General features: G+C 65.3%; 60 protein-coding genes and 1 pseudogene (2 of these 61 only partly in view). 24 read left to right on the forward strand and 37 right to left on the reverse strand.

Translation table 11 applies throughout. From position 1 onward, the window contains the following. Positions 1-526 carry the 5' portion of a TrmB family transcriptional regulator gene (locus HSEST_RS02535; protein ID WP_229122001.1) on the reverse strand. Its footprint begins 314 nt before the window's first position, so the window shows 526 of its 840 coding nt (coding positions 1-526); its start codon is at positions 524-526; the stop codon falls past the left edge of the window. A 115-nt stretch (positions 527-641) separates the two neighbouring features. On the opposite strand from HSEST_RS02535, the gene HSEST_RS14500 reads away from it, so the two are divergent. Beyond that, entirely contained in the window at positions 642-764 is a 123-nt protein-coding gene (locus HSEST_RS14500) for a hypothetical protein (protein WP_267491936.1), read from the forward strand. 114 nt (positions 765-878) lie between these two features. Further along, entirely contained in the window at positions 879-2,450 is a 1,572-nt protein-coding gene (gene serA, locus HSEST_RS02540; protein WP_229122002.1) for a phosphoglycerate dehydrogenase, read from the forward strand. Positions 2,451-2,470: 20 nt separating this feature from the next. On the opposite strand, the gene HSEST_RS02545 is transcribed toward serA, so the two are convergent. The 11 genes from HSEST_RS02545 to ahaH form a co-directional block, all read right to left on the reverse strand. Next, complete coding sequence (locus HSEST_RS02545) at positions 2,471-3,508, reverse strand: Brp/Blh family beta-carotene 15,15'-dioxygenase (protein ID WP_229122003.1); 1,038 nt, start codon at positions 3,506-3,508, stop codon at positions 2,471-2,473. Continuing rightward, positions 3,496-4,230, reverse strand: coding sequence for a lycopene cyclase domain-containing protein (locus tag HSEST_RS02550; RefSeq protein WP_229122004.1), 735 nt, complete (start codon positions 4,228-4,230; stop codon positions 3,496-3,498). Before HSEST_RS02550 ends, HSEST_RS02545 begins: the two co-directional genes overlap by 13 nt. A 51-nt stretch (positions 4,231-4,281) precedes the next feature. Then, a complete protein-coding gene (locus tag HSEST_RS02555; protein ID WP_267491904.1) occupies positions 4,282-5,103 on the reverse strand; it encodes a bacteriorhodopsin in 822 nt (273 codons plus the stop codon). Between the two features lie 242 nt (positions 5,104-5,345). Further along, entirely contained in the window at positions 5,346-6,755 is a 1,410-nt protein-coding gene (locus tag HSEST_RS02560) for a V-type ATP synthase subunit B (protein ID WP_229122005.1), read from the reverse strand. Between the two features lie 2 nt (positions 6,756-6,757). Beyond that, positions 6,758-8,515 (reverse strand): ATP synthase subunit A, encoded by a 1,758-nt coding sequence (locus tag HSEST_RS02565; RefSeq protein ID WP_229122006.1) that lies wholly within the window; start codon positions 8,513-8,515, stop codon positions 6,758-6,760. Then, entirely contained in the window at positions 8,512-8,847 is a 336-nt protein-coding gene (locus HSEST_RS02570) for a V-type ATP synthase subunit F (RefSeq protein ID WP_229122007.1), read from the reverse strand. Before HSEST_RS02570 ends, HSEST_RS02565 begins: the two co-directional genes overlap by 4 nt. Next, the gene (locus tag HSEST_RS02575) at positions 8,844-9,920 is read right to left on the reverse strand and encodes a V-type ATP synthase subunit C (RefSeq protein WP_229122008.1); all 1,077 of its coding nucleotides are present in this window, start codon (positions 9,918-9,920) and stop codon (positions 8,844-8,846) included. Before HSEST_RS02575 ends, HSEST_RS02570 begins: the two co-directional genes overlap by 4 nt. Continuing rightward, positions 9,917-10,501 carry a V-type ATP synthase subunit E gene (locus HSEST_RS02580; protein WP_229122009.1) on the reverse strand — a complete coding sequence of 195 codons (585 nt, stop codon included), beginning with the start codon at positions 10,499-10,501 and terminating at the stop codon, positions 9,917-9,919. Before HSEST_RS02580 ends, HSEST_RS02575 begins: the two co-directional genes overlap by 4 nt. A 16-nt stretch (positions 10,502-10,517) precedes the next feature. Beyond that, positions 10,518-10,796 carry a hypothetical protein gene (locus HSEST_RS02585; RefSeq protein WP_229122010.1) on the reverse strand — a complete coding sequence of 93 codons (279 nt, stop codon included), beginning with the start codon at positions 10,794-10,796 and terminating at the stop codon, positions 10,518-10,520. 163 nt (positions 10,797-10,959) lie between these two features. Further along, the gene (locus HSEST_RS02590) at positions 10,960-13,218 is read right to left on the reverse strand and encodes a V-type ATP synthase subunit I (RefSeq protein ID WP_229122011.1); all 2,259 of its coding nucleotides are present in this window, start codon (positions 13,216-13,218) and stop codon (positions 10,960-10,962) included. Beyond that, positions 13,205-13,537 carry an ATP synthase archaeal subunit H gene (ahaH, locus tag HSEST_RS02595; RefSeq protein ID WP_229122012.1) on the reverse strand — a complete coding sequence of 111 codons (333 nt, stop codon included), beginning with the start codon at positions 13,535-13,537 and terminating at the stop codon, positions 13,205-13,207. The genes HSEST_RS02590 and ahaH overlap by 14 nt, the downstream gene beginning before the upstream one ends. Before the next feature lie 100 nt (positions 13,538-13,637). On the opposite strand from ahaH, the gene HSEST_RS02600 reads away from it, so the two are divergent. Continuing rightward, positions 13,638-14,261, forward strand: a complete 624-nt coding sequence (locus HSEST_RS02600) for a methyltransferase domain-containing protein (RefSeq protein ID WP_229122013.1) — start codon at positions 13,638-13,640, stop codon at positions 14,259-14,261. A 406-nt stretch (positions 14,262-14,667) separates the two neighbouring features. Then, positions 14,668-15,450: a hypothetical protein gene (locus HSEST_RS02605; protein WP_229122014.1), complete on the forward strand. Its 783-nt coding sequence runs from the start codon at positions 14,668-14,670 to the stop codon at positions 15,448-15,450. A 92-nt stretch (positions 15,451-15,542) separates the two neighbouring features. Here HSEST_RS02605 and HSEST_RS02610 read toward each other — a convergent pair whose 3' ends face one another. Both HSEST_RS02610 and HSEST_RS02615 read right to left on the reverse strand, forming a co-directional pair. Then, positions 15,543-16,004, reverse strand: a complete 462-nt coding sequence (locus tag HSEST_RS02610; protein WP_229122015.1) for a type IV pilin — start codon at positions 16,002-16,004, stop codon at positions 15,543-15,545. 54 nt (positions 16,005-16,058) lie between these two features. Next, a complete protein-coding gene (locus HSEST_RS02615; RefSeq protein ID WP_229122016.1) occupies positions 16,059-17,333 on the reverse strand; it encodes a DUF7096 domain-containing protein in 1,275 nt (424 codons plus the stop codon). Between the two features lie 162 nt (positions 17,334-17,495). On the opposite strand from HSEST_RS02615, the gene HSEST_RS02620 reads away from it, so the two are divergent. From HSEST_RS02620 to HSEST_RS02630, 3 genes are all read left to right on the forward strand, one after another. Further along, a complete protein-coding gene (locus tag HSEST_RS02620; protein ID WP_229122017.1) occupies positions 17,496-18,755 on the forward strand; it encodes a helix-turn-helix transcriptional regulator in 1,260 nt (419 codons plus the stop codon). 99 nt (positions 18,756-18,854) lie between these two features. Continuing rightward, positions 18,855-19,637, forward strand: coding sequence for an electron transfer flavoprotein subunit beta/FixA family protein (locus HSEST_RS02625; RefSeq protein WP_229122018.1), 783 nt, complete (start codon positions 18,855-18,857; stop codon positions 19,635-19,637). Beyond that, positions 19,634-20,584 (forward strand): electron transfer flavoprotein subunit alpha/FixB family protein, encoded by a 951-nt coding sequence (locus tag HSEST_RS02630; protein WP_229122019.1) that lies wholly within the window; start codon positions 19,634-19,636, stop codon positions 20,582-20,584. The genes HSEST_RS02625 and HSEST_RS02630 overlap by 4 nt, the downstream gene beginning before the upstream one ends. Before the next feature lie 37 nt (positions 20,585-20,621). On the opposite strand, the gene HSEST_RS02635 is transcribed toward HSEST_RS02630, so the two are convergent. Then, entirely contained in the window at positions 20,622-21,932 is a 1,311-nt protein-coding gene (locus HSEST_RS02635; RefSeq protein ID WP_229122020.1) for an MFS transporter, read from the reverse strand. A gap of 93 nt (positions 21,933-22,025) precedes the next feature. Here HSEST_RS02635 and HSEST_RS02640 point away from each other — a divergent pair, with 93 nt between their 5' ends. Together HSEST_RS02640 and HSEST_RS02645 are read left to right on the forward strand one after the other, a co-directional pair. Continuing rightward, positions 22,026-22,703: a type I 3-dehydroquinate dehydratase gene (locus HSEST_RS02640; protein ID WP_229122021.1), complete on the forward strand. Its 678-nt coding sequence runs from the start codon at positions 22,026-22,028 to the stop codon at positions 22,701-22,703. A gap of 41 nt (positions 22,704-22,744) precedes the next feature. After that, entirely contained in the window at positions 22,745-23,254 is a 510-nt protein-coding gene (locus HSEST_RS02645; protein ID WP_229122022.1) for a DUF7575 domain-containing protein, read from the forward strand. On the opposite strand, the gene HSEST_RS02650 is transcribed toward HSEST_RS02645, so the two are convergent. From HSEST_RS02650 to HSEST_RS02660, 3 genes are all read right to left on the reverse strand, one after another. Further along, positions 23,255-24,505: a cation:proton antiporter gene (locus tag HSEST_RS02650; protein WP_229122023.1), complete on the reverse strand. Its 1,251-nt coding sequence runs from the start codon at positions 24,503-24,505 to the stop codon at positions 23,255-23,257. Between the two features lie 62 nt (positions 24,506-24,567). Continuing rightward, a complete protein-coding gene (locus HSEST_RS02655; protein ID WP_229122024.1) occupies positions 24,568-25,053 on the reverse strand; it encodes a cation:proton antiporter regulatory subunit in 486 nt (161 codons plus the stop codon). Positions 25,054-25,112: 59 nt separating this feature from the next. After that, complete coding sequence (locus HSEST_RS02660; protein ID WP_229122025.1) at positions 25,113-26,285, reverse strand: 3-dehydroquinate synthase II; 1,173 nt, start codon at positions 26,283-26,285, stop codon at positions 25,113-25,115. A gap of 57 nt (positions 26,286-26,342) precedes the next feature. On the opposite strand from HSEST_RS02660, the gene HSEST_RS02665 reads away from it, so the two are divergent. The 3 genes from HSEST_RS02665 (at position 26,343) to HSEST_RS02675 (ending at position 27,862) form a co-directional block, all read left to right on the forward strand. Continuing rightward, positions 26,343-27,080, forward strand: coding sequence for an HAD family hydrolase (locus HSEST_RS02665; protein WP_229122026.1), 738 nt, complete (start codon positions 26,343-26,345; stop codon positions 27,078-27,080). 93 nt (positions 27,081-27,173) lie between these two features. After that, positions 27,174-27,539, forward strand: coding sequence for a MarR family transcriptional regulator (locus HSEST_RS02670; protein ID WP_229122027.1), 366 nt, complete (start codon positions 27,174-27,176; stop codon positions 27,537-27,539). Beyond that, positions 27,539-27,862, forward strand: coding sequence for a hypothetical protein (locus HSEST_RS02675; RefSeq protein ID WP_229122028.1), 324 nt, complete (start codon positions 27,539-27,541; stop codon positions 27,860-27,862). The genes HSEST_RS02670 and HSEST_RS02675 overlap by 1 nt, the downstream gene beginning before the upstream one ends. A 17-nt stretch (positions 27,863-27,879) precedes the next feature. On the opposite strand, the gene HSEST_RS02680 is transcribed toward HSEST_RS02675, so the two are convergent. After that, positions 27,880-28,674, reverse strand: a complete 795-nt coding sequence (locus HSEST_RS02680) for a 2-amino-3,7-dideoxy-D-threo-hept-6-ulosonate synthase (protein ID WP_229122029.1) — start codon at positions 28,672-28,674, stop codon at positions 27,880-27,882. A 98-nt stretch (positions 28,675-28,772) separates the two neighbouring features. On the opposite strand from HSEST_RS02680, the gene HSEST_RS02685 reads away from it, so the two are divergent. Genes HSEST_RS02685 through HSEST_RS02700 form a run of 4 tightly spaced genes read left to right on the forward strand, consistent with a single transcriptional unit; the run spans position 28,773 to position 32,263 of the window. Further along, complete coding sequence (locus HSEST_RS02685; protein ID WP_229122030.1) at positions 28,773-30,077, forward strand: UbiD family decarboxylase; 1,305 nt, start codon at positions 28,773-28,775, stop codon at positions 30,075-30,077. 22 nt (positions 30,078-30,099) lie between these two features. Further along, complete coding sequence (locus HSEST_RS02690) at positions 30,100-31,278, forward strand: aconitase X (RefSeq protein WP_229122031.1); 1,179 nt, start codon at positions 30,100-30,102, stop codon at positions 31,276-31,278. Next, positions 31,278-31,694 (forward strand): aconitase X swivel domain-containing protein, encoded by a 417-nt coding sequence (locus HSEST_RS02695; RefSeq protein ID WP_229122032.1) that lies wholly within the window; start codon positions 31,278-31,280, stop codon positions 31,692-31,694. Before HSEST_RS02690 ends, HSEST_RS02695 begins: the two co-directional genes overlap by 1 nt. Continuing rightward, complete coding sequence (locus HSEST_RS02700; protein WP_229122033.1) at positions 31,691-32,263, forward strand: UbiX family flavin prenyltransferase; 573 nt, start codon at positions 31,691-31,693, stop codon at positions 32,261-32,263. Before HSEST_RS02695 ends, HSEST_RS02700 begins: the two co-directional genes overlap by 4 nt. A 31-nt stretch (positions 32,264-32,294) precedes the next feature. On the opposite strand, the gene HSEST_RS02705 is transcribed toward HSEST_RS02700, so the two are convergent. After that, entirely contained in the window at positions 32,295-33,224 is a 930-nt protein-coding gene (locus HSEST_RS02705; RefSeq protein ID WP_229122034.1) for an alpha/beta hydrolase, read from the reverse strand. Positions 33,225-33,414: 190 nt separating this feature from the next. On the opposite strand from HSEST_RS02705, the gene infB reads away from it, so the two are divergent. Beyond that, positions 33,415-35,223 (forward strand): translation initiation factor IF-2, encoded by a 1,809-nt coding sequence (gene infB, locus HSEST_RS02710; protein WP_229122035.1) that lies wholly within the window; start codon positions 33,415-33,417, stop codon positions 35,221-35,223. A gap of 109 nt (positions 35,224-35,332) precedes the next feature. Continuing rightward, positions 35,333-35,752 (forward strand): CopG family ribbon-helix-helix protein, encoded by a 420-nt coding sequence (locus tag HSEST_RS02715; RefSeq protein ID WP_229122036.1) that lies wholly within the window; start codon positions 35,333-35,335, stop codon positions 35,750-35,752. Here the strand turns inward: HSEST_RS02715 and HSEST_RS02720 are convergent. The 7 genes from HSEST_RS02720 to HSEST_RS02750 form a co-directional block, all read right to left on the reverse strand. Further along, positions 35,749-36,006 (reverse strand): DUF7123 family protein, encoded by a 258-nt coding sequence (locus HSEST_RS02720; RefSeq protein WP_229122037.1) that lies wholly within the window; start codon positions 36,004-36,006, stop codon positions 35,749-35,751. The two genes, HSEST_RS02715 and HSEST_RS02720, sit on opposite strands and share 4 nt — an antisense overlap. 570 nt (positions 36,007-36,576) lie before the next feature. After that, positions 36,577-36,915, reverse strand: coding sequence for a hypothetical protein (locus tag HSEST_RS02725; RefSeq protein WP_229122038.1), 339 nt, complete (start codon positions 36,913-36,915; stop codon positions 36,577-36,579). A gap of 97 nt (positions 36,916-37,012) precedes the next feature. After that, positions 37,013-37,306 (reverse strand): stress response translation initiation inhibitor YciH, encoded by a 294-nt coding sequence (gene yciH, locus HSEST_RS02730; protein ID WP_229122039.1) that lies wholly within the window; start codon positions 37,304-37,306, stop codon positions 37,013-37,015. Positions 37,307-37,333: 27 nt separating this feature from the next. Next, on the reverse strand, positions 37,334-39,601 hold the full coding sequence (locus HSEST_RS02735; protein WP_229122040.1) for a transglutaminase TgpA family protein: 2,268 nt from the start codon (positions 39,599-39,601) through the stop codon (positions 37,334-37,336). After that, the gene (locus HSEST_RS02740; RefSeq protein WP_229122041.1) at positions 39,598-40,629 is read right to left on the reverse strand and encodes a DUF58 domain-containing protein; all 1,032 of its coding nucleotides are present in this window, start codon (positions 40,627-40,629) and stop codon (positions 39,598-39,600) included. The genes HSEST_RS02735 and HSEST_RS02740 overlap by 4 nt, the downstream gene beginning before the upstream one ends. A 31-nt stretch (positions 40,630-40,660) precedes the next feature. Then, positions 40,661-41,608 carry an AAA family ATPase gene (locus HSEST_RS02745; protein ID WP_229122042.1) on the reverse strand — a complete coding sequence of 316 codons (948 nt, stop codon included), beginning with the start codon at positions 41,606-41,608 and terminating at the stop codon, positions 40,661-40,663. Between the two features lie 178 nt (positions 41,609-41,786). After that, positions 41,787-42,080, reverse strand: coding sequence for a DUF7573 domain-containing protein (locus HSEST_RS02750; RefSeq protein ID WP_229122043.1), 294 nt, complete (start codon positions 42,078-42,080; stop codon positions 41,787-41,789). Between the two features lie 75 nt (positions 42,081-42,155). Between HSEST_RS02750 and HSEST_RS02755 the strand changes: the two genes are divergently transcribed. Next, entirely contained in the window at positions 42,156-42,386 is a 231-nt protein-coding gene (locus HSEST_RS02755) for a hypothetical protein (protein WP_229122044.1), read from the forward strand. Here HSEST_RS02755 and HSEST_RS02760 read toward each other — a convergent pair. Next, positions 42,340-43,320 (reverse strand): 5,10-methylenetetrahydromethanopterin reductase, encoded by a 981-nt coding sequence (locus tag HSEST_RS02760; protein ID WP_229122045.1) that lies wholly within the window; start codon positions 43,318-43,320, stop codon positions 42,340-42,342. The two genes, HSEST_RS02755 and HSEST_RS02760, sit on opposite strands and share 47 nt — an antisense overlap. After that, entirely contained in the window at positions 43,320-44,072 is a 753-nt protein-coding gene (locus HSEST_RS02765) for a coenzyme F420-0:L-glutamate ligase (RefSeq protein WP_229122046.1), read from the reverse strand. The genes HSEST_RS02760 and HSEST_RS02765 overlap by 1 nt, the downstream gene beginning before the upstream one ends. A 125-nt stretch (positions 44,073-44,197) precedes the next feature. Between HSEST_RS02765 and HSEST_RS02770 the strand changes: the two genes are divergently transcribed. Then, entirely contained in the window at positions 44,198-45,412 is a 1,215-nt protein-coding gene (locus HSEST_RS02770; protein WP_229122047.1) for an alpha-amylase domain-containing protein, read from the forward strand. A gap of 46 nt (positions 45,413-45,458) precedes the next feature. Here HSEST_RS02770 and HSEST_RS02775 read toward each other — a convergent pair whose 3' ends face one another. Then, entirely contained in the window at positions 45,459-45,953 is a 495-nt protein-coding gene (locus tag HSEST_RS02775; RefSeq protein WP_229122048.1) for a metallophosphoesterase family protein, read from the reverse strand. 72 nt (positions 45,954-46,025) lie between these two features. Here HSEST_RS02775 and HSEST_RS02780 point away from each other — a divergent pair, with 72 nt between their 5' ends. Further along, complete coding sequence (locus HSEST_RS02780) at positions 46,026-47,264, forward strand: NUDIX domain-containing protein (RefSeq protein WP_229122049.1); 1,239 nt, start codon at positions 46,026-46,028, stop codon at positions 47,262-47,264. 6 nt (positions 47,265-47,270) lie between these two features. Here the strand turns inward: HSEST_RS02780 and HSEST_RS02785 are convergent, their stop codons facing one another. The 5 genes and pseudogenes from HSEST_RS02785 to HSEST_RS02800 all read right to left on the reverse strand — a co-directional run bounded on the left by HSEST_RS02785 (position 47,271) and on the right by HSEST_RS02800 (position 51,478). Beyond that, positions 47,271-48,074: a MarR family transcriptional regulator gene (locus HSEST_RS02785; RefSeq protein ID WP_229122050.1), complete on the reverse strand. Its 804-nt coding sequence runs from the start codon at positions 48,072-48,074 to the stop codon at positions 47,271-47,273. A 153-nt stretch (positions 48,075-48,227) separates the two neighbouring features. Continuing rightward, a complete protein-coding gene (locus tag HSEST_RS14630; protein ID WP_418886537.1) occupies positions 48,228-48,605 on the reverse strand; it encodes a NifB/NifX family molybdenum-iron cluster-binding protein in 378 nt (125 codons plus the stop codon). A 209-nt stretch (positions 48,606-48,814) separates the two neighbouring features. Further along, positions 48,815-49,297: pseudogene (locus HSEST_RS14635) on the reverse strand (ABC transporter ATP-binding protein); the annotation flags it as partial. After that, on the reverse strand, positions 49,294-50,388 hold the full coding sequence (locus HSEST_RS02795; protein ID WP_229122052.1) for a FecCD family ABC transporter permease: 1,095 nt from the start codon (positions 50,386-50,388) through the stop codon (positions 49,294-49,296). The pseudogene HSEST_RS14635 and the gene HSEST_RS02795, both read right to left, overlap by 4 nt. Further along, positions 50,381-51,478: an ABC transporter substrate-binding protein gene (locus HSEST_RS02800; protein ID WP_229122053.1), complete on the reverse strand. Its 1,098-nt coding sequence runs from the start codon at positions 51,476-51,478 to the stop codon at positions 50,381-50,383. Before HSEST_RS02800 ends, HSEST_RS02795 begins: the two co-directional genes overlap by 8 nt. Positions 51,479-51,627: 149 nt before the next feature. On the opposite strand from HSEST_RS02800, the gene HSEST_RS02805 reads away from it, so the two are divergent. After that, positions 51,628-52,866 carry an MBL fold metallo-hydrolase gene (locus HSEST_RS02805; protein WP_229122054.1) on the forward strand — a complete coding sequence of 413 codons (1,239 nt, stop codon included), beginning with the start codon at positions 51,628-51,630 and terminating at the stop codon, positions 52,864-52,866. A 60-nt stretch (positions 52,867-52,926) separates the two neighbouring features. Next, positions 52,927-53,526 carry a methyltransferase family protein gene (locus tag HSEST_RS02810; RefSeq protein ID WP_229122055.1) on the forward strand — a complete coding sequence of 200 codons (600 nt, stop codon included), beginning with the start codon at positions 52,927-52,929 and terminating at the stop codon, positions 53,524-53,526. Here the strand turns inward: HSEST_RS02810 and HSEST_RS02815 are convergent, their stop codons facing one another. Continuing rightward, entirely contained in the window at positions 53,527-53,733 is a 207-nt protein-coding gene (locus HSEST_RS02815; protein WP_229122056.1) for a YgaP family membrane protein, read from the reverse strand. A gap of 140 nt (positions 53,734-53,873) precedes the next feature. Beyond that, positions 53,874-54,581, reverse strand: a complete 708-nt coding sequence (locus HSEST_RS02820; RefSeq protein WP_229122057.1) for a type 1 glutamine amidotransferase — start codon at positions 54,579-54,581, stop codon at positions 53,874-53,876. A 212-nt stretch (positions 54,582-54,793) separates the two neighbouring features. On the opposite strand from HSEST_RS02820, the gene HSEST_RS02825 reads away from it, so the two are divergent. Further along, positions 54,794-55,399, forward strand: partial view of a glutamate-cysteine ligase family protein gene (locus HSEST_RS02825; RefSeq protein WP_229122058.1) — the 5' portion only. It continues 495 nt past the right edge of the window; only the first 606 of its 1,101 coding nucleotides appear in the window; it begins with the start codon at positions 54,794-54,796; its stop codon lies off the right edge, out of view.

Raw genomic sequence — 55,399 nt, forward strand, 5'->3', positions numbered from 1 at the left:
CGTCGATCCCGCGATCGAGCGCGTCCGCAAGCGCCGGCCGGATCGAGTCCAGATAGGCGAAACTCTTCGTGAGGACGTTGACCTCGCGCTCGGCGTCGTGATACAGCTGTCGAGTCTCGGTCTCGCTGGGTTCGCCGACGTCGACGACGTGAAAGAGGTCCTCAGTGGGCGTGACGTCCTCGCTTGCCCGTTCGAACATCGGTCCGAACGTCGAGACGAACTCCGCCCGGACGTCCTTGATCTCCGTCTGAAAGGACTCGAAGTCCTGGCGCTCGTTCTCGACCGCGCGATCGAGAATCGCCTCCGGGTGTTTGGCCTGGTACTCCTTGGGCCGGCCGGGGATCACCTCGATGAAGCCCCGATCGGCCAGCTCGTCGAGCACTTCGTAGATACGCGCGCGTGGAATCCCCGTCGCTTCCGCGAGGTTGGGTGCGGTCGACCGCCCCAGAGCCAACAGCTCCCGCAGGGCTGTCGTCTCGTACTCGCGTAAATCCAGGTGTGCCAGCAGGTCCTCGGCGTCGCTCATCATTCGCTGCTCGACTCGCGAGGGAGTTAAGCGTGTGCTTCCAGTGCGACGAATCCAGACAACGATCAGTCCCACAACGTTTATACTGGTCGGAACATATGGTGTTACTAAGATCGTGAGTAACATGGATGAACCCGAGCCCCACCCCGACGATCACTTGGACGAACTGGAAGACGGTGCCGGCTGTACCGAGATCTGGGAGAAGCTGAGCGAGCAACGGGAATCCGCTGCCGATTGAATTCGCTTTTGGGTTCGCTCGTCCGGCCCATAGCCCGAAATCCCTCACTGTTGTACACGCGGCTGTGCCGGGAATTTCGGTACAGATAAACCCGTGCGTGGGAACCTACTGAGTATGAAGGTACTGGTCACGGATCCGATCTCCGACGCCGGTCTCGCGCGCTTGCGCGACGCCGGTTACGAGGTGGTGACCGATTACGACGTCGATACCGAGGGTGTCATCGAGCAGATAGCGGACGTCAACGGCCTGCTGGTCCGCGGGACGGAAATCACCCGTGAGGTGTTCGAGGCCGCGCCGAACCTGCAGATCGTCTCGCGGGCCGGCATCGGTGTCGACAACATCGACATCCCGGCCGCGACTGATCACGGTGTCATCGTCGCCAACGCGCCGCGCGGCAACGTGCGTGCGGCCGCGGAGCTGACGATCGGGCTGGCGTTCAGTGTCGCCAGTCAGGTCCCGCAGGCCCACCAGCGGCTCATCGAGGGCGAGTGGGCCAAAGACGACATCACACGCACTGAACTCGGCGGGATGACCGTCGGCATCGTCGGACTCGGCCGACTCGGCCAGGAAGTCGGCTGGCGGTTCGACAATCTCGGACTCGACGTCGTCGCCTACGACCCCTATCTGGGCGAGGATCGAGCCGACCAGATGGACGTCGAACTGCTCGAACTGGACGAGTTGCTGGAGACCGTCGACATGCTCTCGGTACAGGCCCGACTGACCGAGGAGACGCGCGGTCTCATCGGCGAGGACGAGATCGAACGGTTCGACGGTGACTTCGTCGTCCACACGTCCCGTGGCGGCATCATCGACGAGCAAGCCCTCGCGGACGCCGTCGAATCCGGGGACATCAAGGGCGCTGGTGTGGACGTCTACAGCGAGGAGCCGCCGTCCAAGGACCATCCGTTCATGACCGTCGAGGATATCATCACGACGCCACACCTCGGCGCGAAGACCCGCAACGCGCAGGTCAACGTCGCCGTCACCGCTGCCGATCAGGTCATCGACGCGCTCGAAGGCGAACTCGTGAAGAACGCGATCAACGTCCCGTCCGTCGAGGCGACGGCCTATCCCCGCATCCGGAACTACGTCGAGGTCGCCGAAACGGCGAGTCTCGTCGCGATGCGGCTGTTCGACGGCCGCGTCGAGGAGATCGAGATCACCTACGCCGGCGACATCGCCGACGAGGATCTGGATCTCGTGACCGCCGCCGTGTTCAAACCGTACGGCTGGCAGGATCAGGTCGTCAACGCACCCGCACGCATCGCCGAACGCCGCGGTATCGACGTCACCGAAAGCCGTCGGCGCGAGACCAAGGACTTCCGGAACCTGCTGTCGGTCACTGTTGGCAACGGTGCGGAGTCACTGACGGTCTCCGGGACGCTGTTTGCCGGCGAAGAGCCCCGTCTCGTCGAGATCGACGGCTACCGTGTCGATGCCGAGCCGTACGGCTACATGCTGCTGTCACGCAACCGTGACGAACCCGGTGTCATCGGTGCGATCGGTCGGATCCTCGGCGACCACAACGTCAACATCGCGAGCATGTCTAACGCCCGCGAGAGCATCGACGGTGAGGCCCTGACGGTGTACAACCTCGACGACCCCGTCGACGAGGAGACCATCTCGGACCTGCTGGCCGACGACAGGATCACGGACGTGACGCTGATCGATCTCGAACAGCGGTAATCGCGCGGTCGGACTCGTTCTCACACGACTCTCTGTACTCGATCGAGCACCGTCACGACACCGGCGTGTGGCAGCGTCAACACGGCGAGCAACACCAGGTAGACGCCGCCGACGCCAGCGAGCGACCCCGGTTCGTTCGGGACGACGACTGCGATGGCACCGAACAACGCGAGCGCGCCGACGGTCATCGGGAGCGCGCCTGTGCCAACCCGTGCGAGCAGTCGGCCGGTCGCTCCCTCGGTCAGTGCCGTCGACGCTGTCTCGTCGATCGCGACCAGTCGTGCGAGATGTCGCAGCGAGTGCCAGACTGCGAAGTAGACGCCGATCGCCAGTATCGGCGGGACTGTCGCGAAAAACGCCCACAGCAACCCCGTCTCGACGGCGTCGATCCGCCACCCGCGCCGATCGCCAGCGACGTAGTGACCGGCCAGTAGCGTCCCGACGGTCGCCAGTCCGAAGCCGACACCGACCGCGATCCGGGTCGAGGGATCGAAGGCCGGTGCGAGCCAGTGCCCTCCGCCAGGATCGAACAGCCCCACGACGGTCGTCGTCACCGAGCGATACTGCTCGGGGAACGCCAGCAGTGGCACCACCATCGGCAGTCCGCCACGGACGAGCAGCGTCAGGCGACTGACCCACGGATCCTCCAGATGGGCTGCGTCGGTCGCCAGCGCGAGATGCGCCCGATCGCCCTGCCCCCAGTGGAACCAGGTCAGCAGGACGAACCCGGCGAACGACGCCGCCGGTGCCACCAGCCATGCGATCCCGTATGCACCCGCGACGGCGAGGTACGCGACCGAGAAGATGCCGATCCCGCGGAGCGTCACCGGTTCGTCGCGCGCCCGCGGGAGCGTGAGGTGATCGAGCGCGCCGTGGGGTAGTCCCAGCAGCAGGACGGTTCCCAGTAACAACCCGTACTGGGCCGTCGTCGGCAGACGAACGCCGAGCAGGTGGACGGACCCGACCGCAGCGAGGACGATCCAGACCGGCCGGAACGTCCCCGCGGCTACCCGATCGCGAACGGGGCTGGCGAGTGCGCCGTCGGTCACGCTCGCCATCGGTCGATCACCCACGGGTACAGCACGAGCCCCTGGACGACGAACAGGGTCGTCACGAGGAAGAACAGCCCTTCCTCGATCGGGAGCCCGCCGATCGTCAGCCCGGTCGTGTACTCCCCGGCGATCGTCCAGATCCCGTACTCGATCGCGATCCGGTCGGCCACAGCGAAGTACAACGCCGGGGCGGCAACCCCGACGACGAGGAGTCGCCAGCGCGCCAGCAACTGCCGCCAGCCGACTGCCCACTGCAGGGCGAGCACGGGTGCAGCCCACGAGAGGATCGCACCCATGTAGAACGTCGCCGCGTGGGTCAACATCGCGACGCCGAGCGCGCCGACCGACAGCGCGGCGACGACCCCGCCGATCCGGTCGCGGACGGTCATCGCTACCGTCCCACGCGGTTCTCGGAACGCCTTCGAGATCAACCCGAGCCACAGCGCCGTGACGATCGGCTGCAACAGGACGAACAGGTACTCTTCGAGGGGTGCCAGCCAGATCCGTCCAGCGACAGTCCCGTCTCCGTACCACCAGACGCCGCGGTGGATCAGGTAGTTGTCCCAGGGCGTGGTGTATGCGAGCGCCAGCACGAGGATCGCGACGGTCGGGATCGCGCGCACGACCGACCGCGTTTCATCGCGAGTGCTCGCGGTCACCGACGCCAGAACGAGCAGCGGTGGGGCGACGAACACAGCGTGGAAACCGACGTACGTGAGGTCTGCCATTAGTTGGTGACCGCGGATGGTACGATTCCGGAGGGAAAACGTCTTCCGACGTTATGCAGTCGACGCCGTCGACGTGCCAGCGTCGTCGAGGACGCTGTGACTGGCCAGCAGGACGATGCCGAACCCGACCTTCGCGGTCAGGTCGAGCACCATGAATCCGGCCGTCTCGATCGGTAGTCCGACGACAGCGAGCCCTTCGGTCCCGATCAGCCACCAGACCGGGTAGACGAACCACAGGCCGACGATCATGTACCGGAGGGTGTTGAACGTGCTTTTCGTGTCACCCGACAGCTGGGCTGCTTTCGATGAGAGGCCCTGGAACAGGTAGAAGATCAGCACCAGGAAGAAGCCGGTGCTGACGCCCCACCAGACCAGGCGGTGTGCCTCGGTGCTGAGGCCGAGCGAGTCGATCGGCGCGATCGTCAGCGTCGCGACCAGGCCAGTCAGGATCATCATAACGTCCAGTCCGACCAGCGTCGCGATGGTATTGCGGTCAGCGCCAGCGAGCAACGCCAGATCGTACAGCAACAGCGGCGTCGTCAGGACCCAGTCGGTGTATCGGGGCCAGTAAATTTTCAGCTCTTCGACGCCGTCGATGAACGGTGCGAGGTCGATTACGCCGAACCCTGTCGCCATCGCGAGATAGTTCACGAACGCGATCGCGGCGATGAACGTTGTCACGATGTAGAACTTCTGGCGGCGCGAATCCGTCACGCCCCAGCCTCGGGCGATGAAATACAGCATCCCGAGGAACATGCCTGCCGTACCGAGCCACAACCATATCGCCTCGTCGCCCGGTGTTGCACTCAGGTCGCCTAGTTGCAATACAGCTGTACCGATCGTTGCCAGCGGTTGGCTGCTCAGCAGTGCCATGGTACACCATATTCTATGTGCCGCCTCGGATTAGTGATGCAACACAACAGTTTTGGGTCGATTCACGGCTCTCTCGGTGCTGATGATGTACTATTCATCTGGGCAACACCTGTCTCTCGGTTGTTCCGGTGCTACTGTGTGGGAATCCGGATGAAAACACAATTGATTGGGCACTTCGACCCCGCGACACGGAGGCAGCGACGGCTCGGCCTGGGCACTCTCTCGGAAAAGGTGTTCGCCGATCAGTCCGCAGTGACTTCTTCCTCGACTGTCTCCCGGTAGTGCTCGTCGATGAGGTCCTCGTCGATGCGGTTGAGTTCCTCTTTCGGGAGCATGCTGAGCAGATCCCAGCCGATGTCCAGGGTACCGCCGATATCGCGATCCGTCGTAAAGCCCTGCTGTACGAACTCCGCCTCGAAGCGGTCGGCGAAGTCCAGATACTTGTTGTCGCGTTCCGAGAGGGCTTCGCGACCGACGATGTTCACGAGGTCGCGCAGGTCCTCACCCTCCGCGTACGCAGCGTAGAGCTGGTCGGAGACGTCGGCGTGGTCACCGCGGGTCAGCCCCTCGCCGATCCCGTCGTCCATCAGCCGCGAGAGGCTGGGCAGGACGTTGATCGGCGGCTGGATACCCTGACTGTTGAGGTCCGGGTCGATGATGATCTGCCCCTCGGTGATGTAGCCGGTCAGGTCCGGGATCGGGTGGGTGATGTCATCGGAAGGCATCGTCAGGATCGGGATCTGGGTGATCGATCCCTCCACGCCCTTGATCCGCCCGGCCCGCTCGTACAGCTGGGCCAGGTCGGTGTACATGTACCCGGGGTACCCACGGCGACCCGGGACCTCCTCGCGGGCGGCTCCGATCTCGCGCAGCGCCTCACAGTAGTTGGTCATGTCCGTCAGGATCGTCAGGACGTGATACCCCTTCTCGAAGGCCAGGTACTCGGCGGTCGTCAGCGCCAGCCGCGGAGTCAGCGTCCGCTCGGTCGCGGGGTCGTCGGCGAGGTTCATGAAGACGACGCTGCGTTCGAGCGCGCCCGTGCGCTCGAAGTCGTCCATGAACTCGTTTGCCTCTTCGGCGGTGATCCCCATCGCGCCGAAGATGACTGCGAACTCCGACTCGCCGCCCTCTTTCTCCTCTTCGGGGACGCTCGCCTGGCGTGCGATCTGCAGCGCCAGGTCGTTGTGGGGCTGGCCCGAACTGGAGAAGATCGGGAGCTTCTGACCGCGGACGAGCGTGTTCATACCGTCGATGGCCGAGACGCCCGTCTGGATGAACTCCGCGGGGTACTCCCGGGAGTAGGGGTTGATCGCCTCGCCGACGATGTCCTCGCGTTTGTCCGGTTCGATCTCGGGCCCGCCGTCGATTGGCTGGCCCGAGCCGTCTAGGACGCGACCGAGCAGGTCCTCGGTCAACTTCATCTTCATCGTCTCGCCGAGGAACCGCACCGATGCGTTTCGATCAATACCGCCAGTCCCTTCGAAGACCTGGATCGCGACGTGATCGCTCGTCGATTCGAGCACCTGCCCACGGCGGGTTTCGCCGTCCGGCGTCTCGATCTCGACGATTTCGTTGTACCCGACGGGTTCGTCGACCTCGGCGAACACCAGCGGTCCGCTGATCTCCGTGATCGTCTTGTATTCTTTCTGCATGGTTAGTACATCTCCTGGAGCTCGCTCGCGATGTCTCCCTCGAGTTCGTCGACGAACTCGTTGTAGTCTTCCTGCACGCCGATTCGGTTCAACCGCGGCAGCGACTCGATGTCGGTGATCTCCTCGACCGGCACGCCTGCATCGAGCGCGTCGAAGGCCTCGTCGTTGAACGTCTTGATCGCCCCGAGGATCCGGTAGGTCTTCTCCGGCGAGCAGTAGGTGTCGACGTCGTGGAACGCGTTCTGTTGGAGCCACGCCTCGCGCAGATAGCGTGCGACTTCCAGGGTCAACTGCTGGTCGTCCGGTAGCGCGTCTTTCCCGACTAGCTGGACGATCTCCTGGAGTTCGGCCTCTTCGTCGAGCGTGTCGATCGCCCACTGGCGCTGTTCGGACCAGTCCGATTCGACGTTCTCCTCGAACCACGGATCGAGCTGGTCGCGATACAGCGAGTACGATTCGTTCCAGTTGATCGCCGGGAAGTGTCGTCGTTCCGCGAGGTCCGCGTCCAGCGCCCAGAAGGTCTTGACGATCCTGAGGGTGTTCTGGGTGACCGGCTCCGAGAAGTCACCACCGGGTGGGCTGACTGCACCGATGACTGAGATCGACCCCTCGGTACCGTTGACGTTCTCGAAGTAGCCGGCTCGCTCGTAGAACTCCGCCAGTCGTGCGGCCAGATAGGCGGGATACCCCTCTTCGCCGGGCATCTCCTCGAGTCGCGAGGAGATTTCCCGCATCGCTTCGGCCCACCGCGAGGTCGAGTCGGCCATCAGCGCGACGTTGTAGCCCATGTCACGGAAGTACTCCGCAATGGTGATCCCGGTGTACACCGACGATTCCCGTGCTGCGACGGGCATGTTCGACGTGTTTGCGATCAGCGTTGTCCGATCCATCAGCGGGTTGCCCGTCGTCGGGTCTTCCAGCTCCGGGAAGTCCTCGATGACTTCGGTCATCTCGTTGCCGCGCTCGCCACAGCCGACGTAGACGACGATGTCCGCGTCGGCCCACTTGGCGAGCTGATGCTGGGTAACTGTCTTCCCCGATCCGAACGGGCCCGGAATCGCGGCCGTCCCGCCTTTCGCGATGGGGAACAGCCCGTCGAGAATCCGCTGGCCCGAGACCAGCGGTTCGGTCGGCGTCTGTTTCTCGCTGGCCGGACGCTGCTGGCGAACCGGCCACTCCTGGTGCATCGTGATCTCTTCGCCGTTGTCCAGTTCGACGACCGTCTCCTCGACGGTGAAGTTTCCGGACTCGGCTTCGACGACTTCGCCGCCCTCGTAATCAGGCGGCACCATCACCTTGTGGTCGATCGTCTGTGTCTCGGGGACGACCCCGACGATGTCACCGGCTTCGACAGTGTCGCCTTCCTCGACCTCCGGGGTGAACTCCCAGACGGTCTCCATGTCGATCCCCGGGGCGTCGACCCCGCGGTCGAGGAACGCGCTGTTCATCTTCTCTTCGAGGACCTGTAGCGGGCGCTGGACGCCGTCGTAGATCGAATCCAGCATCCCGGGACCGAGGTCGACCGTCAGCGGTCGACCGGTCGTTTCGACAGGCTCGCCCGACGACACGCCGGACGTCTCCTCGTACACCTGGATCGTCGTCACGTCGCCTTCGATCTCGATCACTTCGCCCATCAGCCCTTCGTGACCGACGTACACCACGTCGTTCATCCGGGCGTCGAGGTCCGCCGTGACGACGGGGCCCGATACGCTCTTGATGACGCCGTCTTCACGGACGTCGGATGTCTGTGCTTGACTCATAGTTGCTGTTCGTCTTCCTCCATCAGGTCGATACCGATCGCTCGTTTGATCTGTTCGCGCAAGTTCCCGCTCTCGGTCCCGCCGCCGAGCGTCACCAGCACGGGGTCGACGCTCTGCTGTACCGTCTCGCGGACGCCCCGGGAGAGGTACTGCAGGTCGTCGTCGTGCATCACGAGAATGCCGATGTCGTCGCTCGTGAGCAACTCCTTGACAGTCTCGTCAAGTTCCGCTTCCATCTCGTCGTCGGGGATGTTGATCGCCCTTCGGACGCCTGCCAGGCGAAACCCGGTCGTGAAGTCCGGCGTTCCGACCACGGCGATTTCCTTACTCATAGCGTGACCAGCTCCGTTTCGATCTCCTCGGGCGAGAGGTCGGCCTCCCGGCCGCGTGCGATTGCACGGATGTTGTCCACCTCTCGCTCTTTGGCGAGGATGTACGACAGGACCGAACACACCGACGGCGGGTACCGGTTCGCGAGTCGGTCGGCGAACGCCAGCAACGCGGCGTCGAGCACGTTCTCGAAGCGAACGATGTCGTCGCTCTCCTCGAGTTCGGTCAGTGCCACGGCGAGGTCGTCACCGTAGATACTCTCCCGGACGTGCTCGACGAGTTGATCGCGATTGCCGACCAGCTGGCGCAGTTCCTCGGCGTCGAAGAGCCGTCCGCCGTCGATGAAGTACGCGGCGGGGTCCATGTCCGCACCGCTGCGAGCCAGCCGCAGGGCGTTGCGGACGTTGCTGAAGTCGATCTCCGCGGTGATGAACTCGATGTACAGTTGCGTCGCCCTGTCGGCCTGCACGCGGGACGGCAACCCTTCGTCGATATCCTCGAAAAAGACCCGATCGACCGCGTTTTCCAGCGGCACGAGCAGGTCCGTCTCCTCGTAATCGTCGTACGCCTCACGTAGGGCATCCGCGAAGATCGTCTGATCGAGTGCTTCGACCGCACTCTCGATCGACTCGGCTCTTGCCAGCTGCTCCAGCAGGGCGTCGTCGAACTCGCCCGCCCGGATATAGTCGGATTCGATGGCTTCGGTACCGGCCTCGGAGTAGATCCCTCGCAGCGCCGTCTTGACGTTCCAGGCGTCGAACTTCCGGAGGTACCGGGCGATGTAGTCGTACGCCTCTCCGGTCGCCCACCGCAAGAGATCGTTGAAGTGCTTCGCGAGGTTGCGATTGAGCGCGTACTCGATGAGATTGACCCCGGAAAAGCGAGCGCCGAGCGCGTTCATCTCTCGGCCGTACTCGGTTTCCTCCATGAACCGGGCGATTTCGCCGGTCCCCATCCGGACGAGTTTCCGGTAGTCGTCCTCGTCGAACAGCGACGCACGCCGGGCGCTGACCCGGGCGGTCACGTATTCGTAGTTGCTCGCTTCTTCGGCCGAACTGCCGTACTGTGCGCTCATTGCTCCTCGAACAGTTCGTCACTGATTTCGCGAAGCGATTCCTGCCAGACGTCCTCGAGGACCGAATCGAACGTGTTGTTGACCCGGACCCGGGACGAGTCGCTCTCGACGACTACGCCGCCGAGGCAGTCGATTTCCCCGCCGTACTCGAAGCCGTCGTACTCCTCGAGGATCGACGTCAGCAACTCCTCGTCGTCGCTGCGGCCGTACACCTCGGCCGCCTCGACGTCCTCGAACTCCGTGCTCGCCGCATCGAGCAACTCGCGGGTCAACTCCTCTCGCGTCTCCGCGTCGAGGTCGACGAGTGCGGTTTCGACCTGCTCGCGAACCCGCTCGAGAAGCTGACGACGGGCCGCCAGCCGCGTCTGCTTGGCCTCGAGGTTCCCACTCGAGAGGCGCTGCTCGCGCTCTTGTTCGATCTGTCGCTCGACCTCGCGCTCTTTCTGTTGGCGGATCCGCTCGGCTTCCTGCTCTGCCTCCTGGATGATCTCGTCGGCCTGCTCCTCGGCGTCGGAGCGTATTTCCTCCGCACGTGCGCGAGCCTGCTCTTTGATGTCTTCTGTTACGCTGTCGAGACTCATGAATGGTCAGACTGTGTTACAGCGTGAGGAACACGACGACCAGCGCGAGAATGACGAGCGTTTCCGGGATGACCGTGAGGATCAGCCCACGACCGAACATGTCGTCGTCCTCGGCGACTGCGCCCACGGCTGCGGCACCGATCCCACGCTCCGCGTATCCTGCACCGAACGCGGCCAGCCCGACCGCGAGGGCAGCCATCCCGAGCGAGAAGTGGTTCTCGGGAATCGCCGGCGCTGCGGCAGTTGCGTTCTCCTGCAGTACAACAAACAGTGGTGCGAGTAGTTCTGGAATCATAAGTATGCCTGTCGCGATTCTCGTGTTTCCGGACGGTTGCTAGTCGCAACAGCGACCCTATAAAACTTCCCAAAAGCGTTCGATCTGTCCGGTTTCTTTCGATATCGTGCCGTCCCAAGACCGCAAGATTGCGGCGGGGTTCCGGGAACTCAGTTTCAGGCGACTACTCCTCGACTGTGTAGTTTCGCTCGTATCCGAACGGGTTGTAGACCGTCCCGCCGCCGTCGTAGAACTTCCCGAAGAACTCGACGTATTCGAGACGCACTGCCTGTAGCCCCGCGCTGGAGATCCCCAGCACGAGCACCAGCAGGTGGCCGAGCAGGAGGACGACGATCCCGGCCAATCCACCGAGGATCAACTCGGCCGGCCCGGTGCCGTTGACCAGGCCGCCGAAGACGACTTCGCCGTGCGCTTCAGGATCGAAGAACAGGAAGTGGAACTCCCCTTCCTCGGTCAGCGTCGCACCGAACACGAGCAGGTTTACCGCTAGGGCCATGCCGGCTTTCGCCAGCACGACCGCGGCCAGTCGGGTGTAGGAGACGACGTGGCCGAACGTCTGGGTAATGCTCTCGATAATTACGATTCCGCCTTCGGCCTTGAATCCGAGGGCGAGCCCGACGCCCAGCAGCGCGAGCCCGACGGTGCCGACGATCGGCGGGAAGCCGGTGAATCCGAGCTCAATCGCGGTCATGTTTGACTCGACGGTGACCGTCTCCGGGAGGAAGGTCAGCGTCGTCCCTTCCTCTGCGAAGACGTAGAACATGAAGTCCGGTTTCGGTGCGGGCACTTGTTTGCTGAACACCCACAGCCAGAGCCCGACAGTCATCATGATCCAGGAGCCGCTCTCGACGAACGCCTCCGTGACACCGTGGTGTAGCTTGTTGACGAAGTCGAACAGTCGGCCCACGACGAGATGGAGGACGCCGATGACGATACTCAACAGCAGCCACGCCTGCGCGTAGGCGATATAGTACGGCTGCAGGCCCTTGTGGATCGGCGGATGGCCGTTCCAGACGAACTCGCCGAGCCAGTGGAGGCCGAATATCTCACCGTACAGGACGCCGAACAGCGCGGTGAAGCCGCCGGCCCACAGCGCGATACCACCGAGACTCGCCAGCACGTCGCTGTCGACGTTTTTCATGAGCCAGTAGCCCATCCCCATATAGAGGAGCCCGTACCCGAGATCCCCGATCATGAACCCGAAGAAGGCCGGGAACGTCAGGAACAGGACGATCGTCGGATCGAGTTCCGTGTATTTGGGCCGATTGATCACTTCGACCAGTGCCTCGAACGGCTTGACGCCGCCTGGATTGTCCTGGACTGTCGGCGGCTTGTCCTCGGACAGGGGGACGTATCCACCGTCGGCGGCAGTCTCCTCGCTGTCCTGTGTGCGTTCTCTCGCGACCGGGCCGTCCGTCCGGTCCGGCTCGCGGTCGGTCACTGTGGATCCGCCGGAGCCGCCCTCGACCGACTCGGTCTCTTCGGGATGTCCGTCTTCGTCGTACGTCGCCTGTTCGAGTTCCTCGATCTCGACCTTGCCGTCCGCGGCCGTCTCGACGGCTTCTTTGAGCGTGTCGATCTCTTCGGTCGGGACCCATCCCTCGGCGACGAACGCGTTGTCGCTCGTCGCGAAGGACAGCGGTGCTTCGCGCTTCTGGACGGCGATGGTCAGCTTCTCCTCGGCGGCCAGCAGGAACCCGCTGACTTCCAGTCGCAGGTCGTCGAGTTCGTCTTCGACGGTGTCGAGCTTCGACTTGAGCTGCTGTTTGCGATGCCGACGGTCCTTGAGATACTCGGCCGGGTCCCCAGTACCGTCCGGGATCGCAACCTCGCTGAACGTCGCGCTGACGAGCGCGTCTTCGAGCACGCCCGGATCGTCGACGTATGCGAACACAGCGATCGCTTCACCCTCCGAAGCCACGTCGAAGGTCTCTATCTCGCTCGCGTCGAGCTCCGCCGTCACGTCGGCCGGGTCGCCCTCGCCGACGGCGACTTCGAGACTATCGTAGCCGCCGAGCAGATCGAGGTCGATCCCCAACTGGACGAACAGCTCCAGTTGTTCGATGTCTTCCTCGACCGATCGCAACTCGCTCCGGAGCTCCTCTCGTCGATCGTCGAGAGCGTTGACCTCCTGGCGAACATCCTCGAGTTCGTCGTCGAGGTCCTCGTCGGTGACGACGTGCGTCGGCCCCTCGTAGCCGTTCTCGATTCCGAGAGTACTTTTCAGCGCCCGGACGGTCACGAGCTTCTCGGAGTACTCGTCGGCGCCCTCGAGCGGATTGCCGGGTTCGAATCCCTCGATCTCGTTGGTGTAGTCGCTGAGGTGCACCAGATCGAGGCCGTGGACGACTTCGATCACGTCGTTCATCACGCGCTTCGAGCCGGTCATCGAGACCCGACTCATCCGCTCAGGCCTGAGCATGTACCTCCTCCTCGAACAGCGACACGACGTGCTCGACGACCTCGTCGAGCCGCTGTTCGGCGCGCTCCTCGAGGCGTTCGCTCTCCTGTTCGCCCTCCTCGACGATCCGCTCGCGCTCGGCTGTGATCTCCTCGCGGGCCTCTTCGAGGCGTTCGTCGGCCATCTCCTCGGCCTCGCGTTCGGCCTCGCTACGGATCTGTTCGGCGCGTTCGCGCGCCTCTTCGATCCGTTCCTCGCGCTCGGCCTCGGCGTTGGCGACGATGTCTTCCGCCTCTTTTTCGGCCGCTTTGATATCCCTGAGAACCTGTTCCCGTGGCATTGTCTAGTCGTATGCCAGTTGTGAGACCGCCTATTTGGTAGTTGCGAAGTCCGCAGTCGAATCCGGGAGATTATGATGGCCTGGTTCTAACGTGTCTCCGATGGGCGTTCTCGAACACAAGGGCCGAGCACGGGTCTTCTACAAGTATCTCTCGCAGGTCTACGACCGGATCAACCCCTTCATCTGGAACGAGGAGATGCGCGACGAGGCCATCGGCTGGCTCGAACTGGATGGCGGCGAGCGCGTGCTCGACGTCGGCTGTGGCACCGGTTTCGCCACGGAGGGCCTGCTCCAGCACGTCGAGACCGTCTACGGCCTCGACCAGAGCTCGCACCAACTGGAGAAAGCCTACGCGAAGTTCGGCCGTAGCGGCCCCGTTCGGTTCACCCGCGGTGACGCCGAACGGCTCCCCTATCAGGACGACACCTTCGATGTCGTCTGGTCGTCCGGCTCGATCGAGTACTGGCCTAACCCGGTCGACGCTCTCGAGGAGTGTCGACGCGTCGTCAAGCCCGGCGGCAAAGTGCTGATCGTCGGCCCGGACTATCCCGCGAATACCGTCTTCCAGAAGATCGCCGACGCGATCATGCTGTTCTACGACGAGGACGAGGCCGACCGGATGTTCCGGGAAGCCGGCTTCGAGGAGTTCGAGCATCATATTCAGCAGGCACGACCGGGAAGCCCACGGGCAATTACGACTGTTGCGGAAGTACACGAAGAGTGAGCATACGCCGAGCGGAGCGAGGCGTTTCACCGCGGCGACTGTAAGGAGCCGCGGCCTTTTTTGGTCCAGCTTTTTGCCGTGAGCGGTCGCCAGCGGCGACCCGAGCGGGAAAAAGGTGGTCTGGGCACGACCGGGAAGCCCGCGCGCGATTACGACTGTTGCGGAAGTACACGAAGAGTGAGCATACGCCGAGCGGAGCGAGGCGTTTCATCGCGGCGACCGGAGGGAGCCGCGGCCTTTTTTGGTCCAGCTTTTTCGAGGAGTGGTTCGCTTGCGAACCCGACGATGAAAAAGGTGGTCTGTCATAGACGGACGAGCGGCGAACGGCGGCTGACGGTTTCAAGACTGTCGAGGCGAAATCTTTTTGGCCGTGCTGAATGACTGTTCAGTTAGCACCTGGTTAGCGATGGCATCCGTATTCACCGACGACCACGCGTTGATTGCGCTCCTCGCGGAGTCGATCGAGGCGGATCTCTCCGCCGCTGATCGGCTCACCGACCTGCTGTCCCGATCGGTCCCGTGGCAGTTCCCGGGGCGCTTGCTTGAGGTGCTGGCCGCTCACGTGGCCTCCGTGTCCGACGCGCAACTCCGTCACGGCGTTCTCGCCGTGGAGTATTCGGCCCTCCACCAGTATCTGCACGCGATCGCGCTGGCGGACGATGCCCTGATCGAACCGGCGTCGTCGTCGGCGTATGCGACCGACACCGTCGCTGCGATCCTCGACGGTGACCTCCTGCAGGCACGCGCGTTCTCGTCTCTCGACGGGGCAGTCGAGGGATCCACGTCGCTTGCCGATGCCTATCGGCAGTTCTCGGACGGTTCCGTGTCCGCCTACGAGCGAACTGCCGCGGCTGGGGCGTTCTCGGCCGAAAACCGGTCCGAACCACGTCATCCGTCGCCCGATCGCTCTCCCCGGACGCCCGAACTCGCTCCACTGGCGGGCGTCGCCGGAGCGCTCGCCGGACGCATGCGGTCGCTCCCCGAGTCCCAGGTCCGTTCGCTCAAGCGCGCGGCGGTCGAGCTCGGTCGAGCCGTCCCGATCCAGACACCGACCGGCCGGCAACCGCCGGTGACGACCCGGGTCGACAGCCCGCTCGAGACGATCTCGACGCTCGTCGGTGCGTCCACGGCAGCAGACGTCGAGAGACTTGTCGATGCCGAACGGAACGTCTCATACAGATTATTGTAACGATTTACCGATCCAGTCGCCCGGCGTAGGACGGCCGGTACGGCACAGACGTACAATAATCCGTATCAGGCGGGCTCCTCGCTCGGCGTTGATCAGGCTGCGTTCGTCTCGAGCTGTGCGACGGTCCCCTGGTCGGTCGAAATCGTAACGGACACGGTCGCACCGGGGTCGAGGAGCGGCGCGTTGGTGCTCGCAAGACTCACGCTCGCGCTCTCACCGGCCGTCCACATTGGATCGGCGGCCGGATTGAACGGGCCCGTCGGCCCGCTCGCGAAGCCGTCAGCGGCGAAAAACGGGATCGGAGGCTGCTGTGCGAGCGGCTGTCCGTCGATTTCGATCCGGAATGTCAGCTCTTCGGTCGATACTGTGTCTCCGCCGTCGTGCGTGATCGTGATCCGGTCGGCATCCGCCTCGGCACTGACTGTGAAGTGTACGCGTGGTGTCGACTCCGTCGTGTCGGACCCAAAAGCGACGGCACCGCCGATGCCGGCCAGCACGACGGTCACGACCACGAGCAATACCGTACCCACGACGGGTGACAGCCCACGGGACACGCCCCTCGGTGGGCCGGACTCGTATTTGAACCCCCGGCTCGCATCGTCGCTTGGCTAGCCCGGTATCGCGCGGTCAGGGATCGTGACCGTGAACGTCTCTCCCTCGGAAGGTACGACTTCTACCGTGGTCGTCCCGCGGGTATCCAGTGTCCACAGGAGGCCGTCGTCGCCGGTCTCACCGACCCGTCTCCCGTCGATCTCGACCGTCGCGTTGGCACCGTTGTTGGTCGTCAATCGCGTGAGTGACACCTCGATCGGGCCGGTGTCGTGGGTCGCGTTGACCGTTAGCGCGAACCGTCCAGTACTGTTCGTGTACGTCTCCGAGACCGTCATCGTCGACAGATCCCGAATCTGTTCTTCTTTGAACACGTCGGTCGTCGACGTGTCGAGATACGTGGTCAGTTCACCCTGCGTGTGTGAGATATCGACGCTGAAGACCGACGTGTTCCCGAACGAATCCGGGCGAGGTGACCGCTTCCGGTTCTCCGCGGCCATCGCCCACGGGTACAGTTCGCTCGCCCGATCGACCACCTCGCTGGCTGTTCGGAGTTGCGGTTCGCCGCTCCCGAGGACCGGGCTCGCAGTGAACCCCTCCCGGACGTATCGGTCGTTGACGATCGTCGCAACGACGATCCCCTGTTCGCCGGTCTCGATATACGTGAGCCGCGATCGGCCCGACCCGGCGATCGCCGGCTGGAACTCGACCTCGCGGATCAGGCCGCTGTTCGTGAGTAACGCACCCTCGTAGCCCCGCAGTTTCGTTTCGAGATCGGGCGGCAGCGAGTAATCGATCGTCGATTCGTCCATCGTGATCACCGTGTCGGCCGTCGCTTCGATCCCCTCGGCAGTCGCGTCGACATGGGCCAGCGTCGCCATAAATTCGTTCGGTGTCAACTCGCCGTCGTTGTACCGTTCGAGTGCTCGCTGTTGGCGCTGATGTAACGCCTGCGTCTTGTTGTCCAGTCGTGCGGCGAGGGTACGCGCGGCGGCCGTCCGCTCGGCCTCGGTCTCCGCGCGCTCGAAGCGCACCCGGAACGACTCGATCGCGTAGTCCAGTGCCAGCCGATCGCTGTCGATCCGCGTGGCGGCCGTCACGTCGACGGACGCCCGATGTCGCCCCGAGGTTCGGAGATTCTCGTCGGACACTTGCAGGTAGTTGGCCGTCCCGTTCACCTGCGCGAGGGCCGGTTTCGGGGTATCCGTGTCGATCGTCTGTGTCTCCCCGGGCGCGCCGGCCGGACCGACGAGTCCGGCGGTGACACCGACGCCGATCACCGCGAAGAGCCCGATCGCGAGGAGTGTTATCCGACCGGTGGAGGGGGGTGACATCGGTCTACCGGAGGGTACAGCGGGTATGCGGAAAAATCCATCTACTCCTGTCTACACAGAGAATCCCGTCTTGAACAGCTATACCTTCCGAGGAACGCCGCTACCGCCTGATTTGGTGATAGAAAGGGTTTTCCCCCAGGGGCAAGCATCCACCAGTACACAATGCCCGCGTGGCCCCGTGCCCTCTTCGCCATCGCGCTTGTCGTTTCCCTCCTTGTGGCCGGCGTTGCCCCCCTGGGTGCGCTCCCTCCCGGTGAGTCGGCGGGTACCGGCCCGTCAGCTACCGGGACCGGTCAGATAACGTCGGTCGCCGAACCGGATCTCGCCGTCGATACGACCTACCGGATCGACGTTCAGTCGGACGGAGATGCCCGGTGGACCGTCAATCGGACGTTCCGGTTCGACGACGAGAGCGACCGCGCCGGGTTCGAAGAACTCGCCGAGCAGTTCGCTGACGGCGCAGGTCCGGAACGGACGGTCTCCGCGTTTGAGGGGGCAAGCGAGCTGGCCAGTGAGACGACCGGTCGTTCGATGGTGATCACGAACGTCACGCGTTCGACGCGTGTCGGCACCGACAGCGGGTCGCTGGTACTGTCCTTCCGGTGGACGAACTTCTCCCGCCAGGAGGACGGTCGGATCCATGTCGGCGACGTCTTCCGGACGGAGCCGCGCTGGCTCTCCAATATCAGCGACGGGGAGCGGCTGATCATCACTCGCCCCGACGGTTACCAGTTCTACAACGTCAGCACGAACGTGCAGAACCGGGTCCTGCTGTGGAACGGCCCGCATACCTTCGGGACGGGCCGACCGTACGCGGTTTTCGATCCGATTTCGTCGCCGCCCCCGTCACAGGACACGACGACAGTGCAGTCTGGTGATACCCCGGCTGGCACTGCTCTCGGCGCTATCCTGGCTCTCGCTGTCCTCGCCGGCGTCGGCTACGCTGTCTACACCGGTCGCCTCGACCGGCCGACGGAATCCGGATCGGACACGCCTATATCGGCCGAGGGCGATGCTGACACGGCGACCACGGCTGATAGTGACGAGGAGTCGGCTGAGACGCCCGCGGCTGACGATGGCGCGGGCGAGACAGTAGCTGCGACTGCTGGTGGGGCGGCTGCTGGAGTAGACGACCCGGACGACGATGCGGACGAACAAGCGACGACCGATCAACCGTCCGACGATGGGACCGACGGGGACGACGTCGACGAGGCGCTGTTGAGCGACGCGGAACGCGTCGAACGGCTCCTCGAGCGAAACGACGGTCGGATGAAACAGGCTCGCATCGTCGAGGAGACCGGGTGGTCGAACGCGAAAGTGTCCCAGCTCCTTTCGTCGATGGCCGAAGAGGGACAGATCGAGAAACTCCGCATCGGTCGGGAGAACCTCATTTCCTTCCCCGAAGAGGGTCCCGACCAGTAGCCTCGGTGTCCGACGTTCGGCCCGGCAAACGGGTTCGCTTCTTGTGGCGCCCGGCTGTCTGCCAAACGTTTACCCTGTTCGGGCCGTCAGCACTTCCCGATGAAGATTCTCGTTACGGTTACGGAGGCGGCGACCGTCGACACCGTCTTCGAAATCGACGGTCTGGATATCGACGATCGATACCTCTCGACGGACCTCAACGAGTGGGACGCCTACGCGCTCGAAGAAGCAGTTCAGCTCGCCGAAGCGGAAGGCGGAGAGGTAGTCACCGTCACGATCGGCTCCGACGGTGTCGAAGAGACGATCAGACAGGCGCTGGCGAAAGGCGCGGATCGGGCGATCCGTGTCTGGGACGAACGGCTGGCGGCGCTTTCCGTACTCGACCCGCTGACGAAAGCGGCGGTACTTGAGGCGGTCGTCGCCGACGAACAGCCGGATCTCGTCTTTACTGGCGTGCAGTCCGCCGACGATTCCTTCGGCGCGACCGGCGTCGTGCTCGCGTCGCGACTGGACTGGGCCTGGGGGACGATCGTCAACGATCTCCAACTGGACTCGACGGTCGCACACGTCACCCGCGAGCTCGAAGGGAACCTCGAGGAGTTGACCGACATCCAGCGACCGGCAGTGTTGACCATCCAGACCGGGATCAACGAGCCGCGGTTCGCCAGCCTGCGGGACATCACGCGGGCCCAGCAGGCGGATATCGCCGTCGAGTCGTTCGCCGATCTACGCTTCGATGCGGACGCACTCGTCTCGTCGATCGAACGGACCGATCTCTACGAGCCGGACACCGACGGCGAGGCGACGATCTTCGAGGGGAGTCCCGACGAGACGGCCGCCGAACTCGCAGCCGTCGTCGAAGAGACGGGGGTGACGCGATGACGGTACTGGCTGTCGCCGAGCACCGACGCGGCGAGTTGCGCCCGGTCAGCCTGGAACTGCTTTCGGCGGGCCGCGAACTCGCCGACGCCACCGACGGGGACCTGCACGCCGCTGTCGTCAGCGGCGACGTCGAGAGCCACGCCGACCGGCTGAACCGCGAGGGCGTCGACACGATACACGCGGTCGCCGACGGTGAGGAGTTCAACCACGACGTTTACACCCAGGCGGTCACACAGCTCGCCGAGACTGTCGAGCCGACCGTCCTGCTCGCCCCGGATACGGCCAACGGCCTCGACTACGCGCCTGCTGTCGCCGAGCGACTCGGCGCGCCGCTGTTGACTGACGCGCTCGATCTCTCCTACGACGAACGCCTGACGGTCACCCGCGAACGGTACGAGGGAAAAGTCGAGACGACGCTCGACATCGACGCACCGCAGGCGGTCGTGACGCTCCGCCCCGGGGCGTGGCCGCGCGCCGACGGGACCGGCGACGCCGAGATCACGGCCTTCGACGCCGTGATCGACGAATCGCTCGTTCGATCGGATGTCACGGGATACCAGGAGATCGGCGGCGAGGTCGACGTCGCCGCGGCCGACGTGCTGGTCGCCGTCGGCCGCGGCATCGAATCCGAGGACAACCTGGATATCATTCGCGATCTCGCTGACGCCTTGGACGCGACCATCGCGGCCTCCCGGCCTGTCATCGACAACGGGTGGCTGCCCGCGGACCGGCAGGTCGGCCAGAGCGGCAAGACTGTCTCTCCGGAACTGTACGTCGCGGTCGGCATCTCCGGGACCGTCCAGCACGTCTCTGGTGTCCGCGCGGAGACGTTCGTCGCGATCAACGACGACCCGAACGCGCCGATCTTCGAGGTCGCCGATTACGGCGTCGTCGACGACCTCTTCGAGGTCGTGCCGGCACTGACCGACCGCCTCACACGCTCGTGAGCACCCTCTGGATGCTTCCCCGGTGCCGGCCTTCCCCTCATTCGGCTGCGGCTGGTGTATTTTGCGTGAGTAACTCACCTACCCGGAGCGTGAGCACGAGCGACGCACCGAGCAGTACGAGCGCGCCGGCGATCGCGAAGGCGGCGAGGTAGCCGATCGTCGCGGCCCAGCCGCCGAGGATGCCGCCGACGCCGCCCGCAACCGCGCCGAGGGCGGCGTGGATACCGAGTATTTCGCCTCGAATCTCCGGCGATGCGAGCCGCGTCACGATCGCCGTCCCGACGACGGCCATGACGCCCCAGGTGGCCCCGACGACAGCCAGCCCGAAGCCGACGAGTCCGAGCCGGAGTGAGACGGCCCCGATCCCGGCCGCCAGGGCAACGATCGGCAGCGAGATCCCCCGGACGACGAGTGAACCGGCCTGGAGTCGACGAAGGTCGTACCGCGATGCGAGCCGACCGGCGGGCTCGTATACCACCGCCGAACCGAGGCTCGCGAGCAGGTATAGCGCGAAGACGATGCCTGATCCGAACTCGGCGTCCGTGAGCACGAGCGGTAGCGGGGCCCAGAAGGCCGCCGAACCGGACAGGAAGAGACAGACGGCCACGAGATAGGTCGCCAGTGCGGGACTGAATCGCTTGCGGAGTCGCCCCGGGCGGAGCGCACGCGTCGACCAGTAGATGCGGTTCGGCGAGAAGACGACGGTCGCACTCCGAATGCTACGGGGGGACGTGGTGAGTATGCGACCGATCCGCCGGACCCGGCGCGGGCTCGTGACGTGGCCGTCCGGGCTTGGAAGCGTCCACGCGGTCCCCGCGGCACTGAGTGCGGCACAGGCCGCGAACGCCCAGAACAGCGCCCGAGTCGCCGTTCCGGCGCCGACGAACTGACCGACGACCAGTGGCCAGACGGTGCCCACTAGCAATCCGCCAGCCCATCCGTATCCCTGGAACTTGTTGAGTCGCCCGATGCGCTCGGCCCAGTCGGATTCCGGCGTGGCGTCGACGACGACCATCGTCACGACGGGTGCGACCGCCGCGATGACCAGCCACAGGACGGCGTTTGCGACGATGACGGCCGTGATGTCCGAGACGAACGGGATCACGGCGAGACACGCCCCCACAGTCGCCAGCGTCCCGATCACGAGCGGTCGGCGGGACGGAACGCGATCGGCGAGTCTGCCGAAAGCGATGGCACCCGGCGCGCCCGCGACCGCGGCGGCCGACGCGAGCAGCCCGAGCTGAAACGCTGACGCTCCGAGCTGGACGGCGTACAGCGGTACCAGAAGCGATGCGCCCCCGAAGGCGACGGATCCGAACCCCCACGGATACAGCCAGCGGTCGGTCATCGACTGACGCCGATTCGTCGGCCGTCGGCATAGTTCTCCCGCCTGGGGCATCCAGGGCGCGGGACTTTTGCCAGTCGTTCTCCAATCGGCTCTATGGACTTCGATTCGTTCGTGCTGGCGGCCTCGACGGCGGATCTCGCCGACGAGCCGGACGCACGCGAGCATGCCGACTGCATCGAGTTCCGCATGGACCTGGCCGAGTCGCCCCTCGACGCGCTCAGGAACTACGACGGCGACCTGCCGATCCTGGCGACCAACCGGGCCGACTGGGGGGGTGGCGAGGCGACCGACGACCGGCGTCGACTCGACGCGGTCGTCGAGGCGGCCGAACACGACGCCGTCGAGGCGGTCGACATCGAACTGGAGACGATGCGATCGGGCGATGGCGAGCGCGTGGCCGAGCACGCCCGCGAGCACGGCGCGGATGTGGTGGTATCGAGCCACGACTTCGAGGCGACGCCCGGGATGCACGATATCCAGGAGACGCTTCGGGAGGCCTGTGCGTACGGTGACGTGGGCAAGCTCGCCGTGACTGCACAGGCCCGCGCTGACGTGCTGGATCTGCTGGTCGCCACGCGGGCCGCCACTGCCGAGGGCGACCGCGTCGCGACAATGGCGATGGGTGAACCGGGCCGTCACTCCCGGGCGGTCGCGCCGCTGTACGGCTCGCGGATCGGGTACGCGCCGGTCGATCCCGAGGCGGCGACCGCGCCGGGGCAGTACGATCTGGCGACGCTTCGGGAGCTAGTCGAGGCCCTCGCCGGTCGATGAGACAGTATTAACACCGCTGGTCCCTGAGGTATAGCGTACTCGTGGGACGAACACGAAAGCGACCGTGGCTCGCGGCTGTCCTCTCGCTGCTGTACCCGGGCGTCGGACACCTGTATCTCCGGCAGTGGTTTCGGGCCCTGCTGTGGCTCGCACTCGTCTTCGGCGCGTCGCTCGTGCTCATTCCGGCAGACATCATCCCGGAGGCGACGAGCGCCTCCGCGATCCTGGAAGCCAGTCAATCGGTCCCGCTCACCGCGACGATAGCGATCCTGCTGCTGCGGCTGCTCAGCATGGGCGATGCATACGTACTGGCACGACGACTGAACGCGAGTCAGTCGCGCCGCCAGCAAGCGGCGACTCGCCTGGTCGGCTCCGACTCCGATAGCGATCCTCTCTCGTCGATCGAAGGCCTGCAGTCGGCGGGAGACGGCGCTGATCCTACGCAGGGCGACGTAGCCGCTCCCCAGCGCTGTCCGTCCTGTGGGCGCGAGATCGAGGACCCCGAACTGGACTTCTGTCCGTGGTGTGCCGAACCGTTCGATTCCGAGTGACTACTCCTCTCCGGCAGTGCCGTCGAGTCGCCTTTCGACCACCGTTTCGAAGGGCGCGGAGTACTGCATGAGCGTCGTCCCGACGACGGCCATGACCAGCACGTAGCCCACGGCGAAGGCACTGATCTGGTCGGCGACCGACTGCGGGATCGTCCCGGCGACGCCGCCGGACACTGCGAGCGTGGCGATGATGAGCGAGAACTCCCCGCGCGTGGTCATCGCGAGCGCGGTCCGCGCGGAGCGACGCGGGCCGAGATCGAACGCGCGCCCGCCCAGATAGCCGCTGAGTGCCTTCGTCGGCGTCGTCGCGAGGACGGCGACCGCGATCAGACCCGTGGCGCCGGCGACGGCCATCGGATCGGTCACCAGCCCGATCCAGAAGAAAAACACCGCGGCGAAGACGTCCCGGAGCGGTTCGAGCAGGTTCTCAACCTGCTGGACGTGGCCGGTCGCGGAGACGCCCATCCCGACGAAAAACGCCGCGACCGCCTCGCTGACGCCCAGCGCAAGCGCCGCTCCCGCGACCAGAACGACCAGCCCGACGGCCCGCAATACGACGAACTCGTGGGTGCCGGTCGCGAACAGCCGTTCGAACGCCGGCGTCCCGAACTGGACGGCGACCACTAGCACGAAAAGAAACGCGAGCGCGATTCCGATCGACTGTGCGGCCCGAGTCGGGTCGCCGCCGCCAAGTACGAGCGCGGCGGCGACGGCCAGATAGACGGCAATCAGCAGGTCCTCGTAGACGAGCGTCCCGAGGATCGGTTCGGCCTCGTCGTTGGCGATCCAGCCGAGATCGATCAGCGACTTCGTGATGATCGCCGACGAGGAGATGTAGACGATCCCGGCGACGAGAAACGCCGGCAGAGCCGACCCGAAAAAGAGCCAGCCCACCGCGAACCCGGCGGGGAAGTTGATCAGGAAGTCGATCGTCCCGGCGGAGCCGATCTGTTTGCGGCGGGCCAGCAATCGGTCGAGATTGAACTCCAGTCCGAGGAAGAACAACAGGAACACGATTCCCAGCTCCGCACCGAGTTCGACGAACTCAGATTCGGCGATATAGAGGCTTTCGAACTGTATTTCGAGCCCGCCGATCTCGTTCGGTAGGTCGAGCCGCCCGACGACGAACTCGCTGGCGACCATCCCGATCACGATGTAGAACGGGATGACCGACTGGCCGAGCCGGTTGGCTACCCAGCCGACGGCCGCAATCGAGGCGAACATCACGCCGACCTCCAGCAGGTTGGCCATTTGTGTTCACCTCCGGCGGGGCGGCGACCAGGTGATTGCGTCTGACGCAATTCCGATCGCGCTCATTCTTCACCGGCCAGCAGTCGTTCGAAGGCGTCACACTCCTCGTTCGTCCCCGTGACGACGAGCGTGTCGCCCTCCCGGAGTTCGGTGTCCGGACCGGGGCTGTCGACCGTCTGCCCGCTACGCTCGATCGCGACGACGTTCACGCCTGTCCTGCGGCCGATGTGCGCTCCCGCGATCGTCTCGCCCGCAAGCGGCGAGCCGGGCTGGACCTCGTACCACTCCAGCAGAATGCCGCCGGGCAGGGTCGTCTGTCGCTTCTCGGCCTCGACGGGCTGGAAGTACGCCCCTTCGAGGATCGTCCCGACCGTCCGCGCGAGGTCGTCGGATAACTCGAACAGCTTCTCCGAGTCGGTGTCCGAATCCGGCCGCTTGAAGACCTCACGCTTGCCGGTGTTGTGCGTGACGATGACGAGCTGGTCCCCGTCGAGTTCGACGACGTGCTTCTTGCCCACGCCGGGGAGGTCGCTCTCTTCGACGGTCATAACTAGAAGTGTGGGCGATCCGATATAAAATGACCCGTCGGTTCACCGCCGGACCGGGCTCACTTCTCGATGATCGACTCCTCGACGGCCTCGCCAAAGTGTCTGGCCGTGTCCTCGTAGTAGAGCGCGATCTCGTCGCCGGCCTCCAGGTCGGTGACGGCTTTCCGTCCTTCGCGGGTACGCACCTTGATCGTCTCAGCGTTCTGCAATAGCGTCTCGATCCGGTCGGTCTCGCCGTCCCGGCTTAGCTCGGCCTGGATCCGGAACATCGGGCGTTTCTCGATCTTGGCGCGGCCGACGATGGCCTCGCGAGTGCGGCCCTCGCTGTCGACGACCTGGACCTCGTCGCCGCTCTGCAGCTCCGAGAGGTACTTCGTACCGCCGTCCGGCGTCCGGACGTAGGCGTGGACTGCGCCGGCGTTGACCCGGAACGGACGCGAGGCGACGTAGGGGGACTCGGCGGTCTCGGCGTGGACGAAGAACAGGCCGCGGGCCATCGAGCCGACGAGCATCCCTTCGTCGTGGTCCATCAGGTTCGCGGTGTCGATACAGACCCGGTCGGCGGAGCCGGTCTGTTCGACCGCCGTCACTTCGGCGTACTGCAACTCCAGGGTCTCGCGGCCGGCCTCGTCGCGGACCTCGACTGTCCTGCGGATCTCGTCTGGGTCGTCGGTATCCAGCAGGACGCCGTCCGCGCCGAGTTCGAGTGTCTCGTAGGCGGTACGGGCGTCCTCTGCGGTCTGGACGCCCGCGATGAGCTGGGTCTCCTCGCCGACGCGAGCGATGAGGTTCTCTAGCGGGATGATCTGCCAGTCCTCGCTGACGACGATGGTGTAATCGGCTTCCGTGGCGACCGCTTCGGCGAAGGTTTCGTAGCTCTCGTCGAAGATGCGCACGTATCCGCCGTCCGCACCGCCCTCCGCTCGGAGTGCCGAGAGATCCGCCGATCCGGAGAGGTCCGAGGGCAGATCGACCGTGCCGTCGCCCTCGCCGTCCCTGCCGACGATCGTCGCGTCGGGGTCGGGCTCGTCGTCTTCGGCTTCCATCACGTGGACGTCGCCGTTGGCGAAGGCGGCGACGTTGACCGCGCCGAGTTCGCGGACGCGGTCGACGTCGTGGCTGTCCACCAGTACCCAGTCGACGCCGGCTTCGAGACCGGCAGTGATCCGTCGCTTGCGCGCCTCCCAGTCGCCGACCTCGCTGTCGGCCTTGAGCCAGACGGTCCGTGTCATATCCCAACGCTCGCGGTCGGGGCGCTTGATACTGGCGGTTGCTTTCGCGCGTGCATCGTGCCCACGGTCGGTCGTCTCGACCCCGACGTACTTGTACCGTGGCTCACCTACGATGGGGCGATGGCCCCCGATACCGTCCTGTTCGATCTCGACAGCACGCTCTGTCGCTCGACACAGGACGACCAGCGGATTCACGCCCAGGCCTTCGCCCGTGCCGGGGTCGAGCCGTTCTGCACGCCCGAGGATGTCCGGACGGTCGCTTCGACGATCACCGACGCCGACACCGACCACGAGTTTTTCCGACAGGTGTTCGAACGGGCCGCAGCGCGCGCCGGCGCTGGCTCGATCGACGCCGAGGCGCTCGCGCGGGCGACTATCGCGTTGCGCGATCCCACAGCTGTCGAGTGGCGGCCGGGGGCACAAGCCGCGCTGGATCGTGCCCGCAAACACGCAAATGTCGGCCTCGTCACGAACGGGACGCGGACGACCCAGCGGGCGAAACTCGACACGCTCGGGATCGCCGACGCATTCGAGACGATCGTGTATGCGGCCGACCGCACCGAACCCAAGCCCAGTCCCGCGCCCTTCGAGACGGCGCTTGCCGAGATCGGCGCGTCGGCCGACAGCGCGCTGTACGTGGGCAACGACTACCGGGCGGACGTGATCGGCGCGAAACGCGCCGGGCTGACCGCCTGCTGGATCCCGAGCGAGCGTGATCTCGACGCGCCAGCGGACCCAGATCACATGCCCGACTATCGGTTCGACTCGCCAGACGAACTGACGACTGTTCTCTGAGGTCCGGTCGGCGCGCTCGTCTGCCCGCAAGCACTCTCTCAGCGGACCCCCAGGATTATTATCGTCTCTGACGTAGGATTACACACAGTTACAATGCCCGTCGATTTCGAGAGCTACCACCCGACAGATTTGCCCGATGAAGATACCAACGGGCGTCAGATACTGGAATTCCTCGCTAGCAATTCGACGCTGGGATTCCGACCGACCGAACTCGCTGCGGAACTCGACATCCCACGCGGGAGTGTCGGGACGACGCTTCGCCGACTCGAGGAACGCGGACTCGTCCGTCACAAGGGCGAATACTGGGCTATCAATGCCGAGGCGTATGATGCACAGACCGCCAGCGAAATCGGGCTTCAGGCCGTTGCCGACCAGTTCGAAGGGGATTACTACGACCGAAATCCCGACTGGGACGACGATCTGCCGGATATTGACGATGGGTCGGGGAGCGGACACTGATGTATCGCCGCGGGACCGTCGTCATCGCATCGGATCCGTTCGGCAACACGCCCCGCAGACCGTACCTGGTTGTCAGTGATGAGTCCCATCCGTTCGCCGGCGAGCAGTATATCGCGCTCGGGATTTCGACGAAAACGTACGACCCGTCGATCCCACTCGCAGGCACGTATGTCGAGGGCAGACTTGACCGAGAGTCGGTTGTCGCCCCGTGGGCAGTCGTGTCCCTGCGCGACGAAAACATCGAACGCGCAGTTGCCCGTGTCGCCGAATCCATCACCGCGCGAGCGGCGACCCGGATGGCCGGTTTTGTTGTCGACAGGTAGTTTCTCGCAACCGTATTCTAGGCTTCGACAGCTAGCCCGGCCGTTTTCAATGCTTCTCCGGCATCAGCGTCGTCGTGGATGACGGCGGCGACGGCGCTCGTGATCGCCTCGGGCTCGTCGTGCTGGAAGATCGACCGCCCCATCGAGACGCCTGCTGCACCGCCGTCCATCGCGCCGCGAACCATCTCCAGGGTCTCCTCGTCGGTCCCCTTCGATCCGCCGGCGATGACGACCGGCTTGGCGGTCGCCTCGACGACGTGCTGGAAGCTCTCGGCGTCGCCGCTGTATCCGGTTTTGATCACGTCCGCGCCCAGTTCCTCGGCGAGCCGGACGGCGTGGCCCAGGGCCTCGGAGTCGGACTCGTCGATCCCGGGACCGCGGGCGTAGGCCATCGCCAGCACCGGCATCCCGTAGCGGTCGGCTTCGGCCGTCAGTTCGCCCAACTGGGAGAGCTGGTCGGGTTCGTGCTCGGAGCCGACGTTGATGTGAAAGGAGACGGCGTCAGCCCCCGCGCGGATGGCATCTTCGACTGTTCCAGTGAGTCGCTTGTCCTCCTCGTCGGGGCCGATCGTCGTCGAACCGTTGAGGTGGACGATGTAGCCCGCGCCGTTCTTGTGGGGGTGGACCCGCGAGGCGATCCCCTTCTGGGTGAGCACCGCGTCCGCGCCGCCGGCGGTGATCCCGTCAATCGTCGATTCGATGTCCTTGAGGCCTTTGACTGGCCCCATCGTGATGCCGTGATCCATGGGGACGATGAGGTGGCGCCCCCCTGTTCCGATTCGTTCCAGTCGTGCGGCTTTCCCGGCGTCCATTGGTATGTGAGTCTGTAGCAAGTCACGGTTAAAAGGGTTGCGAGCGAGCGCCCGTGCGAGTCACGAACGTTTAAGGAGATATTTGCCGAATCCGGTGTATGGGCCTCAGACGCTTTCTCGACGATGTCGGCGACCGGGTCACCCTCACGGAACCGGCCGAGACGCGGTTCGAACTCCCGGCGCTGGCCGTCCAGGACGAGCGCCGGCCGATCGTCTTCGAATCGGTCGCGGACTATCCCGACGTGCGCGCGGTATCGAATCTGATCTCCTCGCGGGCGTTGATCGGCGAGGCGCTCGGCGTCAAACCCGCCGAGATCATCGACGCCGTCAGTACCGCGATGGACGATCCGCTGTCCCTGGAGCGGACTGAACCCGCGGCCTTCGAGCACGTCGCGGACGACCCCGACGTCGCCGAGCACGTCCCGATCCCGATCTACTACGACGAACACGAGCGACAGTACTTCGCCTCGACGATCGTCGTCACGAAAGATCCCGAGACGGGCGTGCACAACCTCTCCTTTCACCGGATGATGTACGATTCGGGCAACCGGCTGGTGATGCGGCTGGTCGAACGCCACCTCCACGACATATACACGCGCACCGACGGCGGGCTCGATGTCGCGATCGTGATGGGCGTTCACCCCGCGGTCGAGATCGCCGCCGCGACCTCGTTCTCGCCGGATATGAGCGAACTCGAGCTCGCCAACCGCCTGCTCGGCGGAGAGTTGGCGACCACGGAGTTCCACGGGCTGACCGTCCCCAGCGAGGCCGAACTCGTCATGCAGGCGACGATCACCGACGAGCGCGCGGAGGAAGGTCCCTTCGTCGACCTCTCCCGGACCTGGGACCGGACCCGACAACAGCCCGTCGTCGAAGTGAACGAACTCCACGCCCGACCCGATCCCCTGGCGCGAATGATCGTTCCCGGCCGGAAGGAACACGCCCACCTCATGGGTATTCCCCAGGAACCGCGGATCTACCGGATCGTCGAGAACACCGTCCCCACCGTCGAAAACGTCGTGTTGACGCCGGGCGGCTGTTCGTGGCTGCACGGCGTCGTCCAGATCGACAAGCGGACCGAGGGCGATCCCAAGAACGCCGGGATGGCCGCGCTGGCGGCCCACCCCTCGATGAAGAAAGTCACTGTCGTCGATAGGGATATCGATCCCGCCGACCCCGACGCCGTCGAGTGGGCGACCGCAACGCGGATGCAGCCCGATCGCGACGTCGAGACCATCGAGAACGCCAAGGGGTCGTCGCTGGACCCCTCGCAGGATTACGAGACGGGGACGCTGACGAAGTGGATCGTCGACGCGACGGTCCCCGGCGATCGCGAACGCTCGGAGTTCGCCGAAGTGACTGTCCCCGGCGCGGACGAACTCGACCTTTCGGAGTATCAGTGAGCCACCACAGCCACTACCACCTATGCACCTGACAAAAGAAGAGGAACGACTGCTCGAATCGGACAGCCCGGCCGTGCGCAAGGCGATGGAACTGCTGGTCGAACTCGGCGACATCTACGGGGCCGAGGAGATGGTCGAGATCGAATCCGCCCAGGCCTCGGGCATCTCCTACAAGTCGATCGGCGACCCCGGCGTGGAGTTTCTGGAAGGGTTCGCCGAGGAGGGCGCGGAAGTGTCGGTGACGACCTTCGCGAACCCCGCCGGGATGGACTTCGCGACCTACGAGGAGATGGGTGTCAGCGAAGAGTTCGCCGAACAGCAACGCCGGATCAGAGACGCTCTCCAGGAAATGGGAATCACCCTCTCTTTCACCTGTACGCCTTATCTGGCGGGGAATCTGCCACGCCGCGGCCAGCACATCGCGTGGGCGGAATCGTCGGCCGTCTCGTTTGCCAACAGCGTCATCGGCGCGAAGACCAACCGCGAGGGCGGCCCCTCAGCGCTGTCAGCGGCGATCACTGGCCGGACACCCAAACACGGCCTGCATCTGGACGAGAACCGCCGGCCGACCCACCGTATCGACGTGGATGTCGACCTGGAGACGCAGTCGGACTTCGCGGCGCTCGGCTCGTGGACCGGCCGGATCGTCGAGGACGGCAAGCCCTATTTCACCGGGATCGACGCGGCGACCACCGACGAACTGAAGGCGCTCGGCGCGGCGATGGCCGCCTCGGGAGCCGTCGCGCTACACTTCGTCGAGGGGGTCACGACAGACAGGGAACCGCCCGAAGCCGTCGAGAGTGCCACCTTTGGCACGGGCGAGCGCGATGAGGAGTACGCCGAGTTGAACGACGGCGAGGACCCCGAGTTGGTCGTCATCGGCTGTCCCCACTGCTCGCCCGAGGAGATCGAGGACGTCGCGGCGACCGTTGAGGGCGAGACCCTCGAAAGCGACCTGTGGGTCTGTACCAGCGGCGCGGTCAAAACCTGGGCCGACCGCAACGGCCACACCGAGACCATCGAGGCGGCGGGCGGGCAAGTACTGGCCGACACCTGCAACGTCGTCTCCCCGATCGAGGAGATGGGCTATGAGACCAGCGCGACTGACTCGGCGAAGGCTGCCAACTACCTGCCCGGATTCGGCGACCAGCAGGTAGTCTTCGACGACAAACTCGCCCTCCTGGAGGAGGTGATGGAGTGATGAGTGAATCGGAAGAGACGGCTGACGTTATCGACGCCGAATCCATCACCGACGGCGTCGGCGAGGGCGAGGTGCTGCGATCGGACGAGCCGATCAGCTTCTACGGTGCGGTCGAGCCAGACACTGGCAAGTTCATCGAGGAGGGCCACCAGCTCGAAGGCGAGAACGTCGCCGGCAAAGTGCTAGTTTTCCCGCGCGGGAAGGGCTCGACTGTCGGATCGTACGTCCTCTACGGGCTGGCCCAGAACGGCGTCGCACCCGCGGCGATCGTCAACGAGGAGACCGAAACCATCGTCGCGACGGGCGCGATCCTCGGGGAGATTCCCAGCGTGGATTCGCTTGCGGCACCGCTCGACACGCTGGCGAACGGCGAGGTCGTGACGGTCGACGCCGACGCGGGCGTGGTGAGACGGTGACCGTCGATCGCGTCGTCGTCGGGATTACCGGCGCGTCGGGGATCCCCATCGCGGTGGCGACCGTCGAGGCGCTCGCCGAGCACTGCGAGGTCATCACGGTCGTGACTGACGCGGCCAGGTCGGTGATGGCCCACGAACGCGGTGATCGCGAGGCGACGATGAAACACCTTGAGGAGTTATCGGCGGCTGTCTACGGCGAGGACGCCGTCCACGCGCCGATCGCCTCGGGGTCGGTCGAGACCGACGGGATGGTGATCGTCCCCGCGTCGATGAACACCGTTGCCGCGGTCGCGACCGGCCGCTCGGACACCTTAGTCTCGCGGGCCGCGGACGTGACGCTCAAGGAACGCCGGAAACTCGTGGTCGTCCCGCGGGAGACGCCGCTCAGCGAGTTGCATCTGGAAAACCTGCTGAAGCTCGCCCGGATGGACGTCGAGGTCGTCCCGCCGGTGCTGGGGTTTTACTTTGATCCCGAGGATCCGGGAGACTTCGTCGATCACGTCGTCGGGAAGATCCTCGAACGGTTCGATCTCGATCACGACCGGTACGACGCCTGGGAACCGGACTGATTTTGCCGGGTGCCCGCCCCTCTGTTCCGTCCTACTCTTTGAGCGCGTCTCGCAGGTCACCGGCCACGTCGGCGATCGCTTCGGTCGCGCGGTCGATCGCGTCGGTCATCGAGACGAACCCGTGGATCATGTCCTCGTATTCGACGTGGCGGACCTCGATACCGTCGCTCCGGAGGCGTTCGGCGTAGGCGCGACCGCCGTCCCGGAGCGGATCGAAGCCCGCGGTAAGGACTGTGGCCGGCGCGACGCCGGAGAGATCACACGCGGCGATCGGGTCGGCGTAGGGGTTGTGTCGGTGCAGTTCGCTCCCGTAGTAACACTCGTTGAACCACTCCAGGTCGTCCTCCGAAAGGACAAGCCCGCTGTATTCGCGAACCGACTCCTGATCGCGATCGACCCCCACACCTGGATAGATCAGCGCCTGATAGTCGATGTCGGGCCCGCCGCGACCACGGGCCGCGAGCGCGGCAACCGCGGCCAGGTTCCCGCCGGCGCTGTCCCCCACGACCGCGAGCGCGCCGGTCCCGCCCAGGGCCCGAGTGTGTTCGGCGGCCCACTCGGTCGCCGCGATGGCGTCCTCGGCAGCCGCGGGGAAGGGATGTTCCGGCGCGAGCCGGTAGTCGACCGACACGACGACGGCTCCACTCTCGCGGGTGAGATAGCGACAGAGCGCGTCGTGCGTGTCGAGATCGCCGGTGATGAACCCGCCGCCGTGGAAGAACACGACCGTCGGGAACGGCGTCTCCCCCTCGGGGCGGTAGACCCGGATCGGCAGTTCGCCGCCCGGGCCGGGAATCGTTCGGTCGGTGACCTCCGCGACCGGCGGCTGGTCGCGTCCCCGCGCCCCCAGGCGTGAGAGCACGCGTAGCAGGCGAGCGCTTCGAAACGGGACGAGCTGCTGGGCCCGCCGCTGGCGCTCGGCGGCGCTTGCCGCCTGTGGATCCAATCCGTCGGTGTCCATGCCCGTGTAGTCGGCCGGGGCACACAAAAACGCACCCGTGGTCGTCACCGTGAGATCCCGTTGGACGGTCGTCGCTGTCGGACGGCCGTGTCTCTTGCTGCCACCCCGCCTGCTGGCGCGTCTCTCAGACGATGAACTTAAATTTGCCGCTCGACTGGGTTTCGATATCAGTTGCTCGAGGGTGGCATGCATGTCTGATTCTGACGCCAGCGCCGAACCGACCGCGGGACAGCTACGCACACCGATCGTCGCCGTACTGGGACACGTTGACCACGGCAAGACGACCCTGCTCGATACGATCCGCGGGTCGGCCGTCACCGAGGGCGAGGCCGGTGCGATCACACAGCACATCGGCTCGACGGCCGTGCCGCTCGATGTCATCTCCGACATCGCGGGGAAACTCGTCGATCCCGACGACTTCGACCTGCCGGGCCTGCTCTTTATCGACACGCCCGGCCATCACTCCTTCTCGACGCTGCGCTCCCGGGGCGGCGCGCTGGCCGACATCGCCATCGTCGTCGTCGACGTCACCGACGGCTTCCAGCCCCAGACCATCGAGGCGCTGGACATCCTCAGGCGCACCCAGACGCCGTTCGTCGTCGCCGCGAACAAGGTGGACACGCTCCCGGGCTGGAACCCCGACGGGACCGAACCGATCCAGACGGCGATCGACCGCCAGTCCGATCGCGTCGAATCGGACCTCAACGAACGGCTCTACGAGATCATCGGCGAACTCAGCGACGAGGGCTTCTCCGCGGACATGTACTGGCGCGTCCAGAACTTCCAGAACAACATCGGTGTCGTCCCGCTCTCGGCGATGACCGGCGAGGGCGTTCCGGACCTCCTGACCGTGCTGATGGGCCTATCCCAGCGCTTTCTCAAAGCGGAGATGTCCATCGACGTCGGCGGTCCGGGCGCCGGGACCGTCCTCGAAGTCACCGAGGAGCGCGGGTTCGGGACGACGCTGGACGCGATCGTCTACGACGGGACCGTTCGCGAGGACGACCGGATCGTCGTCGGCGGGGTGAACGAACCGATCGTCACCGAAGTCCGGGCGCTGCTCAAGCCCAAACCGCTCTCGGAGATCCGCACTGAGAAGGAGTTCGACACCGTTGAGACGGTCGCGGCCGCCGACGGGGTCAAGATCGCCGCGCCCGACCTGGACGACGCGATGGCCGGCGCGCCGATCCGGGTCGTCCGCGATCGGGACGTCGAGGACGTAATCGAGGAGGTGCAGGCGGAACTCGCCGAGATCGAGGTCGGGACCGACGAGGAGGGCGTCACCGTCAAGGCCGACACGCTGGGGTCGCTTGAAGCGATCTCCGGCACGCTCGAAGACGAGGAGATCCCGATCATGCACGCGGAGGTCGGCGACGTCGCACCCCGGGACGTCCGGATGGCCGCGACCGCGGACGACTCGACACACCAGGCGATCCTCGCGTTCGGCGTGGACGTGCTCGATGACGCGCGCCGACTCGCCGAACAGGAAGACGTCGACATCTTCGAGGACGACGTCATCTACCAGCTCGTCGAGGACTACGACGAACACGTCACGGCCATCGAGGAGGCCCAGCAGGACCAGATTCTCGACAACATCACCCGTCCTGCACGCTTCGAGATCCTGCCCGATCACACGTTCCGTCAGTCCGATCCGGCCGTCGTCGGCGTCGAGGTGCTCGGCGGGAAATTGCGCCGGAACGTCGCCGTCGGCCGCTTTTCGGACGGCGAGTTCGAACGCGTCGGCCACCTGAAGACCATCCAGGACGAGGGCGAGGACGTCGACGAGGCCACCCGCGGCGATCGCGTCGCCGTTTCGATCGACGGGCCGACGGTCGGCCGCCAGATCGAGGAAGGCGAGCAGCTGTGGGTCGAGATCCCCGAGAAGCACGCCAAGATCCTCGAACAGGAGCTCCGCGAGGAGATCACCGGCGGCGAACGCGAGGTTCTCAAGCAGTACCTCGATACCCATCGCGAACGTGACCCGTTCTGGGGCAAGTAGATCGGTCTATACCGCGCGAGCCACGGAACTGCCTGCTCGGGCGGCCGCCGTACATTTCTTCGAACGCGTAATACTGAAGTTTATTAACTCAGATTGCTTCGTCTAGCACATGACCGTCGCAAGCGTTTCGATGCCGGAGGAGTTGCTCGATCGGATCGACGAGTTCGCGGACGAACACGGCTACACCGGTCGTAGTGAGGTGCTCCGAGAGGCTGCCCGGAACCTCATGGGCGAATTCGAGGACAAGCAACTCGAAGACCGGGATCTACTGGGGATCGTGACGGTGCTGTTCGATTACGAGACCTCGAACGCCGAAGAGCGGATGATGCAACTCCGTCACGAGTACGACATGCTGGTGGTCTCGAACTTCCATAGCCACGTTGGCGACCACCAGTGTATGGAGCTGTTCATTCTCGAAGGTGGCCTCGATGACATCTCGACGTTCGTCGGCAAGATCCGCGCGACACAGGGTACGACGACCGTCGATTACTCGGTGACGCCCATGGACGCCTCCGAACCGATCGCTTAAGCCGTGACCATCCAGGTCGTCGACGAGGAGTAGCCCCACTTTTCGACGTCGATGTCGAATTCCCCCTCCTGGAGCGGCTTCATGTTCGTCCCGACTTCCTTGGCCGACATATCCAGTTCCTCGCCGATGAGTCGTGACTTAAAATAGGTCTGGGAATCGGCGTGTTCTCTGAGATACTCCAGAATCGCTCGCTGCTTGTCGGTCAGCGTCGTCTGGGTAGTCCCGCTCCCGTGCTGTCGCGCTGTCGCGCTCATACATCCCAGTACGGGAGACCCACTAATAGGGGGTTTGGTACGATCGGTTAACATGCTGCCATCGTGCGATTTTTGGGGTCAAGTCGATCGCAGGCAGGCGGATAGTCGGTCTATGCTGTGCGATTGGTACGAGGGGGAAACAGAGCCGTTCCCCCCGAAGCCCGACCCGTCATACTGGTGGCTATACGTTCGGACAGATATCCGGCACGACGGCGTGCCGGATCATTTCGAAATGGTATCGCCACCAGTGGCAGTCACAGGTAGCTAGCGGAAGCCCACGGCTTTAGCCGTGGGGGGAAAGTGATAGGCTTATGTCGATTCAGTTGTAATATTTAGGTACGTCTCACAGGCCCAGAAGCGGTCGGTGAGACGGGCAGTCTGTCAGCCTGCCCTCGAAGCCGGGGACGCTGAACGGGTCCCTCTTACTCCCCGTGTGAAAGCCACCTGAGAAAGCCCCTCGTTAGAAAGCGAGGGGCGTGGTGGCTTTCCACTGTGGAGCGCGAAACTCGGGAGTCCACCGGCAAGCCCACCGCTTCAGCCGTGGGTTGCTGACAGGGCACTACCTGGCCATCAGTCCTCGTGGCGAACGTATCTCGCGCAGTAGGCGTCGGGCTGGATCTCACCGGCGACGACCACACACGCTCCGGCACCGTCGCCGTTCTTGTCTTCGATGAAGTACCGGCAGTTCGAGCACTGACGGTCACCGCTCGGTGACTCTTGATACGCTGCGGCGTCCTTGCTGGAGAGGCCGTCCGGGTCGCGCTCGTCGCCGCCCATGCTCGTCGCTGTCCGGTACTCCTCGGGTACGCCACCGTCGTCGTCCCCGCCCGCACAGCCGGCCAGTGCAATCGCCGTCGCTGCCGTCGCACCCGCGACGAACCGCCGTCGAGTCGAACGTCGTTCGCTCATCCGCAACTCTACGCGCTCCGGAAACAAGATTCTATGGTTGAGAACGGTACCAGACCGGGAAGACCGCACTCGTGCGATCGACCCGGAACCGATGCTGTCAGGCGACGTTGAAGCCTTTGTCGCGCAAGAAGTCCTCGACGCGACCGGTGTGGTTGCCCTGGAGCTCGATCATGTCGTCTTCGACAGTTCCCCCGCAGGCGAACTTTGATTTGAGATCCGAGGACAGACTGTCCATGTCGACGTCGTTCGGATCGAATCCCTCGATGATCGTTACCTCTTTACCGTAACGGCGCTCGTCGATGCGGATGTTGATTTCCTGGGACTCTTTGGCGACGTCCTCACAGACGCAGAGCTCCTCAGGCAACCCGCACGTCGAGCAGACTTCCGACATTACACATCCGGATACGAAATCAACCTATTAAACACTATCGGGACTTGTCACAGTCAGCCCGCGGTGCTCGGCGACGATCGCGTCCGCGAGCGTGACGGATTGATCGGCCGCTTCCCGGTCGATATCACCCGCATACCGCGCCTGTTCGTATCGGTCACAGAGCGCCATCGCGCGGTCGCCGGCGCCAACGGCTTCGAAGTACTGTCGCGGCGTCTCGCCGGTGCGACGGGGACGGTGAACCTGTTTGTACAGCGTTTCCACCCGATCGTACGCGCGTTCGACATCGGTAACGGGATCCGACCTCGGCTGCCAGCGGAGCCAGATCGCCCGATACAGGCGTCCGGACAGGCCGGATCGGCGCGCTCCTGCAATCATCCCGATACCGATAACCGAACCCAACAGCGGGCGTTCCCAGCCTGGCCCGTCAGCGCCGTCGAACGCCCCTTCCTCGATGACGGGGCCGGTATCCCCGAACGTCGGGCCGGAATCGTCGCCCGGCGTCGGGGTCGGTGTCTCGGTGACACTCGCTCGCTCACCCGTTTCCGATTGGTCGGGATCCGGCAGCCAGGCGGGCGCGCCGCTCGTGCCTGTGGACGTCTCCGTGTCGGCACCCGCTGTCCCGTCTCGGTCAGTATCCTCACCGCCGGATCCGGCGAGACGCTCGCGCGCGGCCCGTTCGCGTGGCTGGGCCGGCGTCGGATCGAACTGGACCCAGCCGACGTCCGGGAAGTACACTTCGACCCACGCATGGGAGTCGTATCCGCGAACGCGCCAGGTGTTTTCGCCGATCCGTTCGCCGGGCGTGTACCCGACGGCCAGCCGAGCCGGGATCCCCTGCGTGCGCAACATGACGGCCATCGTCGTCGCGAAATACGTACAGTAGCCGTCGGTCATCTCGAAGAGGAACGCGTCGGCGACCGGTCCCGTGGGTCGGTCGACCGACAGCGAGTAGCCTTTGGCGTTCTCCAGCCACTGCTTGACCCTGACCGTCGCGTTGTAGGGGTTCTCGATGCCGGCCGTCACTTCTGCTGCCGTCTGCTCGACCCGGTCGGGTGTACTCGCGGGCAACTGCAGGAACCGCGAGGCGACTGCAGCCGGATACTCGTCCCCAGCCTGCTGTAGCCGGCGGGCCGAGGGATCGACAACCCGGCTCTCGACGACGTACGACTGGCCGGGTTCCAGCGGCTCCGACGGGGCGAACCCGCCGAAGGCCGTCTCGCGGATCTCGACGCCGGCGACTTCGGTGGGACGCCACGCGGCCGGAGCCGTCGCGATGCGTGATTCGGCGGTAAACCGCTGTCTGACGGTTTCCGTGGCGACGGCCCGGTTGGTCGGCACCTCCGTCGAGGCCGACTGTCTGGACCAGCCGTCGCCGGTGTAGAGGTCGTACGCGCCGACACGCCAGTAGCGCTCCCGGTCGCTCTCGACGGTCCAGCGCGCCCTGCCCGACAGTTCCACGTCGCCGCTGATCTGCATGTTGCCGTCCGTCGCGAGCAGATCCGCTTCGAGCGTCCCGTCCGTGACTCCGACTCTCCCCTCGAATCCCTGTCCCGGTGAGTAGGTCTTCGCCGTGCCCTGCGGGACGACCGAGAGCGTCAGCGACGCGACGACGGCGACTGCGAGGACGACAGTCGTGATTTCGGCGTCCGCGAGCGTCCCGCCGGCCCGTTCGAGCGTCCCCAGACTCGACAGGGCGAGCACGCCGACGCTTCCGACCGTCGCGACGGGCAGCGCCGCGTCACCGGTCAGCACGAAGAACCCGATGACGGATCCCCCGACGGCGGCCGCCGCCAGGTATCGGCGCCGGAGCGTCAGAAACCACGTCAGAAAGACCGGCGCGGGGACGACGGCGAGCATCCAGCGCTCGATGTCGACGATCACCAGCACGGACCGGCCCGACAGCAACGCCAGGATGTACTCGGCGTGGGCCACGAACGCGACGGCCTGTTCGGTCGGTAACTCGACGAGATACCACGTGAGGCCGATAGCCAGCCCCGCGCCAGCGACGATCGCCGCCTGGCGGGCATCGAACAGCCGTGCCCCGGCAGTCGCCAGACCGACGGCGACACCGGACACTACGAGGACGTTCGTCGGATCGCCGACGACGTCCATGACGCGATACACGATCGTCAGCGTCGAGACGACCACGAGCCCGGCGGCAAGCAGCGTCGCGATCCGAATCGGCGAGGGACGACCGGGCACGACCGTCTCGATCGCTGGCCGGCCGGTAGATGCGGTGCTGTCTTCGCGCGAATCACCGCGAACTGGCCGGTCTCCGGGCAGTGAATCGCTCACGACCGGGTCACCTCCGCGTGGCCCTCGCGCTCGGCGTGCGTTGTCGGTTCCCCAGCCAGCGGGCGGGTATCGGAGTCCCCGCCACCGGCATCGTCGACAGGAGTTCGCAGGGTATCGAACGTGGTCTCGCGGCCGTCCGCGGTCACGACTACTGTGTCGGACTGTGTGGCGTCGATACGGATGTCGGCGTCGGCGTCCGGGCGGCCCGGCCCCGTCCGAGCGAGCAGCGACAGGATCGCGTCCCGCTCGCGTGCCGTGCCGTCGGGCGTGACCACCGCGAGGGCGACATTCGCCGAGTCGAGCGCAACGGCGATGCTCGCGGTCGCGGCGGCCATCTCGTCGACTGCACCCGGATCGGCACCGGCTACGACGGTCACGCCCCCGTCGTCCGCGCTCTCGCCGTAGTCAGCCACTAACAGCGAATCCGGGTGCCTGGCGCTCGCGCGCCAGTGGATGTCCGTCGGCGGATCGCCGGGGACGTACTCTCTGAGCTCCGTGACCGTCTGTCGATCCGTCCCGCCTTGCCGTCCGAGCCACGCGTCGAGTGGCCCGGTGGCGTTGATCTCGTGGACGGGCGGGTAGGCGAGGTACGTGTGCTCGTCCCCGGCGACGGCGGTGCGTTCGAACAGTCCGAACACGTCACGCACCCCGACCGTCGTCGGACCGAGGACGAACGCACCGCGGTGGTCGCTCCGGATGTCGTACGTCACCGTCGCTGGCGGCGTGACAGTTGCCGTCGAGCCCGAAGCGACCACCCCGTCCGGTACGGCATCCGAGAGCGCAACGACACCGTGCCCGCCGTCGACCTCGACTGTCACCGTCCGGGTTTCTCCGGCGAATCCGGGCGAGAGCGGGCGGCGCGTCACTGCCGGATCCGTCGCGAGCGCGACCTGGACGAGGCCCGCCGTGAGGACGACGATCGCGGGGACGGCGACGGCGTCGAGACTTCGGGCACCGAACAGCTGGCCCAGGGCGATCGCTGCGGCGGCGAGTGCGAGCACGGCGAGGCCGCGTCGTGTCGGTCTCATGGGTTCCGGTAGTGCTGTGTTCGGGCGTGACTCAGACGACCGGGACGGAATCGACCGCGCGACTGACGAGTTCGTCCGGCGGCTGCTCGGACCGGATGCGGTGTGGCCAGACGACCCCGATCTCCGCCTGCACGTCGTCGGGCGTGACGTATCCGCGACCGGACCGCAGCGCCCGCGCCTGTGCGGCCCGCAGGAGCGACAGCGAGGCCCGCGGGCTCGCCCCGAGTTGTGCGTGTTCGCGGGTGTACGTGGCCAGATCGGTGACGTACTCCTGGATCGGGCGCTCGACCGTGATCGACGCGGCCACGTCGCGTGCCGACCTGAACTCTTCGAGGGTCACGACCGGCGAAATGTCCTCGATGGGGTGGTGGCCGACGATCCGGTCGAGCATCGCGACTTCCTCGTCCGCGTCGGGATAGCCCAGCTGGAGCTTCGACATGAACCGGTCGCGTTCGGCCAGCGGGAGATCGTACGTACGGTCCTGTTCGACGGTGTTCTGGGTCGCGATCACGGTGAACGGCGTCGGCACGTCGTGGGTCGTCCCGTCGGTGCTGACCTGCTGTTCCGCCATCGACTCGAGCAGGGCGGACTGGGTTTTCGGCGGGGCGCGGTTGATCTCGTCGGCCAGCACGACGTTCGCGAAGATCGGCCCCTCGTGGAAGGCGAACTCGCCGGTCCCCTGGTTGTACACGTCGGCGCCGGTCACGTCCGCGGGCAGCAGATCCGGGGTGAACTGTACGCGGTTGAACGAGCCGTCGACGGACGTAGCGACGGCCCGCGCGAGCATCGTCTTGCCGACGCCGGGCACGTCCTCCAGTAGTACGTGTCCGCCGGCGAGCATCGCCACGAGCACGTGTTCGATCTCGTCGTGGTGGCCGACGATGACCTGTTCGACGTTGTCGATGACCTGCCGGACGGTCGCGGCGGCGGTCTCGACGTCGGGAGCCGCCTCCGGCGCGTGTGTCCTGGAATCCGTCATTGTCTGTCCTCACGTGTGTGACCGGGCAGGCCCCGGACGGGCCACGGATGCAGACGAGTCACCGCCGCGCGCGCTACTGACCGTCACGAATGGCCCTCACAGTCGTTACCGCGCCTAGCGGCCGAGGTGATGTTAACGCTTCTTAATATCAAATATGGGGAAAGAACGGTCGTCCGGACTACCAGGCCTTGCAGTCGCGACAGACCAGCCCGTCGTCGTCGCGCCACCGACGCTCGACGACTGTCCCACAGATCGCACAGGCGCCACCACTTGGCCGGTAGTGCATCGTCGAGGACGCGGTACCGGGTGCGTCGTCGTCTCGCACCTCGGTATCGGGCGCGTCGTCGCCTCTCGCTTCGGTATCGGGCGCGTCGTCGTCCTGCTTCTCGTCTGTAGACCCGCCCGTCACCGCGTCCGACGATCCGCCGTCGCCCGGATCGAGGAAGTCTTCGAGTGTGGCGTCACGGTCCATGGTCACTAGTCCGGGGTGCCAGCGAGAAAAGTCCGCGGGACGAACACACAAGTATCAGCCCCGAGAAGGGCAGGTATGGTATCCCTGGAGGCGTTCCTCTCGGAACTGCTCGAAAGCGTGCAGGCGATCGGCCCGGAGTTCCTCGACGTCGCGACCCGGGATCCACTCGCCGGCGTGCTCGTGGTATTCGGCGGGCTATTCGTGCTCGGCGCGGTCGGCGTACTGGGCGTGCTCACCCTGGGTGCGGTCGTGGACCTGCTCAGGCCTGGTCGATCCGGTCGATCACATCCCCCAGGAGCTCGATAGCCGTCCCGATATCCGGGCCGAGCGGGGATCCGGCGACGAAACTGTCGGCGTGTTCGAGGACGCCCGCTATTCGATCGGCGACTGTCTCGGGCGTTCCAGCGATACAGAACGCCTCCAGCATCGCCGGCGAGACCGCCGCGAAGGCGTCCTCGAAGTCGCCTCTCGAGATGGCCGCGCTGATCTCCTCGGCGCGCTCGCGGTCGAGGTCGTGGCGATCCAGCAGCGGCGGCGCGGCACTGCCGGCGATGAACGCGACCGGCGGGCGGGCGGCCTCCCGGGCGGCCGCCTCGTCTTCGGCGATCGACACCGAGGCGTAGGCACCGAAGTCAAATTCCCCGCGGTGGTCGGGCCGGTCGTCCAGCCCCTGGGCGACCTGTTTGGCCGCCCACTCGTAATCCCGCGGATGTGAGCCGTTGAACAGCACGCCGTCGGCGTGTTTCGCGGCCATTCGGGTCATGTGCGGGCCCTGTGCGCCGACGTATACTGGGATCGAGCCGACCTCGTAGTTGAGCGCGGCGTCCTCGGCCTGGAAGGTCCCGTCGTGATCGATCCGTTCGCCGGCCCACAGTTTTTGTGCGACCTTGAACGTCTCCAGGGTCCGCCGGAGCGCGCCGTCCTGCTCGTAGCCGAGATTCGCCAGCGTGGACTTGTCGCCGGGTCCGATCCCGAACAGGCCACGACCGTCCGAGAGTTCCTCGAGGGTGGCCATCCGTGACGCGAGTGTCACGGGGTGGGTCTCGTAGGGGTTGGCGATGCCCGGGCCGATCAGCAGGTCGTCGGTCTCGCGGGCGATGTCGGTCAGCGCCATGAACTGATCGCGGTTGTTGTAGTGGTGGCTGACGAAGGCGGCGTCGAAGCCGACCGATTCGGCCGCCGCTGCGAAGTCAGAAAGCGTTGCGACTGGGTGTTCCGGTGTGAGTTCGAGTCCGTACATCAGTAGCTCCACTGGCGTAGTGCCTGTCGAACGAAGTCGGTCTCCGCGTCCCGAAAGAGGGTGTCGTGGCCGTCGTGGTCGCCGAACGCCCAGTCTCGCACGACTGCGACCGGGGTCCCACCGTCGCCCTCGCCGGTGACGAGGTTGGCGGTCCCGGCGAGTTCGTCGACCACCGACTGGACGGTGACGCCGAGTTCACGTCCGTCCCGATCGCGTTCCCCGCGCCAGTCGCGGTTGGCGGCCATCCCCGCCCAGCCCAGCGCGACCGCGCGCTGGCCGTGTCTGAACGGTCGCCCCGAGGTGTCGGTGACGACGACCGCGACGTCGGCTGACAGTCTCTCCCGGATCGCTTTGGCGCTTGCGGCCGGCTCCTCGGGCAACAACAGGAGATCCGCGCCGGGAACGTTCGAACGATCGATCCCCGCGTTGACCGTGATATGCCCGAACTGCGTGACCGTCAGCAGGAACGGCGCTTCCATGAGCAACTCCTCGCTCTCCTCGAGGACGGCCTGGGCGAAGCGGGGGTCCTTCCGGTCGCCGGTAATCCCCTCGAGCCGGCGGGCGATCCCCCGGGCGCGGTGGCCTGCCTCGAACGCCGAGAGATCGAACGCCCGTCCCTCCGCTTTCGAGACGATCGTGCTCGCGACACAGACCACGTCTCCGTCCCGCAGGTCGGCCTGCTCGTCGATCAGCGTCGCGACGTCGTCGCCGGCCCCCACCTCGGGGAGCCCCGGGACCGCGAAGACCTCCATGCCCTTTCTCGGGGTAGATCCGCAAAAAGTGACCCGGTAGAAGCACGGCCTGCCAGAGACGAGTACAGCCGACAGTATCAGCACCGAAAGGACTTCGGTGCCGCGTCGTGATCGGCCAGATAGCAATGTCCAGCTACGGGGCTGCCGCTGTCGGGGCCGGATCCGGGTCCGACACCGAGATCGATCTCGGAGCGGGTGCCGTCTATCAGTATTATCACACGCCCTGGACCGAGATACGGGCGTCGCTCGACGCCGTCGCCGCGGCCGGCTACGACGCGATCCAGGTCCCGCCGGCCCAGCGGAGCAAACGCACCTGGGCGGACCCGGAGCCGCGGGGCTATCAGCCGATCGATCACCTCGATTTCGACAGCGCTTTCGGTACCGAATCAGCGTACCAAGAGATGGTCGAGACGGCCCACGAACACGGGCTGGCCGTCATCGCCGACGCGGTCACCAACCACATGGCCGAGGGAGTCGATTTCGACCAATTCCCGCACTTTAGCTGGGGTGACTTCCGTCACGAGGGCCCGATCAGGGACGACGAGGACGACTGGGAACTCCAGCACCGCGACCTCGAGGGGTTGCCGGACCTTCGCCAGGAGTCGGCTCACGTCCGGGACGTGCTGGAATCGTACATCGAAAAGTACGCCGAGATGGGCGTCGACGGGGTTCGCTGGGACGCGGTCAAGCACGTGTCGCCGGCGTTCTTCCGCGACTACGCGAACCCGTGGGCAGCCGAACGCGGGCTCTTCACCGTCGGCGAGGTCCTGCACGGCGCAGTCCCGTACTGTGCGGCGTATTTCGAGACGGGGATGACGGTCATGGACTACCCGCTCTATTTCACGATGCGTGAGGACGTGTTCCACCGGGACGGTGATTTCAACGCCCTGGACGGGGCCGGCCTCGTGAACCGGGATCCGGGTCGATCGATGACGTTCGTCTCCAATCACGACAGCCCGCCGCCCGAGTACGAGGAACTCGCACACGCCTTTATCCTCACGTACCAGGGGTATCCCCGCGTGTACAGCAAACGATTCGATATCGAGAACGAGACGATCTCGAACCTGCTGTCGATCCGGCGACGCTTCGGGTCGGGTCCGGCACTGACGCGCCATCTCGACTCCGCCTGTTACGTGTTCGAACGCGAAGGAAGCCTGCTGGTCGGGCTCAACCGCGCCGATGACTCCCGCTCCGTCACAGTAGACACGCCCTGGGAGGCGACCACGCTCCGGGACTACGCCCACACCGGCCCGGAGGTCACGACCGACGCGGACGGGACCGTCGAACTCTCGATCCCGTCGGTCGACTGGGTCTGCTACGCACCGGTGACCCCGTCCTGATGGACGGGGCTCCCGTTCCTGTGTCCCATCGCCGGCCGGACCGCCGTCACTCCCGTCGTACCGTCACGGCCAGTTCGCCGTCGCCGACCTCGGCGGTCAGCATCGTCGCCTCCTGGGCTGGCGCCGCACCGGTGACACTGCCGGGGTTGAGCAGGCGGACGCCGTCGACGGTCGCGTCCAGCAGTTCGTGGGTGTGTCCCGAAACGCCGACGACTGGGCCGTCGACGTCCTGATCGCGGACGATCCGGGCGACGCGGTCTTCGTAGTCGCGGCGACTCCCCGTGCCGTGGGTCACGACGAACGTGACGCCGCCGAGCCGGACGGTCTGGACGTCCGGCAGGTCCAGTCCGCGTGGGTCCATATTCCCCCCGACGGCCGTGAGCCGAGAGGCGAATTCGCGCACGTCCGCCAGCGCTTTCGTCGAGTCGAAATCGCCCGCGTGGATGACGTAGTCGGCCTCGCTGATACGCCGGCGCGCCCAGGCCGGGATCGAGTGCGCTCGTGAGGGGATGTGGGTATCGCTGATGATCGCGACGTTCATAGCCAGGGGTAGACGAGCACGGCCCAAAAGCGCAGCGTCGGCGTTTTGCCGGCCCGCCACGAACGACCGAACATGGACGAACGCGAGGTCGTTACGTGCTTCCTGCGCAACGAGGGGCGGGTCCTGCTCGCCCGCCGCAGCGACGACGCCGGATCCTATCCGGGCCAGTGGGGAGCGATCACCGGCTATCTCACGCCGGAGCGTGGTGCGCCCCCGGACGACCCCGAGACGGCCGCCCGCCGGGAGATCTGCGAGGAGACCGGCCTCGAAGACGTGGCGCTCGTCCGGCAGGGCGAGCCGTTCGCGGTCGAGGACGCCGACCGAGGGACGCGCTGGCGCGTCCATCCGTTCCTGTTCGAGACGGAGACCCGCGGGATCGACCCGAACTGGGAACTCCCGGAGTACGAGTGGATCCACGCGACTGCGATCCGGCGGCGCGAGACAGTGCCCGACCTGTGGCGGTCCTACGACCGCGTTCGACCGACGGTCGGGACCGTCGCAGCCGACGGCGAACACGGGTCGGCCTGGATCTCGCTGCGGGCACTCGAAGTCCTGCGTGACGAGGCCGCACTGGCAGCGGACTTCGAGACCGTCGCCGCCGTGGCCCGGGAGTTACTCGCGGCGCGGCCGTCGATGGCGGTCGTCGAGACCCGGATCAACCGCGTCATGAGTGCAGCTGGCGTCGCCCCTGGGGATGTCGAAGCCGCGGCTCGCGAGGAGATCGCGAGCGCTGTCGAGGCCGATCGGGTGGCCGCGGCCGTCGCCGCGGACCGGATCGAGGGCGCGCGGGTCTGTACCCTCTCGCGATCCGGGACGGTGCAGACGGCACTGGAGCGTGCCGACCCCGACGCTGTACTGATCGCGGAATCCCGGCCCGGCGGAGAGGGGATCGATGTCGCGGAGTCGCTGGCCGGTGACTTCGAGGTGACGCTGACGAGCGATGCCGCGCTGGCCGGCCGACTCGCCGAGTTCGATGCCGACGCGGTGGTCGTCGGTGCCGACACGATCCTGCCGGACGGCCGCGTCCTGAACAAAGTGGGAACGCACGGACTCGCGCTGGCGGCGGCCGCCCACGATCTGCCGTGTTACGCAGTCGCCGCCGCGGACAAGATCACACCCGACACCGAGGTCGACGTCGAACAGGCACCGACGACGCTGTACGAGGGCGACGCCGACGTTGTGGTCGCGAACCCGCTGTTCGAGACGACGCCGCCCGATCGCTGGACTGGGATCTGTACCGACGAGGGGATGCTCGATGCCGACGACGTGAGCGATATCGCCGCCCGACACCGGTCACATCGACAGTGGTGACTCGACTCACACCCCGGCGTCGAGCACTTCGTAGCTGATCCCGTTCTCGCGCAACTGATCGGTGTGACGCGACAGTTCGGTCGTCGTCGCCACGAGCAACACGTCCAACCCTTTGGTCGCGGCTTCCGTGACGGCGTCGGCCGTCCCGAACCGGATGTCCGGAGTGCGGCCCGCGCTGCGGGCCGCGGCCAGCGCTTCGGTGCCGGCGGTCGCTATCAGATCGTGACCGTCCGCCTCGCCGCCGATGCGCTCCGGATCGACCGCTTCGGAGCCGCCGTTGCGGATGTGCGGGACCGCGACGACCGTCACCGTTCCGAGGTCGTACTCGAGGACGCCCTCGAAGTTCGTGACGCCGACGTCCTCGCCGGCCGCCGCGTCGGTCACTGCGACTGCCGTCGCGCCGCCGGTCTCGCCGGCTTCGGCGTGTAACACCCCGTCTTGCATCGCCAGCGTGACGGTTTTTCCCTCCCCGAGGTCCGTCGCGGCGATCGCCGTCTCGATTTCCACCTGACCGATAACGTCCTCGGAGACGTGATCGAGGAAGTCTCGCAGCGAGGTGGTCTGGGAGATCAACCAGTCGACGCCTTCCTTGGTCACCTCGTAGCGCCCGCGACCGTGTTTCTCGACGTAGCCGTCCTCGACCAGTTCCTGCAGATAATCGCTGACGGCCTGTGCCGTGACCCCGATCTCGTCGGCGATCTCCTGCTGGCTGACCGCCGGCTGGCGCTCCGCGATCCCGACCAGGATCTGATATCGCGTCGCGGTGCGCTTGCTCTCCAAGACCCCTGTATCTTCCTCAAGCGCGTCCATATCACTCTTTCTGGACGCCCTGCGCATGTATCTTTGCCACGAGTTCGCCTCGAGTTGTACTTCGCGACCGCTCACTGGCAAATATGACAAGCTAGCTTTGTGCAGGTACGTCATCGACCCGCAATATCGGTGTGGGTCAGAACGTTGCGTCGATCAGTGGCCGTGATCGTGGTCGTGTCCGTGATCGTGATCGTGTCCGTGATCGTGATCGTGTCCGTGATCGTGATCGCCGCTGCAGTTGTCTCCGCCCGGGAGCGCTTCGTCGAGTTCGTCGGCCTGGAACTGTTCGACTGCGTCTTCGACAGTCCCGGAGGCGCCGCGATAGACGTCGATCTCCATCGCGTCGAACCGTTCGACGGCCTTTTGCCCCAGGTTACCACAGACGAGCACGTCAGCCCCCGTCGATGCGATGATCTCGGGCGGGGACTGCCTGCCGCCGTGGTGTTTCCCGTCGTTTTCGTGTACTTCCAGCGTTCCGACTTCGGTGTCGTACACTGTGAAGTTCGGTGCGCGACCGAAGTGTGCGGACACGTCCGCGTCGAAGCGACCGTCAACACGTCCGGGCCGCCAACGTCGTATATCTCCCCGTCCGCGAGCAGCGCGACCCGATCGCAGTACCGCGCCGCGAGATTCAGATCGTGCATCGCGACGACGCCCGCCACCTCGCTCTCCCGAACGTGGTCGACGATCAGGTCCATCACGTCAAGCTGGTGTTTCAGGTCGAGCGCGCTCGTCGGCTCGTCGAGCAGTAACACGGACGGATCGCCCACGAGCGCGCGCCCGAGCCGGACTTTCTGGCGCTGGCCGCCGCTGAGATCCGCGACGTTTCGGGTCGTAAACGCCGTGAGATCGAGTCGATCGATCATCGTCTCGACCGCCGCCCGGTCCTCGGGACTGGGTGACCAGCCGCCCTGTGGCCGACGACCCTGCAGGATCGTCTCGAAGACTGTCGCCGGGAACGCGCTCTGTTCGTCCTGAGGGACGTAGCCGATGCGCCTCGCGAGTTCCGTGCGGCTCAATTCCTCGACCCGGTCGCCGCCAACCGAGACTGTTCCCCCGTCGGGTTCGTGGATCCGATTGAGTGACTGTAACAGTGTCGATTTGCCCGACCCGTTCGGGCCGAGTAACCCGAGTAAATCGCCGGATTCGGCGGTCAGATCCACGCCTTCGAGTACCGGTTCGTCGCCGTATGCGAACGCGAGGTCGTCGATCTCGAGTGTCACCAGTATTCCCTCCCGTTGATGACGAGGTAGATGAAAAGCGGCGCGCCCAGAAACGAGGTGAGGATCCCGACGGGCAAGACGATGGGCGCCAGGACGGTCCGTGCGAGCGTGTCGGCCGCGACAAGGAGCCCACCACCGACGACCGCCGTGATCGGCAGCAGGTGTCGTTCGGTGCCACCGATGAGCAGCCGGACGATATGCGGTGCGACCAGTCCGACGAACCCGATAATCCCGACAAAGGAGATGACGATTGCGGTCAGCAGCGAGGCGACGGCCATCCCCCGGATCCGCAGCGACTCGACGGGGACGCCCAGGCTCTTGGCGGTCGCCGTCCCCGCGTCCATCACGTCGTAGCTCCAGGCGTTGGACAGGAAATACGCCAGCCCGGCCAGGACGACGAGCCCCATAAACGCGACGTGTGGCCACCCGGCACGGCCGACGTCGCCGAACGTCCAGTAGACGATGGCCGCGACTTCGGTGTCGCTTGCGAAGTACTGCAGCAAGGTCATCCCGGCGGTGAACAGCGACCCGACCGCGACCCCGGTGAGAATCAGCGTCTCGGGGGTGGCCTGACGATAGGTCACAAGTAGCAAGATCAACACCGTCGAGACCATCGCCGCCAGAAAGGCCGCGATCGTCGTGAGATACGGCCCGATCGACCCGAACTCGGCGGCCGCACTACCGAAGCCAAAGACGACCGCCACGGCCGCGCCGAACGCTGCAGCCTGGGAGATACCCAGTGTGTAGGGTGCGCCAAGCGGGTTCCGGAGGACGGTCTGCATCGCCGCGCCGGCGACCGCGAGTCCGGCTCCGGCGACGATCGCACCGAGGACCCGCGGCACACGGAGGTTCCAGACGATCGTCCGCTGGGTCGCCGTCCCGCCACCGAAAAGCGCAGCGACGAGATCACCCAGTGGCACGTCCACGGACCCGATCGCGATTCCGATCAGCGACACGGCCAGGAGGGCGAGTGTCGATCCCCCTGCGACGGCGTAGGTGCGCCGAGTGGTCCGTTTGCGACGCTGTCGGACCGACTTGCTGCCCTGAGCACGGTGGCCTGTATTCTCCTGTTCGCCTGTCGCCCTAGCCATCGAGATCATCGAGGCGTCTGTGCGCCTCGTATGTGTCACGCAGGTCGTCGTACAGCGGTGCCCCGAGCATCGTCTCGAAGATCGAATCGATCGTCGTAGAGAGGTCACTGTCGCTGAAACGGTCGGGATACAGCGTTACGCCGACGAAGTAGGCGTTCGCGAGGATCGACCCGTAGTTGTGGTGATAGCTCGCGTGTGGGAGGAGTGTGTATACCTTGCTCTCGGAGACGGCAGTCAATCCGTCGAGGGTCTCGCTATCTAGGTCCAAACGGGCGCGATCGCGGTTGTTCGAGTCGACGAAGATCACGTCGGGATCCCATTCGAGGAGTCGCTCCTCGCTGATCTGTACCGACGGCGAGTCGGTCCCGACACCGCCTGCGACGTTGTCCACGCCGGCGTACGCGAACGGCGAGAATCGCTTTCGCGTGGTCGCCAGTCCGTGTGCACCTTTGTAACTTACTGCCCCCGCGTAGGCCTCGACTCGGTTCGCGTCCGGGATATCGGCCGTTCGCTCGTGGAGATCTTCGATCGTCCCCTCGACGAACGTCTCCAGTTCGTCGGCCCGACCGTCGAGTCCGAGCACGTCACCGACCAGCCGCCAGGTCTCGTAGATCCCCGTGCGGGTCGTCTCACCGCCAAGATCCGTAATCTGCAAGGAGACGACGGGTGTGGTCGTCTGGGACTGCAGCGTCTCGGCCCGTGAGTCGTCGCCATAAAAGAAGATCACGTCGGGATCGACCGACAGGATTTCCTCGGCGTTACCGCCGGCATTGGGGCCCGCAGAGCCGATGACGGGTTTGTCTCGAAGGTCCGGATTGGCCATATTGTACGGCACCGTTCGTATCCAGTCGCGTTCGCCGTCTTCGACGCCGACGACGCGATCAGTCGCGCCGAGATACGCTACCTGTCGCAGGGCTCCGGGACCGACCGCCACGACACGGTCGACGTCCTCGGGTAGTGAGACCTCCCGTCCCGCATCGTCGGTGACCGTCCGCTCGCCCCCGGCGGAGTCGCCCACCACTGAACAGCCCGCCAGCGTCGCCGCCGTCCCCGTGCCTATTGCCCGCAGCAGTGTGCGACGGTCGTACATACTCGTTGTCGCCGCTACCGAACGCCGAAATAATACTTTTTCGCCAATTCGTAATACTCGGGAACAGCTGCGGCAGAACAACGACGGGAACGAGGTCGCTATTTCTCTATCGCCATCGTCAAGCGCGCCGGGTCCATCATTCTGGTACGATGGATATCCAGTTTCTCGGTGGTGCCGGCGAGATCGGTCGGAGTGCGATCCTCGTCAACGACTCGCTGTTGCTGGATTACGGTATGCAGTCATCCACGCCACCGCAGTATCCGGTCGGGGACGTCGACCCCGATGCGGTCGTCGTCAGCCACGGCCACCTCGATCACGTTGGGGCGCTGCCCTCGCTGTTGAGCGGTGACGCGCGTCCGCCGGTCCACTGGACGCCACCCACCCGAGAACTCGCGCTGACGCTCGCCCGGGACACGCTCAAACTCCACGGCAACACCCCGCAGTGTCCGTTCACCGAGACGGACGTCCAGCGACTCACGCAGGTCTCCGAGACCCACGGCTACCGGGAGTCTTTCGAGACTGGCGGTCACGAAGTGACCTTCTTCGATGCCGGTCACATCCCCGGATCGGCGCACGTGCTCGTTGACGACGGCGAGACGCGATTGCTCTATACGGGTGATTTCCACACTGACGACCAGCGACTCGTCGCCGGTACGACCGCGCGTCCCGAGGCCGACGTCGTCGTCTGTGAGAGCACCTACTCCGATGTCGAACACGAAGACAGAGAGGCTGTCGAGAAGCGATTCGTCGAGAGTCTGCGGACGACGCTGTGGGAGGGTGGTACCGTCGTCGTGCCGGCGTTCGCGATCGGTCGAACCCAGGAGATGCTTCTGCTCTGTGAAGCCAACGACATCCCCTGTTACGTTGATGGAATGGGCACGGACGTGACCGAGATGCTGCGCCGATACCCCGCCTTCGTGCGAGATCCGGACGCGCTGCAACGCGCGAAATCCCACGCCCGGATCGTCGACGGTCGCGACGGTCAGCGGCGACGGATCGCCGAACAGAACACTGTGATTGTCACGACCAGCGGGATGCTCTCGGGCGGGCCCGCGATGACGTATATCCCGGAGATCGCCGACCGGCCGACGAACAAGATCACCCTGGCCGGCTACCAGGTCGAGGGCACGCCGGGCCGGGACCTGCTGGAGACCGGCAGCGCGGAGATTGACGGCCGCCGGATGCCCGTCGCTGCACAGGTCGAAGCCTACGATTTCTCGGCCCACGCCGATCGAGAGGGACTACTGGACTTTCTTGAGGGGTATCGGGACGCCGAGATTCTCGTCAACCACGGCGATCGGTGTAGCGAGTTCGCGGCCGAACTCCGTGCGGACGGCTACGACGCGAGCGCCCCCTCGCTCGGTGAGACGGGGCGGACCCGTGAGTAGTCTCTCTAATGGTATTTCACCAAACCTACAATACAAGTGGCTGGAATCCTCACGACGACTATGAGCACGACACTACTCGCGGTCGGGCTGGCCGGCGGAGCGGCACAGATCGGCCTGACCGGCTGGGCGGCGATCGACGGTAGCCGGCGCCCGTGGCCACCCGATCAAATATCGGGGCAGTTCGGCCTGTACTGGTTGCTCGTGATGGCTATGGCGGGCTCGTTCTTCGGACTGATTGGGACGACTGCGGGCAGTCTCTATCCCGTCGGGATCGTGTCTGTCGCTGGCGGCGGGGCGTTTCTGCTGGGTGCCGCGTTGAACGTGTTGACCGCTGATGAGTTCGACGGCCCGGAAGAGATACTGGGACTCGAGTGGCGCCATCACGCTTCGGGGCCGTTTCAGTTCTCCCGGAATCCCGAGGTGCTTGGCCACGTCGGTGCGGTCGCCGGTCTCGCCGTCGCGACCGGTTCCTGGCAGGCGATGGTCGTCGCAGGAGCAATCGTCGGCTGGTTCACGCTCAAACCGCTCGCCGAGGAGCCGGTGTTGGCGGATCGGTACGGCGAGCAATACGAACGGTACCGGACACAGGTGAACCGATACGTCGATTGGACGGGGCTCTCCGGAGCGTTTGGCTCGTGTCAGAACGACTGTCCAGAGTGACTACTCGCCGTTGCGAGTATCCACGCCGGCGAGTTTGTAGGCGGGACAGCGACCCGTCGCACCGGTCGCGACCATTATGCCACCAGTGCCAGTTGCGACAGCACCTTTGACCGGGGATTTCGGACCCATCAGGACGCCTGCGCCGACGAGTGCGGACCCGGCTGCGATGCGAGCGGTACGATCCGTCCGACCGACATTGCGTTTCATCCACCAGCCATAGCGACTGGAGCAAGTAATACATTGGGAGCTGTACAAGACCAGCGGTACTTGCGAAGTAATCCCCGTCGGCAGTCCGCCCGAGTTGTGGGCGGTCGAAACTGCCACGACCGTTGTAGCCCGTTTTGGCGTCACAGCCGGTCGACGGCCGTCCGCTTGTCCTGTACGCGTTCGACGAACGAAAGGAAATTGTCGAACAGCCGAGTCGCCTTCTGGGCGGACTGATAGTTCCGTTCGGTGATTCCCGCGAGGACTGTCTCGATGGTTTCGTCGTCGAGTTCGTCTTTGCCGGTCGTGACCGACCTGGCGGTCTGCATGTCGTACTCCGGGTGAAACTGCACGCTGAAAACGCGGTCCTTCCGAAAACCGTGGATACCGTAATCATTCCGTGCGAACACTTCGGCACCGGGTGGAGCAGTCCTGACCCGGTCGGAGTGGGTAGTGAAAACCGTGAAGTCCTCGCCGATGCCGTCGAGCAGGAGGTTGTCACGGATCTGATGGACCGTGCGATACCCGATCTCGTACTCGCCCATCGGTTCGACCTGCCCGCCGGTCACGTCCGCTAGCAACTGATGGCCATAACAGACACCCAGAAACGGCAGCCCCGCCTGCACGGCGTCGCCGACCCACTCTTTCAGCCGGCCGATCCACGGCTCGTCCCAGTACACGGACGCCTTCGACCCTGTCACCACACAGCCGTCGAACTCGAAGCTATCGGGAAGGTCACCCGACGGAGCGTGGAACTCGACGAGATCCGCATCGAGCTCACGCCGGAAGTTCCGTCGTGTGTCGGCAGCCTCGTGTGCCGCGTTCAACAGGGCGATCTGTGGCGGTTGCATACTGGACGTATATAGCCGAATACGGAAATATTCTCTCTTTAAATCATATATCTCTCAGATTCAGAACTCATATACATAACTATTGGTCGCAAATATTGCGTATCTCAATATCTTTTCATCCTCCCTCTGCAGATTTTCGTGTGAGTGAATACCAACCAAACTCGTGCCGACCGACTGATCGGTCGGCATACGTGGACGACCGACCGACAGCAATGAGCCAGACAGTCAGACGGTCCATTGAGGTCGAGTACTGGGTCACCGACGAAGCGGGGCAGCTCGTATCGCCCGGCGAACTCACAGCGGCCGCACAGGGAGTCGAGCGGGAGTTCGTCGAACCGCTGCTGGAGATCAAAACGCCACCGTGCGAGACAACGGAAGAGCTTCAAACGGAACTGTTCGACCGTCTCGGAGCCGTCCTCGGACGCGCCGAGGAACTTGGGAAGCGACTCGTGCCGCTCGCGACCCCGGTCAACGCCGGGGAGATTCAGGAGCTTCCCGAGGAACGGACTCGGATTCAAAACGAGGTCGTCGGTGACCAGTTTCGATACGTGCGACACTGCGCGGGGACGCATATCCACTTCGAACAACAACCGGGACAGGTGGTCGACCAGTTGAACGGCCTGATCGCGCTCGATCCGGCCCTGGCCCTGGTCAATTCCTCACCGTACTTTCAGGGGCAGCGCCTGGCAACTGGTGCCCGGTCGAAACTGTATCGCTGGATGGCCTACGAGGACCTGTCCAAGCAGGGACGGCTATGGCGGTACCTCGAAGACGAAGCCGACTGGACGCGCCGACTCGATCGCCGCTACCAGGAGTTC

It is taken from the genome of Halapricum desulfuricans, from assembly GCF_017094465.1.
Lineage (GTDB): Archaea > Halobacteriota > Halobacteria > Halobacteriales > Haloarculaceae > Halapricum.

Coding starts and splice junctions, on each gene's coding strand:
- serA (WP_229122002.1), top strand. CDS start 879: ATGAAGGTACTGGTCACGGATCCGATCTCCGACGCCGGTCTCGCGCGC.
- HSEST_RS02545 (WP_229122003.1), bottom strand. CDS start 3,508: ATGGCGAGCGTGACCGACGGCGCACTCGCCAGCCCCGTTCGCGATCGG.
- HSEST_RS02550 (WP_229122004.1), bottom strand. CDS start 4,230: ATGGCAGACCTCACGTACGTCGGTTTCCACGCTGTGTTCGTCGCCCCA.
- HSEST_RS02555 (WP_267491904.1), bottom strand. CDS start 5,103: ATGGCACTGCTGAGCAGCCAACCGCTGGCAACGATCGGTACAGCTGTA.
- HSEST_RS02560 (WP_229122005.1), bottom strand. CDS start 6,755: ATGCAGAAAGAATACAAGACGATCACGGAGATCAGCGGACCGCTGGTG.
- HSEST_RS02565 (WP_229122006.1), bottom strand. CDS start 8,515: ATGAGTCAAGCACAGACATCCGACGTCCGTGAAGACGGCGTCATCAAG.
- HSEST_RS02570 (WP_229122007.1), bottom strand. CDS start 8,847: ATGAGTAAGGAAATCGCCGTGGTCGGAACGCCGGACTTCACGACCGGG.
- HSEST_RS02575 (WP_229122008.1), bottom strand. CDS start 9,920: ATGAGCGCACAGTACGGCAGTTCGGCCGAAGAAGCGAGCAACTACGAA.
- HSEST_RS02580 (WP_229122009.1), bottom strand. CDS start 10,501: ATGAGTCTCGACAGCGTAACAGAAGACATCAAAGAGCAGGCTCGCGCA.
- HSEST_RS02585 (WP_229122010.1), bottom strand. CDS start 10,796: ATGATTCCAGAACTACTCGCACCACTGTTTGTTGTACTGCAGGAGAAC.
- HSEST_RS02590 (WP_229122011.1), bottom strand. CDS start 13,218: ATGCTCAGGCCTGAGCGGATGAGTCGGGTCTCGATGACCGGCTCGAAG.
- ahaH (WP_229122012.1), bottom strand. CDS start 13,537: ATGCCACGGGAACAGGTTCTCAGGGATATCAAAGCGGCCGAAAAAGAG.
- HSEST_RS02600 (WP_229122013.1), top strand. CDS start 13,638: ATGGGCGTTCTCGAACACAAGGGCCGAGCACGGGTCTTCTACAAGTAT.
- HSEST_RS02605 (WP_229122014.1), top strand. CDS start 14,668: ATGGCATCCGTATTCACCGACGACCACGCGTTGATTGCGCTCCTCGCG.
- HSEST_RS02615 (WP_229122016.1), bottom strand. CDS start 17,333: ATGTCACCCCCCTCCACCGGTCGGATAACACTCCTCGCGATCGGGCTC.
- HSEST_RS02620 (WP_229122017.1), top strand. CDS start 17,496: ATGCCCGCGTGGCCCCGTGCCCTCTTCGCCATCGCGCTTGTCGTTTCC.
- HSEST_RS02625 (WP_229122018.1), top strand. CDS start 18,855: ATGAAGATTCTCGTTACGGTTACGGAGGCGGCGACCGTCGACACCGTC.
- HSEST_RS02630 (WP_229122019.1), top strand. CDS start 19,634: ATGACGGTACTGGCTGTCGCCGAGCACCGACGCGGCGAGTTGCGCCCG.
- HSEST_RS02635 (WP_229122020.1), bottom strand. CDS start 21,932: ATGACCGACCGCTGGCTGTATCCGTGGGGGTTCGGATCCGTCGCCTTC.
- HSEST_RS02640 (WP_229122021.1), top strand. CDS start 22,026: ATGGACTTCGATTCGTTCGTGCTGGCGGCCTCGACGGCGGATCTCGCC.
- HSEST_RS02650 (WP_229122023.1), bottom strand. CDS start 24,505: ATGGCCAACCTGCTGGAGGTCGGCGTGATGTTCGCCTCGATTGCGGCC.
- HSEST_RS02655 (WP_229122024.1), bottom strand. CDS start 25,053: ATGACCGTCGAAGAGAGCGACCTCCCCGGCGTGGGCAAGAAGCACGTC.
- HSEST_RS02660 (WP_229122025.1), bottom strand. CDS start 26,285: ATGACACGGACCGTCTGGCTCAAGGCCGACAGCGAGGTCGGCGACTGG.
- HSEST_RS02670 (WP_229122027.1), top strand. CDS start 27,174: ATGCCCGTCGATTTCGAGAGCTACCACCCGACAGATTTGCCCGATGAA.
- HSEST_RS02675 (WP_229122028.1), top strand. CDS start 27,539: ATGTATCGCCGCGGGACCGTCGTCATCGCATCGGATCCGTTCGGCAAC.
- HSEST_RS02680 (WP_229122029.1), bottom strand. CDS start 28,674: ATGGACGCCGGGAAAGCCGCACGACTGGAACGAATCGGAACAGGGGGG.
- HSEST_RS02685 (WP_229122030.1), top strand. CDS start 28,773: ATGGGCCTCAGACGCTTTCTCGACGATGTCGGCGACCGGGTCACCCTC.
- HSEST_RS02690 (WP_229122031.1), top strand. CDS start 30,100: ATGCACCTGACAAAAGAAGAGGAACGACTGCTCGAATCGGACAGCCCG.
- HSEST_RS02695 (WP_229122032.1), top strand. CDS start 31,278: ATGAGTGAATCGGAAGAGACGGCTGACGTTATCGACGCCGAATCCATC.
- HSEST_RS02705 (WP_229122034.1), bottom strand. CDS start 33,224: ATGGACACCGACGGATTGGATCCACAGGCGGCAAGCGCCGCCGAGCGC.
- infB (WP_229122035.1), top strand. CDS start 33,415: ATGTCTGATTCTGACGCCAGCGCCGAACCGACCGCGGGACAGCTACGC.
- HSEST_RS02715 (WP_229122036.1), top strand. CDS start 35,333: ATGACCGTCGCAAGCGTTTCGATGCCGGAGGAGTTGCTCGATCGGATC.
- HSEST_RS02720 (WP_229122037.1), bottom strand. CDS start 36,006: ATGAGCGCGACAGCGCGACAGCACGGGAGCGGGACTACCCAGACGACG.
- HSEST_RS02725 (WP_229122038.1), bottom strand. CDS start 36,915: ATGAGCGAACGACGTTCGACTCGACGGCGGTTCGTCGCGGGTGCGACG.
- yciH (WP_229122039.1), bottom strand. CDS start 37,306: ATGTCGGAAGTCTGCTCGACGTGCGGGTTGCCTGAGGAGCTCTGCGTC.
- HSEST_RS02740 (WP_229122041.1), bottom strand. CDS start 40,629: ATGAGACCGACACGACGCGGCCTCGCCGTGCTCGCACTCGCCGCCGCA.
- HSEST_RS02745 (WP_229122042.1), bottom strand. CDS start 41,608: ATGACGGATTCCAGGACACACGCGCCGGAGGCGGCTCCCGACGTCGAG.
- HSEST_RS02750 (WP_229122043.1), bottom strand. CDS start 42,080: ATGGACCGTGACGCCACACTCGAAGACTTCCTCGATCCGGGCGACGGC.
- HSEST_RS02755 (WP_229122044.1), top strand. CDS start 42,156: ATGGTATCCCTGGAGGCGTTCCTCTCGGAACTGCTCGAAAGCGTGCAG.
- HSEST_RS02760 (WP_229122045.1), bottom strand. CDS start 43,320: ATGTACGGACTCGAACTCACACCGGAACACCCAGTCGCAACGCTTTCT.
- HSEST_RS02765 (WP_229122046.1), bottom strand. CDS start 44,072: ATGGAGGTCTTCGCGGTCCCGGGGCTCCCCGAGGTGGGGGCCGGCGAC.
- HSEST_RS02770 (WP_229122047.1), top strand. CDS start 44,198: ATGTCCAGCTACGGGGCTGCCGCTGTCGGGGCCGGATCCGGGTCCGAC.
- HSEST_RS02775 (WP_229122048.1), bottom strand. CDS start 45,953: ATGAACGTCGCGATCATCAGCGATACCCACATCCCCTCACGAGCGCAC.
- HSEST_RS02780 (WP_229122049.1), top strand. CDS start 46,026: ATGGACGAACGCGAGGTCGTTACGTGCTTCCTGCGCAACGAGGGGCGG.
- HSEST_RS02785 (WP_229122050.1), bottom strand. CDS start 48,074: ATGGACGCGCTTGAGGAAGATACAGGGGTCTTGGAGAGCAAGCGCACC.
- HSEST_RS02795 (WP_229122052.1), bottom strand. CDS start 50,388: ATGGCTAGGGCGACAGGCGAACAGGAGAATACAGGCCACCGTGCTCAG.
- HSEST_RS02800 (WP_229122053.1), bottom strand. CDS start 51,478: ATGTACGACCGTCGCACACTGCTGCGGGCAATAGGCACGGGGACGGCG.
- HSEST_RS02805 (WP_229122054.1), top strand. CDS start 51,628: ATGGATATCCAGTTTCTCGGTGGTGCCGGCGAGATCGGTCGGAGTGCG.
- HSEST_RS02810 (WP_229122055.1), top strand. CDS start 52,927: ATGAGCACGACACTACTCGCGGTCGGGCTGGCCGGCGGAGCGGCACAG.
- HSEST_RS02815 (WP_229122056.1), bottom strand. CDS start 53,733: ATGAAACGCAATGTCGGTCGGACGGATCGTACCGCTCGCATCGCAGCC.
- HSEST_RS02820 (WP_229122057.1), bottom strand. CDS start 54,581: ATGCAACCGCCACAGATCGCCCTGTTGAACGCGGCACACGAGGCTGCC.